This window comes from Psychromonas algicola, assembly GCF_004378355.1.
GTDB lineage: Bacteria > Pseudomonadota > Gammaproteobacteria > Enterobacterales > Psychromonadaceae > Psychromonas.
The window spans coordinates 1-53,620 of the sequence record NZ_SNUB01000026.1 but is presented as its reverse complement, the minus strand read 5'-3'; the positions used below and the strand labels follow the sequence as shown (position 1 = coordinate 53,620).

General features: G+C 35.7%; 41 protein-coding genes and 1 pseudogene. 13 read left to right on the top strand and 29 right to left on the bottom strand.

The genetic code is table 11. The features are described from left to right. Positions 1 to 353: 353 nt before the first annotated feature. Positions 354 to 1,898, top strand: coding sequence for a methyl-accepting chemotaxis protein (locus E2R67_RS12560; protein ID WP_166739384.1), 1,545 nt, complete (start codon positions 354 to 356; stop codon positions 1,896 to 1,898). 152 nt (positions 1,899 to 2,050) lie between these two features. Continuing rightward, positions 2,051 to 2,488: a universal stress protein gene (locus tag E2R67_RS12555; RefSeq protein WP_134291299.1), complete on the top strand. Its 438-nt coding sequence runs from the start codon at positions 2,051 to 2,053 to the stop codon at positions 2,486 to 2,488. A 172-nt stretch (positions 2,489 to 2,660) separates the two neighbouring features. Here E2R67_RS12555 and E2R67_RS12550 read toward each other — a convergent pair whose 3' ends face one another. Continuing rightward, positions 2,661 to 4,523: a PhoX family protein gene (locus tag E2R67_RS12550; protein WP_134291298.1), complete on the bottom strand. Its 1,863-nt coding sequence runs from the start codon at positions 4,521 to 4,523 to the stop codon at positions 2,661 to 2,663. A gap of 262 nt (positions 4,524 to 4,785) precedes the next feature. On the opposite strand from E2R67_RS12550, the gene E2R67_RS12545 reads away from it, so the two are divergent. Then, entirely contained in the window at positions 4,786 to 6,432 is a 1,647-nt protein-coding gene (locus tag E2R67_RS12545; RefSeq protein WP_134291297.1) for a methyl-accepting chemotaxis protein, read from the top strand. 70 nt (positions 6,433 to 6,502) lie between these two features. On the opposite strand, the gene E2R67_RS16665 is transcribed toward E2R67_RS12545, so the two are convergent. Then, complete coding sequence (locus E2R67_RS16665; protein WP_166739383.1) at positions 6,503 to 7,705, bottom strand: GNAT family N-acetyltransferase; 1,203 nt, start codon at positions 7,703 to 7,705, stop codon at positions 6,503 to 6,505. 96 nt (positions 7,706 to 7,801) lie between these two features. On the opposite strand from E2R67_RS16665, the gene pdxR reads away from it, so the two are divergent. The 3 genes and pseudogenes from pdxR (at position 7,802) to E2R67_RS12525 (ending at position 12,391) form a co-directional block, all read left to right on the top strand. After that, positions 7,802 to 9,277 carry a MocR-like pyridoxine biosynthesis transcription factor PdxR gene (gene pdxR, locus E2R67_RS12535; protein WP_134291296.1) on the top strand — a complete coding sequence of 492 codons (1,476 nt, stop codon included), beginning with the start codon at positions 7,802 to 7,804 and terminating at the stop codon, positions 9,275 to 9,277. Positions 9,278 to 9,507: 230 nt separating this feature from the next. Further along, positions 9,508 to 11,115, top strand: coding sequence for a methyl-accepting chemotaxis protein (locus E2R67_RS12530; RefSeq protein ID WP_134291295.1), 1,608 nt, complete (start codon positions 9,508 to 9,510; stop codon positions 11,113 to 11,115). 70 nt (positions 11,116 to 11,185) lie between these two features. Further along, a pseudogene (locus tag E2R67_RS12525) lies at positions 11,186 to 12,391 on the top strand (IS256 family transposase). 127 nt (positions 12,392 to 12,518) lie between these two features. On the opposite strand, the gene E2R67_RS12520 reads toward E2R67_RS12525, so the two are convergent. The 9 genes from E2R67_RS12520 to rimK form a co-directional block, all read right to left on the bottom strand. Then, complete coding sequence (locus E2R67_RS12520; RefSeq protein WP_134291294.1) at positions 12,519 to 12,971, bottom strand: hypothetical protein; 453 nt, start codon at positions 12,969 to 12,971, stop codon at positions 12,519 to 12,521. A gap of 250 nt (positions 12,972 to 13,221) precedes the next feature. Further along, positions 13,222 to 15,240 (bottom strand): methyl-accepting chemotaxis protein, encoded by a 2,019-nt coding sequence (locus E2R67_RS12515; protein WP_134291293.1) that lies wholly within the window; start codon positions 15,238 to 15,240, stop codon positions 13,222 to 13,224. 219 nt (positions 15,241 to 15,459) lie between these two features. Further along, positions 15,460 to 16,953, bottom strand: coding sequence for a tripartite tricarboxylate transporter permease (locus E2R67_RS12510; RefSeq protein WP_134291292.1), 1,494 nt, complete (start codon positions 16,951 to 16,953; stop codon positions 15,460 to 15,462). Between the two features lie 10 nt (positions 16,954 to 16,963). Then, positions 16,964 to 17,410 (bottom strand): tripartite tricarboxylate transporter TctB family protein, encoded by a 447-nt coding sequence (locus E2R67_RS12505; RefSeq protein WP_134291291.1) that lies wholly within the window; start codon positions 17,408 to 17,410, stop codon positions 16,964 to 16,966. A gap of 87 nt (positions 17,411 to 17,497) precedes the next feature. Next, complete coding sequence (locus tag E2R67_RS12500; protein WP_134291290.1) at positions 17,498 to 18,424, bottom strand: tripartite tricarboxylate transporter substrate binding protein; 927 nt, start codon at positions 18,422 to 18,424, stop codon at positions 17,498 to 17,500. Positions 18,425 to 18,999: 575 nt separating this feature from the next. Beyond that, the gene (locus E2R67_RS12495; RefSeq protein WP_166739382.1) at positions 19,000 to 19,902 is read right to left on the bottom strand and encodes a GGDEF domain-containing protein; all 903 of its coding nucleotides are present in this window, start codon (positions 19,900 to 19,902) and stop codon (positions 19,000 to 19,002) included. 302 nt (positions 19,903 to 20,204) lie between these two features. Next, the gene (locus tag E2R67_RS12490; protein ID WP_134291288.1) at positions 20,205 to 20,648 is read right to left on the bottom strand and encodes an ATP-dependent zinc protease family protein; all 444 of its coding nucleotides are present in this window, start codon (positions 20,646 to 20,648) and stop codon (positions 20,205 to 20,207) included. Between the two features lie 2 nt (positions 20,649 to 20,650). Continuing rightward, positions 20,651 to 21,694, bottom strand: coding sequence for a succinylglutamate desuccinylase/aspartoacylase family protein (locus E2R67_RS12485; protein WP_134291287.1), 1,044 nt, complete (start codon positions 21,692 to 21,694; stop codon positions 20,651 to 20,653). Positions 21,695 to 21,697: 3 nt separating this feature from the next. Beyond that, a complete protein-coding gene (gene rimK / locus E2R67_RS12480; RefSeq protein ID WP_134291286.1) occupies positions 21,698 to 22,603 on the bottom strand; it encodes a 30S ribosomal protein S6--L-glutamate ligase in 906 nt (301 codons plus the stop codon). Positions 22,604 to 22,750: 147 nt separating this feature from the next. Here rimK and E2R67_RS12475 point away from each other — a divergent pair, with 147 nt between their 5' ends. Then, entirely contained in the window at positions 22,751 to 23,599 is an 849-nt protein-coding gene (locus E2R67_RS12475; protein WP_134291285.1) for a LysR family transcriptional regulator, read from the top strand. Positions 23,600 to 23,678: 79 nt separating this feature from the next. Here E2R67_RS12475 and E2R67_RS12470 read toward each other — a convergent pair whose 3' ends face one another. From E2R67_RS12470 to E2R67_RS12450, 5 genes are all read right to left on the bottom strand, one after another. Then, positions 23,679 to 25,025, bottom strand: coding sequence for a magnesium transporter (locus tag E2R67_RS12470; protein WP_134291284.1), 1,347 nt, complete (start codon positions 25,023 to 25,025; stop codon positions 23,679 to 23,681). Positions 25,026 to 25,082: 57 nt separating this feature from the next. Then, positions 25,083 to 25,946, bottom strand: coding sequence for a mechanosensitive ion channel family protein (locus E2R67_RS12465; protein ID WP_134291283.1), 864 nt, complete (start codon positions 25,944 to 25,946; stop codon positions 25,083 to 25,085). A gap of 66 nt (positions 25,947 to 26,012) precedes the next feature. Next, positions 26,013 to 26,873, bottom strand: a complete 861-nt coding sequence (locus E2R67_RS12460) for a mechanosensitive ion channel family protein (RefSeq protein ID WP_134291282.1) — start codon at positions 26,871 to 26,873, stop codon at positions 26,013 to 26,015. Between the two features lie 109 nt (positions 26,874 to 26,982). Next, positions 26,983 to 28,017, bottom strand: coding sequence for a DUF21 domain-containing protein (locus tag E2R67_RS12455; protein ID WP_134291281.1), 1,035 nt, complete (start codon positions 28,015 to 28,017; stop codon positions 26,983 to 26,985). Between the two features lie 173 nt (positions 28,018 to 28,190). Beyond that, positions 28,191 to 29,360, bottom strand: coding sequence for an MFS transporter (locus E2R67_RS12450; RefSeq protein WP_243837016.1), 1,170 nt, complete (start codon positions 29,358 to 29,360; stop codon positions 28,191 to 28,193). Positions 29,361 to 29,755: 395 nt separating this feature from the next. Here E2R67_RS12450 and E2R67_RS12445 point away from each other — a divergent pair, with 395 nt between their 5' ends. Next, entirely contained in the window at positions 29,756 to 31,306 is a 1,551-nt protein-coding gene (locus E2R67_RS12445) for a putative bifunctional diguanylate cyclase/phosphodiesterase (RefSeq protein ID WP_134291280.1), read from the top strand. Between the two features lie 5 nt (positions 31,307 to 31,311). Here the strand turns inward: E2R67_RS12445 and E2R67_RS12440 are convergent, their stop codons facing one another. Genes E2R67_RS12440 through E2R67_RS12430 form a run of 3 tightly spaced genes read right to left on the bottom strand, consistent with a single transcriptional unit; the run spans position 31,312 to position 35,281 of the window. Next, complete coding sequence (locus E2R67_RS12440; protein ID WP_134291279.1) at positions 31,312 to 33,033, bottom strand: two-component system response regulator; 1,722 nt, start codon at positions 33,031 to 33,033, stop codon at positions 31,312 to 31,314. A gap of 46 nt (positions 33,034 to 33,079) precedes the next feature. Continuing rightward, positions 33,080 to 33,502 carry a response regulator gene (locus E2R67_RS12435; RefSeq protein ID WP_134291278.1) on the bottom strand — a complete coding sequence of 141 codons (423 nt, stop codon included), beginning with the start codon at positions 33,500 to 33,502 and terminating at the stop codon, positions 33,080 to 33,082. A 24-nt stretch (positions 33,503 to 33,526) separates the two neighbouring features. Next, positions 33,527 to 35,281, bottom strand: coding sequence for a CHASE domain-containing protein (locus E2R67_RS12430; protein ID WP_134291277.1), 1,755 nt, complete (start codon positions 35,279 to 35,281; stop codon positions 33,527 to 33,529). Between the two features lie 846 nt (positions 35,282 to 36,127). Here E2R67_RS12430 and E2R67_RS12425 point away from each other — a divergent pair. Further along, the gene (locus E2R67_RS12425) at positions 36,128 to 38,020 is read left to right on the top strand and encodes a methyl-accepting chemotaxis protein (protein ID WP_243837015.1); all 1,893 of its coding nucleotides are present in this window, start codon (positions 36,128 to 36,130) and stop codon (positions 38,018 to 38,020) included. Between the two features lie 73 nt (positions 38,021 to 38,093). On the opposite strand, the gene vctC is transcribed toward E2R67_RS12425, so the two are convergent. The 5 genes from vctC to E2R67_RS12400 all read right to left on the bottom strand — a co-directional run bounded on the left by vctC (position 38,094) and on the right by E2R67_RS12400 (position 42,927). Next, a complete protein-coding gene (gene vctC / locus E2R67_RS12420) occupies positions 38,094 to 38,849 on the bottom strand; it encodes an iron chelate ABC transporter ATP-binding protein VctC (protein WP_134291275.1) in 756 nt (251 codons plus the stop codon). 4 nt (positions 38,850 to 38,853) lie between these two features. Further along, complete coding sequence (locus E2R67_RS12415) at positions 38,854 to 39,804, bottom strand: iron chelate uptake ABC transporter family permease subunit (RefSeq protein WP_134291274.1); 951 nt, start codon at positions 39,802 to 39,804, stop codon at positions 38,854 to 38,856. After that, positions 39,794 to 40,747 (bottom strand): iron chelate uptake ABC transporter permease subunit VctD, encoded by a 954-nt coding sequence (gene vctD, locus E2R67_RS12410; protein WP_279587495.1) that lies wholly within the window; start codon positions 40,745 to 40,747, stop codon positions 39,794 to 39,796. The genes E2R67_RS12415 and vctD overlap by 11 nt, the downstream gene beginning before the upstream one ends. A 27-nt stretch (positions 40,748 to 40,774) precedes the next feature. Beyond that, positions 40,775 to 41,686 carry a siderophore ABC transporter substrate-binding protein gene (locus tag E2R67_RS12405; RefSeq protein ID WP_134291273.1) on the bottom strand — a complete coding sequence of 304 codons (912 nt, stop codon included), beginning with the start codon at positions 41,684 to 41,686 and terminating at the stop codon, positions 40,775 to 40,777. Between the two features lie 209 nt (positions 41,687 to 41,895). Further along, a complete protein-coding gene (locus E2R67_RS12400; RefSeq protein ID WP_134291272.1) occupies positions 41,896 to 42,927 on the bottom strand; it encodes a helix-turn-helix domain-containing protein in 1,032 nt (343 codons plus the stop codon). A 115-nt stretch (positions 42,928 to 43,042) separates the two neighbouring features. On the opposite strand from E2R67_RS12400, the gene E2R67_RS12395 reads away from it, so the two are divergent. Together E2R67_RS12395 and E2R67_RS12390 are read left to right on the top strand one after the other, a co-directional pair. Beyond that, on the top strand, positions 43,043 to 45,031 hold the full coding sequence (locus E2R67_RS12395) for a TonB-dependent siderophore receptor (RefSeq protein WP_134291271.1): 1,989 nt from the start codon (positions 43,043 to 43,045) through the stop codon (positions 45,029 to 45,031). Positions 45,032 to 45,171: 140 nt separating this feature from the next. Next, on the top strand, positions 45,172 to 45,510 hold the full coding sequence (locus tag E2R67_RS12390; RefSeq protein ID WP_134291270.1) for a DUF2218 domain-containing protein: 339 nt from the start codon (positions 45,172 to 45,174) through the stop codon (positions 45,508 to 45,510). 46 nt (positions 45,511 to 45,556) lie between these two features. On the opposite strand, the gene E2R67_RS12385 is transcribed toward E2R67_RS12390, so the two are convergent. The 5 genes from E2R67_RS12385 to E2R67_RS12365 are packed head-to-tail and all read right to left on the bottom strand — an operon-like array spanning position 45,557 to position 51,227. After that, a complete protein-coding gene (locus E2R67_RS12385) occupies positions 45,557 to 46,633 on the bottom strand; it encodes an efflux RND transporter periplasmic adaptor subunit (protein WP_208379528.1) in 1,077 nt (358 codons plus the stop codon). Further along, positions 46,633 to 49,950 carry an efflux RND transporter permease subunit gene (locus E2R67_RS12380; RefSeq protein WP_208379527.1) on the bottom strand — a complete coding sequence of 1,106 codons (3,318 nt, stop codon included), beginning with the start codon at positions 49,948 to 49,950 and terminating at the stop codon, positions 46,633 to 46,635. The genes E2R67_RS12385 and E2R67_RS12380 overlap by 1 nt, the downstream gene beginning before the upstream one ends. A 9-nt stretch (positions 49,951 to 49,959) precedes the next feature. Next, the gene (locus tag E2R67_RS12375) at positions 49,960 to 50,496 is read right to left on the bottom strand and encodes a YeeE/YedE family protein (RefSeq protein ID WP_243837014.1); all 537 of its coding nucleotides are present in this window, start codon (positions 50,494 to 50,496) and stop codon (positions 49,960 to 49,962) included. Further along, on the bottom strand, positions 50,493 to 50,915 hold the full coding sequence (locus E2R67_RS12370) for a YeeE/YedE family protein (RefSeq protein ID WP_134291269.1): 423 nt from the start codon (positions 50,913 to 50,915) through the stop codon (positions 50,493 to 50,495). Before E2R67_RS12370 ends, E2R67_RS12375 begins: the two co-directional genes overlap by 4 nt. A 15-nt stretch (positions 50,916 to 50,930) precedes the next feature. Continuing rightward, on the bottom strand, positions 50,931 to 51,227 hold the full coding sequence (locus E2R67_RS12365) for an ArsR/SmtB family transcription factor (RefSeq protein WP_134291268.1): 297 nt from the start codon (positions 51,225 to 51,227) through the stop codon (positions 50,931 to 50,933). Between the two features lie 179 nt (positions 51,228 to 51,406). Between E2R67_RS12365 and E2R67_RS12360 the strand changes: the two genes are divergently transcribed. Next, the gene (locus tag E2R67_RS12360; protein WP_134291267.1) at positions 51,407 to 51,592 is read left to right on the top strand and encodes a YgaP family membrane protein; all 186 of its coding nucleotides are present in this window, start codon (positions 51,407 to 51,409) and stop codon (positions 51,590 to 51,592) included. A gap of 41 nt (positions 51,593 to 51,633) precedes the next feature. Next, entirely contained in the window at positions 51,634 to 53,337 is a 1,704-nt protein-coding gene (locus E2R67_RS12355) for an FAD-dependent oxidoreductase (protein WP_134291266.1), read from the top strand. The last annotated feature ends 283 nt before the right edge of the window (positions 53,338 to 53,620 follow it).

The window sequence follows — 53,620 nt, the reverse complement described above, 5'->3', positions numbered from 1 at the left end:
ATTTGTTTTGCCTGAACGGCGAGAGAGAAGTTACCCAAGAATGGTTAAAGCGAGACCCAAAAGATACGCAGAAAGAAAAGGTAAAAAAATGCCCATCAGTTCTTAACTGACAGGCATTAAACGTTAACAGTTCGCTTTTTATTTTATGTAAAACCTCACCTTTGTTTAATCTGCGTCATTATCCCAACCTCAAATTCCATGCTATTTATTATTAAGCAGGGTCACATTTTCAACAGTATGCCTGCGTTTTTATTCTAATTACTGGTTTGATAAGAAATTCTGACTAAAGTTAATTGTATATATTAGGATTCAGTTTTTTTGATAGTTCTCACTATATAAAAGGATAGATATAGATGGAAGGCGAACGCGTAAAATTTTCAGAAGAAGATAGTTTAATATCAACAACCACTGCTGATAGCCATATTACTTATTATAATGATGACTTTTCACGTGTCGCAGGATATGAAAAAAACGAACTTCTTAATAAGCCTCATAATATTATTCGCCATGAAGACATGCCTAAAGCCGCATTTGGACAGCTTTGGAGCTATATTCAATCTGGAAAAAGTTGGATGGGGCTAGTCAAAAATAAATGTAAAGGCTCTGGTTATTATTGGGTATCTGCTTTTGTTACTCCTATCATTGGTGAAGATGGCGAAGTTAAAGAATATCAATCAGTTAGAACACAACCAAGTGATGAACAAATATCACGAGCAATGAAGCTTTATAAAAGATTGAAAAAAGGCAGTGTCCCCGTCCGACGTATGCAATGGCTTAATTTAATGATGATTATTGCCGTTATTGAAGTCTTGTTACTCGCAGGAGTGGTCTTAGAGGCGATCCCTACACTGTTAGCTGGTGGAGCGCTTATCGGCTTTGTGATGATACAAATATTAATACTACTTAACATTAAAAAAAGGCTCTCTTCAATTACTAAAGCTTCTGAGAATAATTATGATAACCCTTTGATGGAGAAGCCTTATACTGGCTATTGTGATGATTTTTCGAAAATAGAATTAGCGATGCAGATGAAACGCGCTGAATTACGAGCAGTCACTGCGAGAGCAACGGAAACTTCAGATCATATTTTAGTTGCTGCGAATGATGAGTTTCAAAATAGCCAAGATATTGATGTTGAATTACATGAGCAAGATGTTGCCATTGATTCCATGACTGAGTCAGCAGATGAAATGCTCGCTTCTATTCATGAAGTAGCTGATCAAGCAAAACATAGCTCTGAATTTACTTCAAACACCAAGAACACTGCAACCAAGGCTGTTGTTACCATTAATGAAGCTGTAAAAACAGTTCATGCATTAAGCCAACAACTAGAAGAGTCGAAAGCGGCTTTGAGTCAGTTATATAGTGATGTTGATGGTATTAAATCTATTCTTACTCTTATTCAAGGTATTGCCGACCAAACTAATTTATTAGCATTGAATGCCGCTATTGAAGCCGCGAGAGCTGGTGACCACGGACGAGGGTTTGCTGTTGTTGCTGATGAAGTACGCACTTTGTCAGGGAAAACCAGTTCTTCTGTAGAAGAAATTCGTTCCAACATTGAAGCATTACAGTTAACCGTTAATAAAACTGGAACGATAATGGAAAAAGGGATCCTTTCTTCAAAAGAGAGTATGGATAAATCTGAACAAGGTAAAGAAGCCTTTAGAGTTGTGATGGAAGATTTAACAAGTATTGGAGAACAAAGTGCGCAAACACTCGCTTCAATTACTGACCAAGTTACAGTGACCAAGGGAATGTCGGATCATGTGCAACGAATGAAAGAAGCGAATAATACTAATCGTACGTTATCAGGTAATTCATTAGAAAGAACAAGGCAGATAGTTGAGAATTTAGAAAGTTTACAACGTTTAGTTATGCAGTTTAAAAGCTCTTAATTATCGATTATTTAAGCTAATGGAACAATTTGATTTAGATCATTAAAGTTGCTGAATTTATCACTATTTTTTGTATTGGAGATCTAGCTAAAAAATAAAAACAGCATTTGTGTCTACTGTTATTTCAGGTACACGAAACAAGGAGAAAAGTAATGACTTATACTCATATTTTAGTTGCTGTTGATTTTGATAAAGGAACAATGGATGTTCTTAATAAAGCGGTTAGTTTAGCTAAATCGCTTGATGCTAAGGTGTCCTTGGTGCATGTCGATAGTCAAGTCAGCGATATTGGTATTTTTAGTGGGTTGATTGATACAGAGCTTGTCGGTATTGAACCTGTCCATCCAATGTCAGAACAATCAAATAAAAAATTAACAGAGCTTGCACAGAAGGCTGGTTATCCTATAACTAATAAGTTCTTGATCAATGGTGAGCTTACTTTTGATTTAGAAGAGCCAGTGAAAAACGCTGGTATTGATTTGATTGTTTGCGGTCATCATCATAACTTCTGGAGTCGAATGAAACCTTCTGCTGGTGGGTTAATTAATACTTCCCCTGTTGATTTGCTAATTATTTCATTGGAAGACTAATTATTTACTCACTTTTAATAAGCTAATTTTTAACAAGTAAATACAAAAATGCCAGATGAATATCATCTGGCATTTTATTTTATTGGCTTTTTATATCGACAGTGAGAGGCCTTTGATGCTTAGATTTTATAAGTATTGCATCGACCTTTTTTTATTTTATCTAGCGATAGATTTAGCTGCCAATAATACCGCCATCATCTTTTGTGATCATTACAATCGTTGAGCGCGGTTTGCTATCTCCACCATGCGGGTAATGTGCACTTGGATGTTGTACACCAACAAACATTGTTTTTTGGTCTTCAGAGAAAGTTAAGCCTGTGATCTCACATCCAATTGGACCTGTTAAGAATCGGCGCACTTCACCTGTTTCTGGATCGCCACATAACATTTGGTTGTTACCTTGTCCGGCAAAGTCTCCTTCATTTGAGTAATTGCCATCTGTTTGGATCCATAAACGACCTGCTTTATCAAAGCCAATACCATCAGGACTGTTGAACATATTATCTTTATTAATATTGTCACTGCCTGCGTATAAGTTACCTTGATGAACCGTTGGATTACCCGCAATTAAGTATAAATCCCACTGGAAAGTATCACTTGTGTGATCATGTTTTGTTGGAGACCAACGCACGATTTGACCGTAATGATTCTCTGCTCTTGGATTAGGACCTTCAACATCTTGTCCTGCTTTTACGCCGCGGTTTTTGTTATTGGTTAATGTACAAAATACATGCTTTTTGTCTGGATGAATAGCAACCCATTCTGGTCTGTCCATGGTCGTTGCACCAACTTGAGTTGCTGCTCGACGTGCAAAAATCATGACTTCTGCTTGGCTATTAAATCCGTTTGCTTTCGTTAAGCCGTTTTTACCGTAGGTTAACTCTAACCATTGGCCTTCGCCCTCTAGCTTGTCTTTTTCCATACCAAATTTAGCTACATATAGCGTACCTTCTTCAAGTAGGTTACGGTTTGCTGCATTGTTACCTTTTTGGTATTTGTCTTTTGATACAAACTTGTAGAGATGCTCTCCACGCTCATCATCACCAAGGTAAACAACGACATGGCCATCATCATTAACCATTAATGCTGCATTTTCATGTTTAAAGCGACCTAATGCTGTACGTTTTAATGGTGTTGATGTTGGATCATTAGGATCGATCTCAACAACCCAGCCATGACGATTTGGTTCTGTTGGGTTTTTAGATAAGTCAAAGCGTTCATCAAAATTGTGCCATTGGTATTTGCTTTGTACTGCTTTTACGCCGTAACGTTTATGATCGTCTGTTAGGGCGACATCTTGCTCTGAACCAAAAAATCCGTTGAAGTTTTCTTCACAGGTTAAGTAAGTTCCCCAAGGTGTTTCACCATTTGCACAGTTGTTAAAAGTACCTAATACTTTTTTACCGGTTAGGTCTGCTTTGGTTTTTAATAAGTCATGACCAGCGGCTGGTCCTGTTACTTCCATTTCAGTGTTTGCTGTAATACGACGATTGGCTTTACCTTGTTGGTCTAGTGCCCATTGACCATTCTTTTTCACAATTTCTACAATGGTAATACCAACAGCCGCTTGCGCTTTTTTAACATCATCAGCTGTCATCGCTTTGCCTTGATGGTCAAATAGATGTTTATAGTTTGTGTATTCATTATTTACTGCAAGAATAGCTCTGTCATTAGAGACAGGGAAGATACTCATACCGTCAGTATTATCGCCAAACTGCATTGTCTGTGCTTTAGAGTCTTGTTGCCCATTGGCATTAAATGCAGGAGCATTTGGAAGAATAGGATCGCCCCATGACATTAAGTTACTTGTGCTATAGCCTTTAGGCACAATGATATTATCGCTTGTTGACGTCGGCACTGCTGTGAAGTTTAACAGAGAGTATTCCATCATTCCTGACATTGCCTGCGCAACTGGGTTTAAAGTTAAAAATGCCCCGGCACCTGCTGCCGCTGTGCCAATTAAAAAACCACGACGTGATAAGCGTGCATTAACCATTTTGCTAAAATCAGATTCTTTTTCAATTAACTTTGTCATTACATTTCCTTTTGGGGGGATTTATTATCATCTAATTATTGAACAATAGCCTAAATGAGGTATATGACATTAATATGGCAGCTTTATGACGGTTTGATAAATATAAAAGCAAAGGCGGTTTCTATTCAATTGCATGTAAATGTTAAAACAATGTTATGGGAATGTGGTTGTATCACGTTTTTGAAAATAGTGATTATGATGCGTTTTTTACTTTCTGCTATGATTTTTTTCACGATTATATTTGAAGTAAGGTTATATAATAATGAAATATTTATATGCAAGACCTTGGCTAACATTTATCTTTTTACTTGTTATTCTTGGTTTAATAAGTACTGTAATTACCGCTAAATTTTTGGTCTCCTTTCCTCTTATTTTTGCCACTGCGTTATTATCTTCTGGGCTCACTTATTTTCTTTTTCAGTGGTATTTCATTCGTCCCATCAAAATACAATTAGTTAAGCTTAATGATGTTTATTTTGATAGAGATAAAAAAAGAAAAGTCGATCTTAGTATTTTGAACCGAATTGCTGAAAAGCTAGCCTTAACTGCTTCTAAAATTGAAGGAGTAAGTCGAACCTGTAGTCAGTTTGCGATTGCTGGGGCTGAAGTATCATTTGCCAGTGATATTTTAGCTAATCGCGTTAAAGAGCAATTAAAAAAAGTAGAGCAATTAACTGAAACTTCATCGATAGTGACTCAAAATATAGAAGCTGCCGCGGAGGAAAGTAATCATCTTAGTGATTTATCTTCTTTAACAAGTGATGCAAGTCGACAAGGACAAGAAGCTATTGAGTCTGCTAATCAAGATATGCGACGAACTGATGAGCAAGTCAAATCAGTGTCAGGGTTAATTAATAGCTTAAATGATCAAATCTCTCAGATATTTAATATCACTCATGAAATTAATAGTATTGCTGATCAAACTAATTTACTTGCGTTAAATGCTTCTATTGAGGCGGCGCGTGCAGGTGAACATGGACGAGGTTTTGCTGTGGTGGCTGATGAAGTTCGTAATTTGGCTACGCGCACAACTTCATCAACTAGCGAAATTAGTGAAATGATTCAAGGTATCAATCAAGGAACGGCTAAGCTTTCTACTGCGATGACAGAGCTAGTCTCGGCTGTTGCTGATACCGTTGAAAAAACCGATACCGTTAATACTTATTTAGAGAATATTAACTCTCAAGCAGAGAAAGTAGACGAGAAGGTACAAACCTCAAAGGAACGAGCAGACCAAAATCAACAACATCAAGCTGCTATTGCATTAGAATTTGAAGAGTTAGCCTCTGAATTAAATGCAACGCAATCTGATGTTGAAGATGTATCTGGGCATTCTTCTGCTCTTTCATCTCGTGCTGAAAATATTTACGAGTTATTAGGTGAAGAAGGCTTGTTTGGCGAGCATAAAGTTGTGCTTAAAAGAGCGCAAGAAGCCGTACTACAAATTGAAGCTGTATTTGAACAATCAATACAAGAGAATACTATTTCTATGGATAGCTTATTTGACCGTAATTACCAAGTGATTCCTTCTACCAATCCAGTGAAACATAGTACGTTGTTTGATGAGTTTACCGATATCGTTTTACCTGCTATCCAAGAGCCTTTGTTGGATGAAGCTTGTATTTTATTTGCGGGCGCTGTGGATGAAAATGGTTATTTCCCCACGCATAATAAATGCTACTCACAACCTTTAACTGGAAACTATCAACAAGATTTAGTGAATAACCGTACTAAACGTATTTTTAGTGATCCAACTGGATCGCGTTGTGGTTCGCATGATAAGCCCTTTTTAATACAAACCTATAAGCGTGATACTGGAGAGATTGTTCATGATCTCTCTGTACCGATTTATGTGCAAGGTAAAAAATGGGGAGGTTTCCGTGTTGGTTATACTTCTGAAAAAGAGTAGTGTTCTATCATATCTAGATTAGATAAAATAACGCATTCATTGTTAATTTGAATGCGTTATTGATAGTTAGCTATTTATTACCTGCTAAATGCGCGTTGGCAAGTGATTGTTTATTTTCTGCAATAAGTTGATTGGCAATGGCTTCTCTAACAACTAATGGTTTTTGCTGATCTAATTTGAATATTTTATCAATCCGCTCAATGCTTATTTCAAAGCAGCGAATATTAGCTAACATACCTTGTATCATTTGTTCTGGTTGACTATCCATAGACCAGTTTTCTGCTTCAAGATCTTCTACTTGTAACCTAACTTGCTCTTTGTTTTGTTCTGGCGATAAGAAGTGAAATTGACCACTTACATGTACGCGACGATAGTTCCACGTTGGCACTCTTATTTTCTCATGTAATAAAGGGGAAATATAAACATCATCACCTTGAAAAACCAATGTGACTGTTGCACCGTTTTCCAATAGCCAGGCAAGTTTATTTCTAATAAATAAATGACCTGTTAACACATTTTTTTCTTGGTCGAGTCGTAGAGGTAAATAAATAATTTGATCATGTATGTTGTCATTACTCGCTATGATAACTTGTGCTAAAGGATACTCTTTTATGATTGAAATGACTTGAGCATCTGGTTTTTCATTTGATGATTTCTCTTGTGTCATTAGGCTTTGGTTTGAATACTTAGCCATTTTATTTTGTAGGTTTGTTTTCGCTTTTGGCCATTCACTTTTTAATAAACTGAATAATGCTGTGTTACGGTATTCTCCTGTTGAGAGTAATCTATGGCTTCTTAATATGCCTTCAAAGGTAGCCCCTAAACGGCTAATTGCATTACGTGATTTTTGGTTTTTTTCATGGGTTCGTAATTGAACTCTAATCACATCTAATTTTTCAAAAGCATGAGTGAGTAATAATAGCTTACTGTTGCTATTAATGTGGCTACGCTGACATTCAGTGCTAATAAAGGTAAAGCCGATTTCTATCGCGCTGTTTTCGATGTCGATACTACAATAACGAGTGCTCCCCACCAATTTTCCGCTAGCATTATCAATAATTGCAAACATAACTTGTTCTCCTTTTACTACTTGAGCTAGGGATTCTTCTACCCACTTTTTAGCGATTTCTATTGATTCGCATTGATAGGGAGGTGTCCATTGCCAAATTTTTTCATCTTTACCTGCGTTATAAAAATCTTGAAGGTGATCCATTGTCATTGGAATTAAGGTTACGAATTCGTTGCTAAGTGTGATTGGTTTTGGTTGTTGCATGATTCTTTCCTCAGTTAACTATCATTAAACATTGTGTTTATTTTTACTTAATCTGGTATGTTATAAACAACCAGAATGTAAGTTGTAGGTATACCAATGAAAGCGTTGAATTTATCAATACTTCCTGTTGCATCATTGAATAATGATGGACAAAAAAGGGCTAAATATTTAACCATTAGCCAAGCAATTCGTGATGCGATAAAAGATGGGAAGGTAAAGTCATTAGAGCAATTACCATCTGCTAGGCAGCTAGCGCTTCAGTTAAATACCAATCGACATACTATTATGGCGGCTTTTAACGAGTTAATTGCGCAAGGCTGGATCGTGAGTAAGGAAAGAAAAGGTTATTTTGTTGCTGAAGATCTCCCCGTAAATGGTTCAAAAAAAACAAAACCAATAACGCAAAACGTTTCAAATTTTAGATGGGAATTTACTAAAAATGTTGAGTCAAGTCCGATCCAATCGGCAGTGAAATATCGTTATAATTTTGCTGGTGGTACACCTGATATTTCCTTGTTCCCTTTTAATGAATTTAAAAGTTATATTAGTGATGCCTTTAGTCGGCCTAACCTAGGTGAGTTAAATTATGGTAATACGGCGGGGTATTCACCTTTAATTGAACAAATAACTGAATATTTACGCCGTACAAGAGCATTAACAGGCCGTGATATTGTCATCACTAATGGTTCGCAGGAAGCGCTTTATATTTTATCGCAAATATTATTGTCAGGCGGTTGTAGCGTGGCAACGGAAGCGATGGGATATCAACCTGCGTGGCGAAGCTTTATAAGTTCAGGCGCAAGTGTTGTCTCTATTAAACAAGATACTAAAGGAATGATCCCCGAAGCGCTTGAGGAAGCAATCGCACGGCAAATCAAAATAGGATTGCCGATAAAATTAATTTACTTAACACCACTTCATCAATATCCAACTACGGTTACCTTACCTATAAATAGGCGACATGCCATCTATAGAATTGCTAGTGCGCACAATATTGCAATTATTGAAGATGATTATGACCACGAATATCATTATCGCTGTCAACCTTTGGCGCCCATGGCAAGTGATGATCCTAACAGGCTGGTTATTTATTTGTCGACTTTTTCTAAAGTGATGTTTCCTGGTGCACGTATTGGTTTTATGGCATTAGATAGAACCTTAAGTAATGCGGTTGTTAATTATAAAACGATTGTAAATCATAAAGTGAGTGTGCCCATGCAAGATGCCATTGCACGTTGGATGCAAGCAGGGGATTTTGAGCGCTATCTTAGAAAAACAACCAAAATATATCACCAGCGCCGAGACTTTATGGTTCAACAATTAGCACATTATCAAGGCTTGGGAAAAGTTAAATCCTTTGCTGTACCTGATGGGGGAATGGCGATGTGGGTTGAGCTAAACCAGAGCGCAAAATGGTTGGCAAAAAAAGCTGCAAACAGTCATATCTTTATTCAACAAGAGGAACAATTTTTCGTTGATAAAGCGCAAAGCAAAGATCGATTCATACGACTTGGTTTTGCAGGAATGAGTATTGAAAATATTGAATTAGGATTAAAGCTTATTTTTGAATAGTTTTTTAATTATTTGTTATTTTTCTGGGTATTAATTGCTTAGAATTTTTTTTAATTTATTTAAATATATTTTCCTGCTTTTTTTACTTTTTTACTCGCTATTTTCAAGAATTTGACTACTTTTGTCTTATGGTAAAAAGCCATTTGTTGCTACTAGATGTTGATTAATTTTTTCAAAAATTTCAATGTATATTTATTAAGTAACAAAAAACTAATTTAGAGAGAACTGTTATGACCATAAGAAAAAAAATGTACTTGGCTTTATTGTCGTTAGTCGCTGTATTGTTTATTCAATCTGTATTTATGATTTACCAAAGCAGCCGTATCCATAAGGCATCTATCAATATAGGTGAAACGATAGAGCCCATTCTTTTTAAAAACTATGAATTAAAAATAGCGGTTATTCAGGTACAGCAATGGTTAACCGATATTAGTGCAACTAGAGCACAAGATGGATTAAATGATGGCATTGAAGTTGCTGAAGAAAACTACAATATCGCAGTGGAGTTATTATCAGAGCTAGCTGTATTAGACCACTCTAACGCTGAATTTTATCAAAAAATGTTAGTTACCCTGAAGAATTATTTTGAAACGGGTAAGCGAATGGCGAATGCTTATATCGAGCAAGGCCCAGCAGGCGGTAATAAAATAATGCCTGAGTTTGATGATGCAGCTGCCGCTATTACAGAGCAAGTTGAGAATGTTATGGAAATTTCTAAATTGAATTCACAAGCTAATCTTAATAAGCAAACAAGTGACTCGGCACTTATCCAAACTTCTATCTATTTATTATCAGCAATCTTTTTATTCGTATTAGCTTTACTTTATGTGATGACTAGCCGTGGTTTATTAAAACCATTAGATGTAATGACGAATATGGCCGATGACTTAGCACACGGAGAAGGAGATTTAACGAAAAGATTAAATGAATCTAAACAAGATGAATTAGGGCTTACTGCGCATCATATTAATAGTTTTATTAAGAAAACACAGGCACTTATTAAAGCTGTTAGTGAAACAATGAAAGACCTTAATGAGACTTCTGATTCATTACAGCGATCTGCTCAAACAACACAATCTGCGATGGCTACACAAGTTAGAGAAACAGACCAAACTGCAACTTCAATCAATCAATTAACAGCAACTTCTTCTGAAGTCTCGCAATTTACCGTTGACGCTTCTAATGAAACTGAAGTCGTAAATGAACATATCACTAATGGTATGAATATTTGTACATCTACGACAGTACAAATGGCTGAATTAGCTGAAAAAATGAGTTCTGCTGAAAGTGTCGTTAAAAGATTAGGGGATGACAGTGCAAATATTGGTGCGATGTTAGAAGCTATTTCTGCCATTTCTGATCAGACTAATTTATTAGCGCTTAATGCCGCTATTGAAGCTGCTCGTGCAGGTGAAAGTGGACGAGGCTTTGCTGTCGTTGCCGATGAGGTTCGCTCGCTTGCTGGACGTTCACAGGAGTCAGCACAAAACATTCAAACTATAGTAAATCGTTTACGTGAAAATGTTGAAGAAGTGATTAACGTGTTTACTGTTAGTCGAGATAATGCAACGGATTCACATAGTAAAGTTGAAGCATTAACTGCTTCATTTGGTATTATTTCTGAAAATATGAAAAATATTAATGAAATGAATGCACAGATTGCAACTGCAACAACCCAACAAAATCAAGTGATGGCTGAAGTTCAGGAAAGTATTGTTAATATTTCTAATGTTTCCCATTCAAATGAAGATAATATTAAGCTAGTTCATACAACAGGGCTGACGCTTAAAACTAATGTGGTTGAATTGAATAAATTATTAGATCAATTTAAATACTAAAACACCTTGTTTGGGTAGTGTTCAAAAATCTGTGTCATTTCAGTAGAATTTACTAAAACAGGAATGACACATGACAAACAATAAATTTAACTTTAATGATGCAGTTAAAGCACTTCAAGATGGCAAGAGCTTGAACGGTAAAGATGGTGTTCTCACATCACTCGTCAAACAATTAACGGAAGAGGCACTCCAAGCTGAAATTGAACTGCACCTCGATAATGACAAACAATCTAATCGTAAGAATGGCTCTAGTAGTAAAACTATAAAGTCCTCTGTTGGCAATTTTGAGCTTAATACACCACGAGATCGTAATGGTAGCTTTTAGCCTCAACTGGTTAAAAAGAATCAAACGACACTCTCAGATGAAATAGATAATAAGATACTTTCAATGTTCAGCATGGGCATGAGTTACCGTGATATTAATAAGCACATTAAAGATATGTATGGTATGAACCTCGCTACAGGGGCTATCAGTGCAATTACCGATAAACTAATTCCTGAATTAAAAGCTTGGCAGCAAAGGCCTTTAGATAGCCACTACCCAATCGTCTGGCTTGATGCTATTCACTATAAAGTAAAAGAGGATGGACGGTATATTAGCAAGGCAGTTTACACCTTACTTGCACTCAATATGCAGGGTAAAAAAGAGATTCTAGGGCTATACCTATCAGAAAACGAAGGAGCTAATTACTGGCTTTCAGTGTTGACCGATCTTAATAACCGTGGCGTAAAGGATATCCTCATAGCCTGCGTTGATGGTTTAACGGGTTTTCCTGAAGCCATCGCTACTATTTTCCCTGAGACAGAGACTCAGCTGTGTGTTATCCATCAAATTCGTAACTCAATGAAATATGTCGCCTCCAAGAACCAGAAGGCGTTTATGGCAGATTTGAAGCCAGTATATCGAGCAGCTACAAAGGAAGCAGCTGAACTGGCCCTTGATGAACTAGAGGTAAAATGGGGAGATGCTTACCCATTAGTGATTAACTCCTGGCGTAGAAAGTGGCATAACTTATCTCACTACTTTAAGTACCCAGAGCATATTCGGAAGGTAATTTATACGACGAATGCAGTTGAAGCGGTACATCGTCAGTTTAGAAAATTAACCAAAACTAAAGGCGCGTTCCCTAATGAAAATAGCTTGCTGAAATTACTGTACGCAGGCATATTAAATGCGTCAGAGAAATGGACAATGCCAATTCACAATTGGAGCCTCTGTTTATCTCAACTAGCTATTTATTTTGAAGGGCGGTTAGACAGCGTGCTGGATATTTAATGAATTACCCTGACACAGAATTTGGAACGCCCTCCTTGTTTGATTAAATAACCGTCTTAATTTATCAAAGGCGGTTATTCATAATAATCTACAGCATATTAGTTACATTTTTTGAACCTTTACCGAGTTATTGTTTATTAATTAAAATTAAATCTCCCTTTACAACAGTTTCAAATAAGCGTTTTTCTGCCCACTCTTTTGAAACTAAATAAGTGCTTGAACCCACTTCTTTGTTAGATTCAACAACATCATTTTTCATATCGATTAATTGTCCATTACTTGGATAGCGAATATCTAACCAAGGATCGTTATCAATTCTTTCAGTTTTGGTTATTGGTATTATCCAAAGTAACTTCATTTCAGCCCAATATAGATAACTTGCTTTTGTTTCTTTGTTATAGCTTGAAAGGTAAAAATGCTGGGGTTGCTTGAATTCTGGGTTACGTTCTTTAGCAATGTTTAATAAGGTTAATTTGAAGAGTTGAAGACTTTTAGTTTCTTGTTGGCCTAAATTTAAATTGCTCGATAGCGTTGTCTCCGCGGATGGGTTAATAGTATTAGCCTGAGTTATTATTGGCAATGGTAAGGTTATCAATACATATAAGCATCTTATCCAGAGCATTTTATTTATTTTTTTTACGCCCATATCTACCTTTCTTAACTGATTTAAAAAGATTTATATCTTTACAAGGCTATAAAATAACTTTTAGGGTATACATTATCAATGTTTCTATATTGACTATTTATTACTTGAATTCAATAAATTAAACAGTTAGTCGTTGAATAATTAATAAAGGATAGAAGCTAATTAACTTCTATCCTTTATGTGATTAAGATTTTTGATGTTCATTTAGTTTAAATTGTGCAACTAATGAAGCTTGTTCATTTGAAAGTTCGTTTAAGGTAACACTACTTTTTGCGGCTTCTGTTGAGCATGACGATATATCTGCCGCCATGTCTGCAATATTAACAATTGTTTGCGCAACTTCTTTAACCACTGTACTTTGTTCTTCAGAAGCGGTGGCGATAGAGCTACTCATATCGTTAATCGTTTTTAGTCCGACCAACATTTCTTTTAATGACTCGCTCGTCGCTACTGTTTGATTGACTGATTGGTCTGCGTATTCAAGGTTACTTTCTACAATAGTCACAGCTTCACTGGCTTTCTTTTGCAAGCTTTCAATCATTTGGTTGATTTCTGTCGCTGATTTTTGTGTGCTAGTTGCAAGAGAGCGAACTTCGTCTGCAACAACGGCGAAACCGCGTCCATGTTCGCCTGCTCGCGCGGCTTCAATGGCTGCATTTAAAGCAAGGAGATTTGTTTGCTCAGTTATTCCTTGAATTGCTTCCACTACTTCTCCTATTTTTAAGGATTCAGTAGATAGTTCTTGAATAACGTTAGATGCAGAATCTAATGACGCTCTTAATGTATTCACAAACTCTAAATTCAAGTTCATGTTGCTCATATTCGTTTCTGCTTGCTCTGTTACTTTAGTCACTTCATCGCTCGTATTAGACGCGTGAGAAGCTATTTCATAAACGGCTGCTTCCATTTCAGTGACGGCAGTAGATACGATATCAGTTTGGCTGCCCTGTGATGCAACATTTTTATTGGTTTCTTCACTCAAGGTTAAACTTTCAGCTGCCATTTTACTGATGGTTGATGCAGCTGATTGTACTTTATAAATTAAGGTGCCCTGATTATTGATAAGTAAATTGATATTATTAGCCACTAAGCCCATTTCCGAATGATATTTAGTGCTGATATTCTCTGTTAAGTCGCCCTTTGAAAGACGTTCAAGTGCTTTCATAATATCGGCTAGTGGTTTACGGATTGCATGTACGACGCTAATTCCGATGGTCAATGCAATGATAATAGAGCTTAGAGCAAGCACTGCATTAAGTATTAAAGAAAAGTTAGAGGTTTCTTCTGCATTGATTAAAGCATTTTCAGAAAGCATTCGAATGCCACTGACAATAGCATTAAGCTCACTGCTGATATTATCCATTTGTTTAGCAGTATCTTCAAAAATAATACGACTTTGGTCGTTATACTTTAAAAATATTAATTGTTGTTGGAATATACCAAGCGGGTTAACAATTGCTCGGTCAAGTTCATCTGCGTAGTATTCTAGATCCGAAGCATAATCTGGCATTGCCTTAATAACTTCAGCGACTTCCATTTTAAAAGTATTGTGGTATCCCGATAACTCTTGTGCAAATCTAGTTGCAGATTCACTGGTTGCAAGTGCTAATGAGCGTTGTAGGATCCTTATCGCTTTAGATGACTGATTAACTACGCCATTAATATTGGCAATGGTTGATGTTAAACCCTCATCTTCCGCAGTTAGTGCGATATCTGTTAAATCATCGTCAAACATATCCCATGTGCCGTTTAAATTACCACTTTCCGCAAGTGCTTTTTCGCGCGCAGTAATTCGACTGTCATGTATATCTAAATGCTTTTCTGCATTTTCAAATAAGTGATTTGCTGCGATATTGACTTGATCAATGGATGCTAATAATTCAGGGTAATTAGTGAGATCTTCTTTTAATGACTCAACTAAGGTTAAGTATTTTTCTTTCGACGATGTATATTTTTCACGTAAAATTTTTCGCTTTTCAGGAGGTTGGGTGTTTGCATGTTGCATCATTGCTCGATTTGCATCTTGTAAATCAAGCAATACAGTATTGGATTTGTCGAGTAAGCCTGTGAGAGTCGATGAGGTTAACTCTAATTGTTCGGCCATAGTCACCTGCGATTTATAAGCAGATCCAGAGATAGCGATTACCAGAACAATAACAATTGAAAAACCTAGTGCGATCCTTTGAATAAGTGATATTTGCATACATAAGCCTTGTTTAATGGGGTTATTACTATGTTAATCAAACGACAAACGGTGGCACATTGCTGATAACTCGCCATGGTATCCGCACGGCCTTATTTCAAGTTGAAGCTTCTTCTCAATGAGTAACGTTTGGTTCCTTTATTCTTGCTCAAAAACAGAGCAGATATTTAATCTACTCTGTTTACTAGCTTGACACTTTTATGAATAAATTGCCAAAATTTAATTGTGTTTTTGTGAATTTTGTTTTTGTTTCTTCTTTAGTTTCATCGTTGAATACACAGAAAATATTGCGAATAAAATAAAGGCTAACGCGATTGGCCTATCATATAAAAACGACCAACTTCCTTCGTATAATATTAATGATTTTCTTAAGTTTGTTTCTGCCATCGGACCTAAAATTATTGCTAATAATATTGGTGAAGAGGGAATATCTAATTTGTTTAAGATAAAACCTAATAAACCAAAAGTAAGCGCGATCCCCACATCAAACATAGAGTTATTAATTGCGTATGCACCTATGATTGACAGGAAAATAATAATTGGAATGATGATTATTTTTGGGACTTCTATAATGCGACAAAAGAAGCGGATACCCAGAAAACCAACAATAAGCATGACAATATTAGCCACTATCATTGAGCTGAAAATTCCATAAACTATTTCTGGATTTTGTGAGAATAAAAGCGGACCAGGTGTTAAACCTTGTACTACTAACGCACCTAATAAAACTGCTGCGACAGCATCTCCAGGAACACCTAAAGTGAGTAAAGGCACTAATGAACCACCAGTAACGCCGTTGTTTCCTGCTTCTGCTGCGGCTAAACCATGCATCGATCCTTTACCAAATTCTTCTGGATTTTTAGCGACTCGCTTGGCTTCGTTGTAACAAGCGAAAGCTGAAATATCGGCTCCAGCACCGGGAACAGAACCAATTGAAGTCCCTATTAATCCACTTTTAATGGTTGTAGGTAAGATTTTTTTGAAGTCAGAAAAACTAAGCACTTTATAATCAAATTTTGGTGCTGTGTCTTTTTGATTGCTAGCTAGTTTTTCTAATTGATTTAAGCCTTCTGAAATGGCGAATAAACCAATTAAAACAGGGATAATATTAATACCGCTATATAAATCTTGGATACCAAAGGTAAATCGAGGAACGCTACTAATAGGGTCTAAGCCAACCATTGAAACTAATAAACCGATTGTTCCAGCTAAAAGCCCTTTCATAATGTTTTCTGCCGATACGCTTGCAATGATTGTTAAACCAAATAAGGCGAGAGCAAAATATTCCGGGGCATTAAAGCGTAATGCAAAATCGGCTAGCATTGGTGATACCGCAATTAATACGATTGTACTAATTAAACCACCAATAAATGAAGCAACAGCTGCAATGCTCAATGCTTTTGCTGCTTGACCTTTAATTGCCATTGAGTGGCCATCAAGTACGGTTGCGGCAGAAGCTGGAGTTCCCGGAGTTTTGAGTAATATCGCTGCAATAGACCCTCCATATATACCACCAATATAAACACCAATAAGCATCACTAATGCAGGAGTTGGATCCATGCTAAACGTGAAAGGTAGCAAAATAGCAACTCCCATGGTTGCTGTTAAACCGGGCAAGGCTCCTAATATAACCCCACCGAGTACACCAAAAACTAATATCGGAAACACTGCCAGACTAAATGCTGACGCAAAACCATTAAGTAAATATTCCATAGTTTACAACCTAATAAAAGAGTAAGCCTTCCGGTAAAGCGATGTAGAACACTTCACCAAAAACATAATAAATTGTGAATACAAATATCCACGCGATTGCGTAATAAAGTGGTTTCTTGATTTTGAAATAAACAAGATAAAAGGTAAAACTAATGAGGCTTGCAAATAAGTAGCCGATAAGTGTAATTAAAATTGTATATCCAATTAAATACACAATCCCAAAAATAGATTTTTTTGAAATCAATGGTTCTTCTTTTTTATGACTTTTTTTGTTTTTATGTTGAATAATTAAAACGCCACAAATTAAAATTTGAATAATCGCAATAACCGCAGGAAAGAAACCAGCTCCAACAGGTGCGGCTTGGTATGAAGGTAACTGAAATTGAGTGATGCCCACGAGTACTAAAAGGCTGAGAATAATGACTAAACTGGGAAAGAAAATATGTCGATTTATCATAATCGGCTCTCTACTGAAACGTGAAAATTTTATAAGGCGAGATAATAAAATAGCCAAGGCGCCGCCTTGGCTATGAGTTAATTAAATTTAGTTAATTAACTGACCTAATAATTTAACATCTTCTTTTACGAAGTCAGTAAACTCTTGAGCATTTAATGGGTGAATTGTCATTGCACCTTTTTTCATAAACTCTTTGAATTCAGCTGTTGCCATTGCTTTATCAAAAGCATTACCTAAAATTTCGATGATTTCATCTGGCGTATCTTTTGGTGCGCCAATTCCACGCCATGTACCCGTAGTTACATTGAAGCCTTGTTCAATTAATGTAGGTACATCTGGGATGTATGAAATACGTTCAGCAGACATTACGCCTAAACCTTTAAGTTGACCTGAGCGTAATTGAGCGATTGCTTCACCTGGAGTTACCATAGTGACTTGTGTGTGGTGACCTAAAACTGATGGAATTGCTTCAGAAGAACCATTATAAGGTATCGCATTTAATTTAATACCTTGGTCTTTTTCTAATGCCATTAAATAAAAGTTAGGTGACGCAGTTGATGCAAATTTAATTTTGCCTGGATTTTTCTTCGCTTCTGCGATTAAGTCACTTACTGAATTAAATGGGCTATCAGCGGGTACCAAAATAACTGCAGGATCTAAGTTAACCATGCGGATCAATTTAAAATCGTCAGCAGTATTTTGCATTAAACCCATTTGCGGTAGTGATGCGATTTCACGTGTAACTACTGTTAAAGTATAACCATCTGCACGTCGATTCGCACCGTAACTCATACCAACAGCACCTGCACCACCAGTTCTATTCATAACAGAAATATTTGTACCAAGGATATCTTTTGCACTGTTTGCAAGAGTACGACCAACAGAATCAGTACCACCTCCTGCACCAAACGGAACAACTAGGCGAATATTTTTAGTTGGATAATCTGCAGCAAATGTACTTGCTGACATGATTAAACCGGCGCTAATTAGTGCTGTTTTTAATAGTTTCTTCATTAATATATTCCTTGTTATTACATAAAAATTAAATTTTTTGTAGCTCAGGTTTTTCTTTTTAATGCTCGGTATTACAAGTTATTCAGTTATGCTAAATATTTGAATATCAACTTGGTTGTAAAAATAATGTATTATTTTTGTCTGTAATACAAATTATTTATAAATAAAGTGGTGGTGATATAAGGTCAGTTTTTATTCATAATATTAATTAATAAGCTTAAAAATTAATCTAAATATGTGTAAATCTGTTTCTTTATCACAACAAACTTTCAAGCATCATATATTATCTACCCAATTAGAGGCATTAACTCGGTCACAAAATGGAATTGGAAGTTAGAGGTAGATCGTATATTTTAGTTTTAGTTTTAGTTTTTGGGGCTTTTATATGTGTTTTATTCATTCAAGATAAAATATTGGGTTGGTCATTTTGCATTTCAATCTAGGTTGATGATTGTAGATAGGTGTTTCGAAAGGATATTTATTCTAATAATAAACGCTATTGCTAGAATGTAAGTTTTATTATTAATGCTGCTAATATTTTAAAGGGATCAATTTGTTGTTAAATTAATAAGATATTAAACACTTTCTAAAACAAAATGAGTTTCTGCTTCTTGTTTGGCTTCATAAACGCATTTATCCGCTATTTTTAAAATATCTTTTGCTGCTAATTGACTAATACTTTGGTCATTAATGTTTACTCCACCTATTGCTGTTCGAATGTAAAGTTCGATATTTGAAAACGAGGTAGGAGTGATAAGGGTATTTTTTATTCTATTGACCAGCGATGACAGTGTTTCTTTTGTTGTGTTCGGTATGAGCATGCAGAATTCATCTCCACCTAATCTAGCTAGCGTATCTGTTTCTCTTTTAGCGTGATTAAGTTGAGTAACAAAATGCCTAAGTAATAAATCACCAACACTATGTCCGTAATTATCATTAACCGCTTTAAAACCGTTAAGGTCAAAATATAGTAATGAGCAAGGTGCTTTGTCACGTTTTGCTTTTTTTAACATTTCAGCCATTCTATCGTCAAATAAGTAACGGTTAGCTGCTCCAGTTAGTGTATCGTAATGAGCTAGCTTTTTTAAGCGTTGCGTTAATTTGTAATCTTTTAGTAAAGATCGAATCGCATGCTCTAAAGAGTGAATAGATAAACTTGGTTTTACTATGGTATCAATAATGGTAAATGTGTTACTAATTGAAGTAGTATCGGTATATGTATCAGTGACAACAAGCAATGGGAACTCATGGTCAAGTGAAGAAAAAGTTTCACTTATTTTGGCGGAGTATTTAGCATAAGATTTATCTTCAATTATTAATAATTGGTCGCTTTCTTCTTCTGTTTTTATATTAGTAATAAATTCAACGTCTATTTGTGAAATTGTTTTTACAATAATATTTGATACTTGAACTGTAGAAGCGATCCAGTTAAAAAAGTCTTTTTCTTCACAAACAATGATTAAATCTAAGCCTTGCATAAACTGCCTTTTGATATTGATAGCAACCATATTTAATAGCTAATCAATTTAGGCCATCTATTTGGTAATACTTATGTTTATTTTATAGCGTGATATTCATACATAATTACTATTTCATATTGAAAATGTGCTTTTATGATGAATAAATTTTAAGCGCTATTATGCAGGCTATTTACTCTATGGGCATGTGAATTTTTAGTCTGCGAATTATGACGTGGAGCGAATGGCTTTTTGATTTATAAAACATAAGCTTGGCTTGAGTTGTAAACCAAGCTTATATTTTTTATTGCTGAAGTTTGATGTTATTTTGTTTCTGCTGACACCATGAACACTTTGGAGGCGTCTACTAAAAGACGATTTCCAATGGCTTCGCGACCAAATAGCATCAGGTAGTTCATATCCGTCCTATCTGTTAATGTAATTTCTATTGGCCAAGTTTCTAAGCCTAAAGTCATTGGCGTTTGTATCACATAGCGTTGTTCTGAAGAGCCATTCGATGATTTGATTTTACGAATATCACTGATCACCGCATGGCATGAGATTAATTTATCCACATTGTGTATATCTGGATGCAAATCAAACTTAACGCAGGGTTTGCCCTTTTCCATATACTTTACAATATTATCAACATGTAACGATGAGGTTTTAGCGCCGGTATCAACTCTTACCTGTAAGTTATCAATACCTAATTCAGGCAATGCAATCGATTCTAAACGACCAATAATAAGTTTTTCTTCTACTTTCATTATTATTCTTCCTTCAACGCATCTGGATTAAAGTCATCGCTAGGTATTAACGAATCCTGAACCGTTTCAATATGTTCTGCTATGGCTTCATCATCTTCTTTAAAGTAAGCAATATGGAACATAGCTTCTCCTTCCTGTACTAATGGTATGTTTTGTTTACCAATTAAAATACCTGAACGTGAAGCGCTTACAACACCTAAAATCTCACCGTATGGACTGCCAATTTCAGCTAAAGTATCACCACGGGTAACTTGATCGCCTAATTTTACTAAGTGATTGACCACACCGCTTGCGTTTGCCCTTAACCAACCACTGCTATTGGCAATATAAGGCTCTTTCAATTTTCGTTTAGATGTTTTTTTACGCATCATTTTTAGATGTCGTAAAACATTTTCTATCCCTTTAATGCCAGCATTAATAGAAAAGTCATCAAAACGTAAGGCTTCGCCTGCTTCATATAACAATACTTTTGTCCCATTCTTCACCGCAGATTCACGTAACGAACCATCGACTAAATTAGAATGTAAAACAACAGGTACTGCAAATACTTGAGCTAACTCTTTTGTTTCTGCGTCGTTCATATCTCCACGAATTTGTGGCAAATTAGAGCGATGAATAGCGCCAGTATGTAAATCAATGCCGTAATCGCAGTGTTTTACAATTTGTGTTAAAAAAATATGTGCAACACGAGCAGCTAATGAGCCTTTTGGTGAACCAGGGAAACAACGGTTTAAGTCTCGTCGATCTGGCATATATCGGCTTTGGTTAACCACTCCGTAAACATTAACCATAGGCACTGCAATGACAGTTCCTCGAATAATTTTAAAGTTTGGTTTGTTAATTAACCGTCTAATTATTTCAATGCCATTTAATTCATCGCCATGCACAGCGGCGCTAATGAAAATAGTTGGGCCATCTTTAGCGCCACGAATAATTTGTACTGGCAATGAAACATCAGCATCGGTATATAACTTTGCCACTGGCAATTCAATTTTACATTGAGTGCCCGGTAAAATATCAAAATTGCCTATGCGTAATGTTTTCATTTTTTATCCTTTTCCGCGGGTTTTGTTAGTTTTTGATTTTGGTGTTTTTTCAATAAAGTCGAACACCATCCCTGCGATATTTTTCCCAGTTGCTTTTTCAATCCCTTCTAAACCAGGGGATGAATTTACTTCCATTACCATTGGGCCACTTTCTGAGCGCAATAAATCAACACCACAGAAGTTTAAGCCCATTATTTTTGCTGCATTAACCGCCGTCTCTCTTTCTGCTTTAGTTAATTTAACGACTTCCGCTGAACCTCCTCGGTGTAAGTTTGAGCGAAATTCGCCTTCAGCACCTTGACGCTTCATTGCTGCAACGACTTTGTCACCAATGACTAGACAACGAATATCAGCACCGCCAGCTTCTTTGATAAATTCTTGTACTAGAATATTAGCTTGTAAACCCATAAATGCTTCAATAATGCTTTCTGCTGCTTTTGCTGTGTCTGCTAATACAACACCAATACCCTGTGTGCCTTCAAGCAGTTTGATCACAACCGGTGCGCCACCTACATTTTTAATGAGATCTTTAATGTTATCAGGTTTGCTTGCAAAACCAGTGCGCGGCATACCAATCCCTTTACGAGATAGTAATTGCATTGAGCGCAATTTGTCACGTGAACGGCTGATTGCAACTGATTCATTTACATTAAAGGTACCCATCATTTCAAATTGGCGTGCAACGGCCGTACCGTAAAAAGTAACGGATGCACCAATACGAGGAATAATCGCATCGTAATGTGGTAATTCTTCACCATGGTAACGCACAGTAGGGCGGCTACTTGTAATGTCCATGTAGCAATGTAGTGTATCTATAATATCAACTTGGTGGCCTTGTGCTTCACCCGCTTCTTTTAAGCGGCGAGTAGAATATAACTTTGGATTTCTAGATAAAATTGCAATTCTCATTGGCGGTATTCCTATTTTAAATTTTATGGATATAGACGCGATTTATATCGCAATGTTTTAAGTGGCTGGAGTATAGGAATGAAATTCAATATAATAAAATGAATTATTTTGCCCTGTTTGATTAATTTTTTTGATTAGAGGTGTTTTGTGAAAATTGAATTATTGAAAACTTTTTTAGAAGTGAGCCGTACGCTGCATTTTCGTATTGCTTCTGAAAATCTTTTTATTACTCAATCTGCTGTGAGTGCCCGAATCAAACTATTAGAAGATGATTTAGGGGTCTTATTATTTGACCGAACTCAAAAACATTTAAAACTAACCCCTGAGGGGCATCGCTTGATTAAACATGCCAATGAATTAATTTTTATGTGGCAAAAAACTAAGCAAGATGTGGGGATCACTGCGCAGCACTCGATGCAATTAGTTGTTGGAGCGATGAGCTCTATTTGGGATATTGTTCTACTTAATTGGATGCATAAAATACATTTAAATATAGAAGATATTAGCTTGTTAACGAGTACTTATAGTCCTCTAGAATTAAGAAAAAGTTTATTAAACCGAGTTATTGATATTGCATTCTTATTTGAGCCTATTTTTGTTGAAGAATTGATTTCAGAAAAAATTGCCACTGTGCCTCTACATTTAGTTACAACAGATCCAAATTATACGGATAACACTGCCGAATTAACTGATTTTATTATGGTGGATTATGGAGAGTCTGTTACCGCTCAATACCTACGTGAATTTGAAAATGCACCAGAAGCAAAACACCATATGAGCCAACCTATACTTGCGCTTAATTTTATTTTAGAAGCGGGTGGTGCAGCTTATTTGCCACGACAAGTTACGTTTGAGTATTTACAAAGTAAGCAATTGTATCTTGTGGAAGAAGCTCCTGTTTTTAAACGTGATATTTATGCTAACTATTTAGTTAAAAATCAGAAGGTGGATGTGATTGAAGATGTTTTAAAGCTTTTTCCTACGGTACGTGTTTAATTCTTTTTAACTATTTATGAGCCATGTTAGTTAGCTTTATGTAACATGGCTTTATTCTTTTGGTTTCTGGCAATAAATTTTATAAAAGCAGTAAACTACCTAAACCTAGGAATACAATAAATCCAAAAATGTCGGTGACAGTGGTTAATACCACAGATCCAGATAAAGCAGGATCAATATTGAATTTACTTAGTATCCAAGGCACCCAAACGCCTGATAATGAAGCAACCAGAATATTACCTAGGATCGCAATAAAAATAGTGATTGAAAGCATGATTGCATCAAACCAAAAGTAAGTGATCAAACTAATTACAATCGCCCATAACACGCCATTTATTGCTCCAACTTTTAGTTCTTTCGCAATAATATCTTTCTTGTTCGCGTCGTTTATTTGCCCGAGTGCCAAGCCTCGGATTATTAAGGTGATCGTTTGACTACCAGAAATTCCTCCCATTGATGCGACAACTGGCATCAATACAGCAAGTGCAACGACCTGTTGTATAGTTGCTTCAAACAAACCAATAAACCATGAGGCTAAAAATGCGGTGACTAAGTTGATGCCTAACCAAACGGCTCGGTTTTTAGAGCTTAACCAAACACTACTAAAGAGATCTTCTTCTTCAACTAAACCTGCTGCCTGTATTAATTGTGTCTCGATTATCTGTTCTTTATATCGATAAGCTGTTGGTAGTTCTAAGCGACCTGTTAAACAATTGTTTTCGTCAATAACAGGAAGAGCTGATGTGTCTGAATCAATTAATAAATCTGATGCATCGGCGATGTTGTCATTACTACTAATTGATTCTATATCTTGATTAATAAAAGATTGATACTCAGTATCGCTAGTTGCTCTAAATACTGCGTTAAGCGGGATCTCTCCAATCAGTACTGCATTATCATCAACGATATAAATGACATCGGTGAAAGCAGGTAAGTTTTTACTACATACTTTTTTTACTGCTGATAACTTTAAGCGTTGTGGAACTTGAATTTCGGTAAAGTTCTGCCAATGCCCAACTTCTTCTAATGTGTAATCACAAGACTTTTTGTAGAGGCTGCGCTGCTTTGCTGTCATATTACTAACAGCATAATCGGTAAAGCGATCGTCTAAGCTTTCAGATAACTCTAATAACTGAAAAGCATCTAACTTAGTTAGTAACGGAAAACAATCTTCATCATCTAAGGCGCTTAATAGCAACTGCCTAGATTCATTTTTCATTAGGATGAATACGTTTTGTTGTGTTTCATCACTGAAACATTTCCATAAATTTGTTCTTAATTTTATTGGAAATGATTCTAATAAAACGGCTATTTGCTCGTCATATAACTCATGCTCTATTTCTGCTACTAGTTGGTTTACCTCTTGTTCCGTTTCAAAGTAGTGGTTAATTTTTTCAATAAAATCCGGTAACAAATCTAATGACATCGGGTATTCCTTTTATTAATTCAAGCAAAGCTTGTGTTGAGCCACTTGCGTGAACTTTTAATTATTTTTTCCAGCTTCTATTTCTTTTTGTTCAAACCATAACGCCATAAAATCCGCTGTTAAATCTTGCTCAATATCCATGGCTCTTTCAGTAGGGCAGAAAATGGTAAATAAGACCTGTGTGTCACCTATATCTGAAGTGGCAACTTGTATATGAGGCTCAGGCCCTGCAATATTAATATCTAAACGGTTTTCTATAAGTTGGTTATAGCGAATTGCGACATCATTAAAATCTGCACAATATTTATAAGCGTTCTCATAGAGTTGATCTAAGAAAATAAATGGATTAATACTGCCATCTCGTGTGATGGTGAAATGGTGCATTGCATAACGCTTTAAAAAGTTTAGGTTTTTGATTGATGAGGTGATTAATTTACTATTAGGCACATACAAGGTTTTACCTGTGTATTCATAGGCATCAATGTTGACTTCTAAAAGAGTTAGTTTTGCCCAGTCAATAGAGTGGACTTCGCCATAGCTATCGCCTACTTGTATCCAATCGCCAATTCTAAATGGACGGCTTGACACTATATACAAAAAGCCGATAAAACACTGAATGAACTCTCTGGTTGCAATCACGATAGCAACAACAAAAGCGGCGATTGAAATAGCAAACTCATGGAACTCAGCAGACCAAATATGAAAAATACCTATTAATAAAAAAATGGTAACTGCATTATTTACAATATTGATTTTTAAGCGTTTATTTTTATTACTTCGCTTATTTAATAGTTTTAAAATATAAAACTTGCTCAGCATTGTGACTAAAATAAGACAAAGCGTTAATAACGAATTATTTTCCATTAATATTTTAAATATACTGTTTTCAGCTAAATCAATTGATGATAATTCTTCAAGCATATTCAGTCATACCTTAGTTTTTTAATAAATATTTATTTTTGTATTGCGTTAGATCGTCGAGCTGTTTTATTGGTTCTTGATAACAAGAGAGCCATCCAAATGTAAATCTCTTTGTGGATAAGCCACTACAATATCATTTTCTTCAAATAATTCTTCTAAACGGAAGCGGATATTACTTCTCATCACGCGCAGTCCACCTTCAGCAGAGGAGTCTAACCAAAACATAACTTCAAACATCAGTGCGTTATCGCCAAAATCTTCAAAAGTAACAACAGGTTTTGGATCGGTGACGACCATATTTTGTTCTGTTGTTGCTTGTAAAATGAGTTCTGCGACTTTCCTAGCTGGAGAACCGTAGGCAACACCAACACTTACAGAAGTCCTTACTAAACTATCAATTAAGGTCCAGTTAACCACTGTGTTTTCTAATAATTTGCTGTTAGGAATTAAAAGATGAACTCCATCGACGCGACGAATACGTGTTGAACGAGTATTGATTTCTTCTACAACGCCTTTCGTATCTTCTACTTCTAAGAAGTCTCCGATTCGAATGGGGCGTTCCCACATTAAAATCCAGCCACTAATAAAGTTATTAATAATATTTTGTGCGCCAAAACCGAAGCCAATAGCAATTGCTCCAGATAAAAAAGCGAAGGCGGTAATCGGTACGTTAATTAAATCTAACGTGGTGATCAGTAATATCGCCATGGCAATAATATAAAAAACACGTTGTAGTAAATGGATAATATTAGGGTCTGTTTTTTTAGACGTAAGGCGATTTGTTAATAATTTTACTAACCATTTTGTGAGTAAAACTCCCATTAACAGAACGAGAGGAATTAATAATACTGTGCCTAATGTTAACTCCCGATCTGAAATCGTGATGATAGAATAAGCTAATATCTCTTTTATGTGTGACAAATCCATTAAAGTTCCTTTTCTGTACTGCTGGAATGAGTGATTTAAATCGTACTCATTCTCACATTTCATTTAATATTTTTACATCAATAAAGCAATAATTCACTGATGCTTGACGTTATTTATTAAGTAATTCTTGTGGTTGCATACCTTTTAATAATAGGCCAAAAATATCAGCACCTGTGATAATTCGTTTGCTTTCACCCCAAATTAAAAGAACATCATGGTCAATGGCGCCATCAAAAGACTTATCTACCGATTGGCCCATTTTCATTTTAATAATGGCATCATTTAACATGGTTGATTGATCTGTAATAACGGTAGGTCGATGACAATGTTTATAGGGATCAAAATTGCCACTTTCAAATAGCACATCACGTAAAAAACTATCAGAATCCACAACGACCAAAGGATCACCAGCTGTGTTTGTTAGTACAACCCAGCGATGCCCTGATTTATTCAACAGTTTGAGAAATTCATTATCAGCTGTTGAGGTTATCTCAGGGATGATTGGAAGATCCATTTTTGTAGGTAAGGCAATAATTGAATCTGGATCAATAAACTCACCTTCTTCATTAACTGATATTTTATCAAGTTTGAAAAAATTTAAAGCGCCAATGCCTTCAACATGATTAATGTCTGTTTCTTCTGATTCAATATGCTTGCGAATGATACTGCTTAATTCACTTTCGGCTAAGTAAGTGATTCCTTCCTTACCTAACCAAGCATCTAAAATTAATGCTGTTGGTTTTGCGACAGGATAAAAAAGCATTTGATAAAACTTAATAATTGGTGACAGCAATGCCCCCATTTTTAGTGCGTTTCTAGAGAAATAAGCTTGTGGGGTTATTTCACCGATCACTGTGATTGCAATGGTTGAAAAAAGGAATGAGCTAATACCTGCTAGTGCGGAATCTGAAAGTAGTGTTAGCAGTACATTAATTCCAACATTTCCCCACAATATAGTCGCTAATAAAAAGTTAGAATCATTACGTAAAGCTAAAACTTTTTTAGCTTCTTTACTGCCTTTGCTTGATTCAACTTCTAGTTGTAACTGGCTCAATGAAAACAAGGCGATATTCAGCCCTGAAAAAATAGCTGATTGTGATATACAGAGCGCAATAGCAGCCCAAATAATAATATCTAACGACATACTTCACCGGATAATGTTAATAATATGGAAGCAAAGTTTATAGGCTTTATAGGGGCAAGGGAATTGTTATTTACAATCAAATAACATACTTTTAAATAGATATATTTGATTCTTTTATTTATCGTTTTTGGGTGCTCTTTTTTCTTGAAAATTAATGTAAAAAAATGGGGGGATTAATTATCTTTGGCATTGTTAACTAACAAACTCATGATCACTAAGACAGCGCTAAATAATGAAACTGCCTGCCATCCATATATTTCAAAAATAGAGACACCTACAAAAGAACCAAATGCCCCTCCTATATAATAACCAAGCATATAAATCCCATTGATACGGCTTTGTGCTGTCGGTTCGATTGAAAAGACTCTAACTTGATTAGAGACTTGAGCACTAAAAACCCCCATATCAATAAAGGCAATACCCAGAATCAGGCCAATTAAACTACTCCCATAAACACCTGCAATTGCAAACCCAGCGGCAATACAAATTAATCCTAGACTGGTCATTTTTCTTGGACCAAGTTTATTGACTAATGCACCAGATACTTTAGCGCCAAGGACACCTGTAATTGCAATCATGCCAAACATACCTGCTTGTTGTGCATTATATCCAAAGGGCGCTTCATTAACATGTAATGCCAAGGTAGTGAGTAATGCACTAAAAGCGGCAAACCAAAGAGCACCAGTTAAAGTTGATTTACGTAAAATGGCATGTTGTTTAAGTAATGAAAACATACTCAAAACCAATTTTATATAAGGCATTTTATTATTAGGTTTATTGTTAGGTAGATATAAATGCAGTAATACGCCAAAAACAAGAGCAAATAGTGCGGACATCATAAACACCGCTCGCCAACCAAATTGCTCTCCTACAAATCCACTTAAGGTGCGTGATAATACGATACCAACAGTTAGCCCTGTCATCAGTGTTGCAATGATCTTACCTTTGTTATCTTGTGTGCTTAAAGAGGCTGCAAAAGGAATTAATTGTTGAGTGATGTTGGCGCTCAAACCGATAAAAAAACAGGAAGCAATAAGCATTAATAAACCATTTGCATAAAATGCAAATGTCGCAGAGGCGACTAATAACAGGGATAACATACTAATTAGAGCTTTACGTGACATATTATCGCCTAAAGGCGAAATGAATAACAAAGCAATTGCATAACCCAATTGGCTCGCTGCAGGAATAGTGCCTAAGGCATCTCCTGATAGATTTAATTCCATCCCGATTTGAGGTAAAACGGGTTGATTAAAATAAAGATTTGCTGCTGTAGCAGATACAGCACTTGTCATTAAAAATAATAAACCTTTGCTCATCTCGCTAGTTTTTAAGCTATGCATCTTTATCCTTATTCTACTTATCACTTTGATGCTGAAAGCAGTTCACTTGGTTAGTATATAGAGCCGTCGTTAGTAAGTATTATTGTAAGAAGTGAGCCACTTATCGTTTTAACTCTCATATAATAATTTAAGCTGTTTTATTTATGTAAAAATCAAATTATAATTACTACTTATTGAGTAATATTTTATTGTTTTTATTTGTAGAAGAAACTGTCCAAGCTTTTTGGAATATGTTTTGATTTGCTCTTGTTAAGTTGCGACTTTGTTTTTATTAAATTTTTCAATGTGATAGTTAGATTTTGTTAAATATTGTTTTAATGAGGTTTTCCAGTTTTCATTGTTAATAAAGATATTAAATTTATATTTAAATGTAATTATTCACTGAAGTTGGTTTAATGTTATATAAAAAAAATAGACTATTTCGAGATACATGTATCGCATGCCTTCTTACTTTTTCTGTGTTTTATATTTTTATTTTTTTTGACCTTGTTGATCGCTGGTTTAATTTTACTCGCTTGTATGAAATTCATGAATTAGATGAAGCAATTGGTTTAATACCTGGCTTTTTTATTGGCTTACTCTTTTTTACTTATCGTTTGCTTATTTATGTAAGGAAAGATAATACTCGTATTTATAAACTAGCTGAATCACTTGAATATGAAGTGTCCTATGATCATCTCACTGGCTTGCCTAACCGAAGAGCCTTTGAGAAAAAAGTGCGAGATCTTATTTCTGAATCTGAAAAATCAGAAAGTTATTTCACACTATTTTATATTGATATCGATAGCTTTAAATATATTAACGATACGCTTGGTCATACAGTTGGAGATAAAGTCCTAATCGCCATCACTAAGCGTCTTGCTAACATAGGTATTACGAATTCTATATTAGCGCGTATTGGTGGTGATGAATTTTGTATGGCAATCCGTGGTTATTTAAATGACCAACAATGTTTAGATTTATGTACACAACTTAATAAAGCCGTGATGGTGCCATTTACCATCGATACTCATAAATTATATATTTCTCAAACAGTTGGTATTAGCCGTTACCCTGAAGATGGCACATCCTATGAAGCTTTATTGCAAACCGCACACATTGCAATGAGTATGGGGAAAAACTCTGGGCATAGAAGGAATAATTTCAAGGATGGCAATTTCACTCAAGTTATGAAAATGCGTTTTATTATTCAACACGGTTTAAAAGATGCGTTAGATAATCATCAGTTATATGTTGAATATCAGCCTAAAGTGAGTTTGGCGAGTAATACGCTGGTGGGATCTGAAGCACTTGTGCGTTGGCGTCATCCTGAACATGGACTGATCGCTCCGGATCAATTTATTTATATTGCTGAAGAAGTTAAAGCGGTGCATCTGATCGATTTCTTTGTTCTAGAAGAAGTTTGTAAACAAATTAGTCTATGGGGAGAAGATGCTAAGCCAGTGGCTGTTAATTTATCTCCTATTTTATTTGCAGATGAAAATCTATTTCATAAGATTATGTTTTTACTAATAAAATATAAAGTATCTCCGCATTTGCTTGAGCTTGAAATAACCGAAAGAACCTTAGTTACTGACTCAGAAATACCATTAATGCTCTGTCAAAAATTGGTTGAGCAAGGCTTTGTGATTAGTCTTGATGATTTTGGTACGGGATATTCATCGCTTGCACATATTGCAAACTTTCCAATTTCAACATTAAAAGTAGATCGTGCTTTTATCAATCAAATTTGTGCGAATGAACGAACTTTGGACATAGTAACTGCCATTATTTCTTTGGCGAAAGCGTTAAATGTAAAAGTCATTGCAGAAGGCCTTGAAACAGAAGAACAAAGGATAATATTAAAGGAATTAGGCTGCCATGAAGCTCAAGGTTACCTGTTTGATAAGCCTCTTTCTAAGGATGTTTTCTCTGAACGTTTACTTGATTCCATAAAAGCAAGCTAGAACCACTATAGCTTGCTTTTAAATGATTCTTTTCGTAGTAAGTATTTTTCTTCAAGTTCATTGATAGTAAGTGGTTTATCGTAATAATAGCCTTGAATTTTATCTACGTTGAGTTGTGTGCAAAAGTCTAAATCATCTTTGGTTTCAACTCCTTCGGCTATAATTTTTAAATCAAGCGATTGAATCATAGCGACTAAACCTGTTAATAACTTTTTAATATTATATTCCGTTGAAGCACTCGGCATTAAAGATTTATCTATTTTTACTATATCAATAGGGAAGCGATGTAAGTGTGAAATAGAAGAGAAGCCTGTCCCAAAATCATCCAAAGAAATTTTGCACCCTAAGTCACTAATGCCCTGTATTATTTTATTGCTATTCTCTTGTTCAACAATTAAAGCAGTTTCAGTTAACTCAAATTCAATTTGGCTAGCAGGTACGTTGAATAAATTTAAACAATATTTAATATGTGCAATTAATTGTTCGTCATTTAACTGTGCAGAAGATAAGTTGATCGCCATGGTTAATTGCGGTGAGTAATGTGCATTCCAAAGACTTAATTGCTTGGTTGCTTGTAATATTACCCATTGTCCTATTTCAATAATTAATCGCGACTTTTCTGCCACTGGAATAAAAGAATCTGGATTTTGTCGAATATTATCGATGTCATATCTTATTAATGCTTCAACGCCTGATAGTTTTCCAGTATTAGAATCAATAACAGGTTGGTAATGCAAATAAAAATCCTGATTATCAATTGCTGTACGCAATGTATTTTCAATAACAAAACTTTCTAGAAATGCCTCTTTCATTTTCATATCAAAAAATGAAACTTGATTGCGGCCATTATGTTTAGAGCGATACATGGCAATATCTGCATATTTAAATAGTTCTTTTGCATTGGCACTATCATTGGGGTAAACGGAAATGCCTATACTTGCAGCGGAAATGAAGCTTTTATTATTTATTTCAAAAGGGGCGAGTAAGGCCTCATTAATACGCTCACCGATTCTATTTGCATCAGCAATGTCGTGCAAATTCGTTAATGTAACAGAAAATTCATCGCCACCTAATCGAGCTAGGAGTTCATTTTTGCGTAAAACGCCTTTAATACGTTTCGCGACTTCAATTAATAACTGGTCACCTACATCATGGCCATAGTTATCATTAACATATTTAAAATGATCCAAATCGATCAATAATAAAGCTATTTTATTATTACTTTCTTTGTGACATTGAATTTCTCTGTTTAAGTGATTATCAAAAAAATAACGATTGGAAAGTCCGGTTAAGCTATCGTGTTCGGCAAGCTCTTTAGTGCGTTGATGACTTTGTATTAATTCATTCTCTAAGCATGATCTCGCTTGAGCGCTTAAAATCGCTCTTTGTAAGCGGAAAACGTTGATTTCAGTTTTAACTAAAAAATCCTGAGCACCAGCATTGATACTATTTAAGGCTAAATCATCGGCTTTTGAAGTACTCATCATGATAACGGCTAAATCTTTATGATTTGGCATGACTTTTAGCTCGAGTAGAAGGTCGATGCCATTACGCTGAGGTAAGTTATAATCAAGCAAAATGATATCGAAGATAGTTTTATTTAATATCTCAAGTGCCGCATCCACAGTTTCTACTTCCGTTATATTACACAGAATTTTACTACGTTTTAATATTCTTAAAATCATTTCTCTATCGACGATATCATCGTCAACAATCAATATATTCATAGAGTCATTTTTTCCTTAATAATGACGTTAAAAATAAGGGGCTCGATTATTTTGGTAAATGTACGATTTTCCAATAACTTTCTAATACATCAACAATCCCTAAAAACTTTTCGCCGACTTCGCCTTTAACAAAATAGCCTGCAATATGTTGGCTGTAGCTTGATAACATATCCGACTCCGATTTTGATGTTGTTAAAACAAAGACAACTAAGTCGGCTAACTCTTTGTCTGCTCTTAATATTTTTAAAAATTCTATGCCGCCCATTCTAGGCATTTGTAGATCCAGTAAAATGACTAATGGCCGAGACACCATTCCATTTCTTAACATTTCTAAAGCTTCTATCCCGTCGTAAGCTCGCATGACCTTATTGGCGATACGCTGTTTGATGAAGCTACGCTCGACTGTCATTGCATCAATGTCATCATCTTCAATCAATAATAAAGTGACATCTTCAGATTTTTTATCCATGTTATTGCCTCTATTCCATTAGTTTTAATCTATTATGATTTTGATTTCTTTAGGCCATTGTACTGTTATTTTTGTACCTCTTTGCCCATCTGATGTTATTTTTACATTACCTTCGTAGTTCTCTACGATACGTTTGATCATTGCTAACCCCATTCCACTGCCTTCAACTTGGTCTCGAGGTTTTAGTGTTTGAAACATCTCCATTGCCTTTTCATGTAGCGCTTCTGGAATACCTGGACCATCATCTTCAACCGCGATGACATGAAATTCATCATTGTCTTGATAGGTAATTGTTATATATCCAGACTCTCTATCGTGATGTTTAATAGAGTTTGATATTAAGTTTCTTAATACAATTTCAAAAGGAGCTAATGGGATACTGATTTCGATAAGTGGTGCTATACAACGAAAGTTATTACTTTTTTCTAATAACAACATAATATCTTGTGTTGTATGGTGTAAGTTAACTATGTCATTAGCGACAGGCTTAAGGTTTAAGCGCGAGTAATCTAAGAGATCATCAAGTAATCTCATCATGCGTCTACTACGTTGTCGTAATAAAGCTAAATGTTTTTTTGAGGCTATTGGTAATAATTCTTCACAATCTTCTTCTATCCAACTAACGAGTTGGTTAATTGCATTCAATGGAGACTTTAAATCATGAGACGCAACATAGGAAAATTGTTCTAGGTCTTTATTGGATTTCTCTAAATGTTCTGCTTTACTTTCTAAAGCAAGCGTTACTTGATTCGCATAGGTTAAAGCTTGTCTATTTGCTTTGGAAAGGAATAAAAACAAGAGAAGTAATAATGCGTCAATGATGAGTCCTCCAATAAGAATAATTGAAGACTGATCTAAAGTCGTATCTTTTTCGAAGCTTATATTTGATTGAATTGAAAATGTCCAAATTCGACCATATGAAACCATATTAATATCTTTGCTAAAAAGAGGGGTTTTATCTATTTCTATGGAATTGTTATCTGCAGCATCATCAAACAATAAGTTTTCTTTATCGCTTATTTTTAGACTGACGTGTCTGTTTTTTTCTGCCAAGGTTCCTTCCATTAAGTTTTTCATAATAAAAGGTGCATAAATAACGCCTATTATATTTTCTCGACGTTCTTCCGCGTTGTTAGGTTTCATGCCATTTTTATAAAAGGGAGTGTACAACAAAAATCCAGCAGTCTTTTTTTGATCTTGAACTAATGTAATAGGGGCGGTGAGTCGACTCTCTCCTGTATCTCGCGCTTCCGTGATTGAAGCGTAACGTTTTTGTTCAAAGGCAACATCTAATCCAATTGCTTGTTCATTTAATGCTACCGGCTCGACATAAGTTATTGGCCAATATTCGATTCTAGTGTGGTAAGGGTGAATATTATAATTAGGTCTCAATATTCTTTGTTGTTTGAGATACGTTGCCAGTTGTTCTGGTTGAATATTATAAATAACGCCAAGGCCATTTATACCTGGATAGTTGACTTCAATTTGCAGACTGTTTGCATAAGCTTTCCATTGCTTTAAGTTTACATCTGTATCCAGAGCATCCATATAGGCAACGCCGCTTTTCAGTGCATTTTCATAAAGCGCCATTCTTTCTTTTACTAGGCTTACAACCTGCTCAGCTTCTCGTTCAAATTTAATTTCAAGTTTTTGTTTTACTTGATACTGAGAATAATACCAAGCACTGAATGTGAGTAGAACTGAAAGAAAAATAATGAGCCAATGTATCGCATGTATTTTACCGGTAGGCGCCAATGTTTGTTTTTTGTTTACCTCCATTTATTTCCCCAGAAAAGCCAGTAATAATTATAATCATTATTAGACTAGTTCATTTTGAGTGTTTATCACGTTTAATTTACTTTTAATTTTCTTATTCATTACATTTAATGTCAGTTTTGTTATTTATGACCGAAATAATTTAAATAAATGGATTCTTATCGAATTGAAGCTTATTTATATTTATTATTTTAAGGAAATTTAACTATTTAGTTTTTTCCTAGCTTGTTGAATTTAAGTGTTTTTTTGTTTTTCTTAAGAAAGTGGGATGCTTTTTTATTCATTTATTGAAAATAAATTGCATTTAATTGTTGACAGATCTTAATGATATCCATTATCATTAATTTGTTGGCGATAAACGTGAGTATATAACTTCACGTAGTTATTTTTGTATCTAGCTTGCACCTACCATTCTTTCTGCTTGGGACGCACACGAAGAGTTAGAAGGAATGTGATACAAAAATCGTTATAGTTAATATTGCAGCTATGAAGGCGGGGGGTTGGAATAGCTGCAATATTAATACCTCTATTAAATTCTTAACTTTTTCCACTTGCCTTTACTTTGTTATGTCAACACTCTGTATTGAAACTGATTACTATTACCTATATCTATATAATAAGTAGTTGAATTGTAAACTTAAACTGAATTAGCTTGGTTTCTTTGAACCCTGTTACACTTTTGTTAAATATCTAAAGGTGTTTTCTAAAAAATTTAATTATTAGCCTAGCTTTAAATAAGCAATAAAGTCTCAGAGGCGAATTATTATGAATTTAAAGAAAAAGTTACTTATTACGTTTTTATGTGTGTCCTTAATTCCTACCTTAGCGATTGGAATAATTAGCACCTTCATGTCAAAATCTATGATAGAAACAGAAGTGCTTACTAAGTTAGTTACTATTCGAGATATTAAAAAAGTCCAAATTGAAGAGTACTTTCAAGCTAGAGAGGCCGATATTAATGTTTTAGCTGGAACGGTGTTTAATTTACTTGATTTCAGTTCTAAGAAAGGATTAATTGATAGCGCTCATCAATTTAACCCGTACTTTAATCAAATGATTGAAACTATTGGTTATTATGATTTCTTCTTAATTGACCAGCAAGGAATGATATTTTATAGCGCCTTTAAAGAAAGTGATTATCAAACCAATTTATTAACAGGGGCATTTAAAACATCTAATCTAGCCGATTTATTTAAAGCGGTTGTAAATAAAGGGAGTTTTGCTATGTCAGATTTTGCTCCTTATGCTCCAAGTAATGACGCCCCTGCTGGCTTTATTGGTTTACCTATCAATACTCCTCAAGGACAAATTGTTTTAGCACTTCAGTTGTCAGTAGATAAAATTAATCAAGTAATGCATCATCGAGAAGGGCTAGGTGAAAGTGGCGAGAGTTATTTAGTTGGGCCAGATCATTTAATGCGCTCAGATTCCTATCTAGATCCTGAAACTCATTCAATTAATGCCTCTTTTGCCGGCAATGTTGAAAATAATGGCGTTAATACTGAATCATCTAATCTTGCTTTAAATGGAGAAACTGGCACAAAAACTATTATGGATTTTAATAATCACAAAGTACTCTCAGCTTATATGCCATTGAGTATTTATGGTTTGAATTGGGCGTTAATTAGTGAAATGGATTATGCGGAAGCGCTTGCAGTAACTGATAGTTTGTATTTGAAAATGCTGATTGAGTTATCAGTATGTACATTATTGATTTTGGGAGTTGCTATTTGGGTTTCAAATTCAATATTAAAACCTTTAGGTGGTGAACCTAGCGAAATGCAGCTTATTTCTGAATCTATCGCTGAGGGTGATTTAACCGTTAATTTTGCAACGACTGTAAACTCTAATAGTATTTATAGTTCGATGCGGAAGATGTCTAATAACTTATTAAGTTTAATGAAGGAAGTGGTTGGCCGATGCCATGACTTAGTTCAAGTCGCCCAAAAAACAAATTCTCTAAGCTCTCAAACATTAATAAATCTTGAGGAACAACAAGACAGTATCGAAATGGTGGTAGCTGCAGCAGAGGAAATGTCTGCAAGTATTAATGAAGTTTCTCAAAGCGCATCAGAAACTGAAGCTTCAGCAAAAGCTGCACAGAAATCTTCAGATGATGCCAAAAATAAATTAAGCGAAACCATTGTTGAGTTGGGCACGCTAGATAGACAGCTTTCCGATGCAGGAAAAGTGATAGAAACGTTAGAAAAAGAGTCATATGATATTGGTACCGTATTAGATGTTATTCGAAGTGTTGCTGAGCAAACCAATTTACTCGCTTTAAATGCGGCAATTGAAGCTGCTAGAGCTGGAGACCATGGGCGTGGTTTTGCTGTTGTTGCTGACGAAGTACGAAGTTTGGCTTCAAAGACTCAAGAGTCTACAACTAATATTGATAATATGATTACGCGCTTGCAAGAAGCTTCAAAGGGCGCCGTACAAGCAATGTCAGAAAGTCGAACTATATGTGATAAAACAGTCAATGATGCAAAAGACACTGAAAATTTAATTACTTTAATGAATGATGAAATGAGCCATATTCTAGAAATGAGTATGCTTATTGCTTCATCTGTTAATGAGCAATCCAACGTATCTAAAGAAATAAGTAAGAGCATTACCGTTATTCATGATAGTTCTGCTGAAAACTTAATTTCTGTTAAAGATGTTTCTAAAACAACTGAAGAAATTGATGATATTGCTGGGGCATTAAATTCTTTAACTTTAAAGTTTAAAGTCGAATAAACTGACGGACTTTAATGTTACGAATAATCAAGTCTTATCGTTTATTTAAAGGTTTTAGATAAACGGTAAGGTGTTAATAATAAGTACACATACGTTTTCCATTAACTTCAACGATGTTAAATGGTGTTTCATAAATACTTTCTAGCACATCTGCTTGAATAACGTCTTTTACTTTACCACTCGCAATTATTTCTCCTTTTTTTAAAGCGATAATGACATCGGAATAACAAGCTGCAAAGTTAATATCATGGATCACTACAACAACCGCTTTATTCATTTCATGCGCTAATTTTTGAATATTGCGCATGATCTGTAATGAATGCTTTATATCAAGGTTGTTTAAGGGCTCATCAAGGAAAATTGAGTCGGTGTCTTGTGCGATAACCATCGCGATGTAAGCTAACTGTCTTTGCCCGCCACTGAGCTGATCAAGATATTTGTTTTGAATTTTAATGAGGTCTAAATATTTAAGTGCATTATTAATCACTGCTAAATCATCTTTTGTTAGTTTGCCTTGTGAGTAAGGGAAACGGCCAAATGAAACCATTTCTCGAACTGTAAAACGCATAGTGACATTGTTTGATTGCCTTAAAACAGCTAACTTCTTAGCAAGATCTTTATTGTCCCAATCTGATATTTCTTTGCCATTAATATAAACGAAGCCATTATCTTTATTAACTAAACGGCTGGCCATGGACAAAAGGGTACTTTTTCCTGCGCCGTTTGGTCCAATAATGGAAGTCACTTTGCCTTTTTCAAATTCAGTAGTGACATTATTAATAACTTTATTTTCTGAAAAAACTTTACTTAACTTCTCTAATTTTATCATGGCGCTAATTCACTTTGTTTCTAAGTAGCATGGAAAGGAAATACACTCCGCCTATAAAATTAATGACAATGCTAAGTGTTGTGGAAAAATTAAATAGATTCTCCACAATCCACTCACCACTTAATAGCGCAGCAATGGACAATAATGAGCAAGCAATCAATAACACTTTATGTTGGTAGGTGCTAAATAACTCTCTGGTGAGGTTGGTGACTAATAAGCCAAAGAACATAATTGGGCCAATTAAAGCCGTTGAGATTGCGATTAAGGTGGCTGATAAAACAAGTACACGCATTGTTACTTTCTGAACATCAACCCCAAGACTGATAGCGTTATCTTTATCTAGCCAAAAAACATCGAGTTGGCGATGCATTCGATATAAGTCAAGCACTACTAAAATGAGCAAAGGCGTGGATAGGTAAACCAAATCTACATTGATATTATTAAAGCTAGCGAACATGTTTGATTGCACGACAGCAAAGTTATTAGGATCCATCAGCATTATAAAAAATGAAGACACATTAGAAAATAGCTGCCCAAGGATCACACCTAATAACAATAAACCAATGAGGTTTTGTTTTTCTCCTCTAAAGTAAAAAGCAAATAAAAGCAGAGAGAACCCCATCATAATAACGACTGACAGGGCAAAGTTTATATAGTCATTTAAAATCAGTGCACTGAAACGACCAAAGGCAACAACAATAATAACTTGAATTAAAAGATAAAGTGAATCAAATCCCATAATGCTAGGCGTTAAAATTCGATTGTTCGTAATAGTTTGGAAGGCGAGTGACGACTGAGCAATAGCAATGCCTGCGAGCACAATTGCTAATACTTTTGGAATGCGTCTTGATAGAAAGTATTGATAGTTATCAGCAGTTAAACCAAGTCCAATAAACAAACCTATAAAAATGAAGCTAATTATTAATAGCACAATGAGTTTTGAATTATCGCGCATGCTTTTGACCTCGTAAAATTAACAAGATAAAAATACTACCGCCAACAATACTAATGATCATTGAAATTGGGATTTCGTAAGGAAAGATGATTAAGCGACTTGCAACATCACAGACCAATACAACTAATGCGCCTAATAATGCCGTTAATGGAATGTTTTTTCTTAGGTTATCACCAAAATAGTGACTGATTAAATTAGGTACAATTAAACCTAAAAAAGGCAATTCCCCAACAATCATAACCACTGAAGCTGACATGACTGAAACGAGTATGACACCGAGTATAAGAACCTGCTGATAATTTAACCCTAAGTTGGTTGCAAAGTCTTTACCCATACCGACCGCTGAAATGCGTGTTGCATATAAGTAACCACAAAGAGCGACAGGCATAGCAATGTAAAGTAACTCAAAGTCACCCTGTAGAATATTGGCAAAGTTCGCCACTCCCCAGCCAGACATGCTCTGTATCGCATCATATTTATAGGCGATAAAGCTTGCAGCAGATTGCACTACATTACCAAAAATAATACCGATTAAAGGAACAAAAATAACATTTTTGAATTGAATACGCTGAATGAATTGAACAAAAATTAAAGTACCTAACATCGCGCTTGCGAATATAAACCAAATATTATTACCATCACCAAAAATAACTAAGCTCAATACATAACCGAGCATAGCGCACTCGATCGTGCCTGATGTAGAAGGTGCTGCAAATCTATTTTGGCTGATTTGCTGCATGATCAAACCTGCAATGCTTAACCCTGAGCCTGCTAGTAAAATGGCAAATAATCTTGGTACTCGGCTTAAAAATAAAAGTTCCCAATACTCGGAATTACCATTCATTAGTGATACTAAAGTTAAATTAGCGACACCAACAAAAAGCGAAGACAAGCTTAATGTAAACAAGCTCACTACAAGCGCAATAGGTAGCCATATCTTCAACGTTTAAATCTCCGCTTAACAGTAAAATTAATCAAGGTTGATTGTGTTCTTAATATCTTTGATCATTTGCTCTGTAGCAGTCACACCTGCAATGGATAAATACCATGCATTTAGATCTAGGAAGGTGATTTTGTCGTTTTGATAAGCTTGAGTTGTTTTAATAAGTGCATTATTAAAGTCTTCTTTGGTTGTGCTTTTACCTTTATTAACCAATTTATCTCTATCAATTATAAACAAGATAGACGGGTTCGATTTACTAATAAACTCATAGGAAATAAGATCACCATGTCTTGAAGATTTAATATTTTTAACGGTTTGTTTAAATCCAAAATCTTGGTAAATAGCTGAGAATCGTGATTGGTTACCAAAAGCTGTTACGTTGCTTGCTGAACTCATAACGGTTAGCGCATCAAGATCATGGGTTTTATTATATTGGCGTATTTTTGAAAACTCTTTTTCTAGTGCATTAATTTTTTGTTCTACTTTGTTTTCAATATTGAACGCTTTGCCTAAGTTTCGCCATTGCTGTTGAGTACTTTCCCAATAGCCCATTTTTTCATTAGTCGTGAAAACAAGAGTTGGCGCTATTTTACTTAACTCTTTGTAACTAGAAGCTCCGCGAGCTCCTACAATAATAATATCTGGTTTTTGGTTATAGATACTTTCAAAGTCAGGTTCAAACAAGCTACCCGAAGATGCGTATTTTTTATCTTTATATTTGGATAAGTAACTAGGTAATTGAGTTGCTTTGGTTAACGCCACTGGCTCAATACCAAAAGCATCTAATGCATCTAAAGCACCTAAACCAATCACAACAACTCGTTGAGGTGTGGATTCTAATGTCACTGTACCTAATTGATGAGATATTTTTATTTCTGCGGAAAAACAAGAAGCAGAAGCAATAAGACTAATAAAAAAGAGGCTTGTTTTGATATTCATATTTACCCTTAATATAAATGGTTATCATTTAGTTCGGCGAATATAACTCAATTTAGATTAAGATATCAACTAGCTATTTTTATTGAGTTACTTTAAAAAAACTCTTTTTAAGAAATGGAGCGAGTAAATTGACTTGATATAAAACGATTCGTTTTAGTGATTATTAAATCTTTTTTATTAAACATTAAAATCATTTTGATACGAAAATGTTAGTTTTTTACAAAAAGGGTTGGTGGGTGACCAAATTCTTTTTTAAAGGCATGAGTGAAATTCGCTGGGTGATGGTAGCCTGCTTCATATGCAGCTTCGGTAACGCCCATTAATCCTTGCTCTAGATGATATTTAGCAATTTCTAGGCGACGGTAACGGATATAACTATTTACCGTTAAATCTAATTCTTGCTTAAATATTCGCTGTAAATTAGAAGCACTCATTGAAAAATTTTCTGCTATTTTTTCAAGTGATAACGTTTGATCTAAATTTGCTTCAATATAGCCCACGATATCTTCAATTGTTCTATATGTTTTTTTATTTGTGTGTTTGGGGGCTTTGAGTCTACTTGCATTAACTGCATATTTTTGAGCGTTAATTAAATTCGACTGTAACTTTGTACTCTGTATTAACACTTCAATTATTTCAGAAAAAAGCCCGTATGACATAGCTTCTAGCTTAACTGATTCAGAAAATTCACTTGGAGAGGGTGATGATAGTATTTTTGCTGCCATTTCAAATATTGAAGGTGTAATTGCAAATGTTGTATTGTTTTTATGCAGTTGAGTAAACTCAGTCATACTACAGTGATTGCCTAATCTGGTCCGTATCCATTCAGGAGTAAACATTAGATGAAGTTTTTTTACGTGGTTACTCTGCCTTATATCGCGTCTAAAATTAGCTGGTTTTGTAAGGTTAACTGCCACGCCTAATGCTTGTGTAGAAGAGTCTAGGTCAAAAATTAGATCGTCGTAACCAAAGCTTAATTTTCCTTGTAATAAGATAGTTACAATCAAAGCTGTGGGTGCCACAGAAACAACCGTTGTGTCTGTTAATTCATCACTATTACCACCACAAATAGAAAAGCCATTATTGAAACTAGAGGATAAAAAACACCCTTCGATCAATGGAGCATTCTGTTTCAGACCTCGGCTCATAATCCATTGTTTTTCTGTGCTTTCAATGCGTTGTGTCAGCGTGATTTTATTTGTTTTTTCTGCTTGTATTGAACTTAGTGTTTTTTTGCTCATGTGCGATTTCTCATAATAAGTATGCGATTTTGCATAGGTTATTAATCTTCCTCTTTCCCAGTATAAACTTTACTATTCTTGCGAATCATTATCATTTGCATTGAAAGAGAGTAACATGAAAAGAGTTAATATCAATAATCAAAAAAAATCATTAATTTGCTTAGCAATAGGTTTAGCGTTATCAAATGGTGCTTTTGCCGATGAAATATCGACAGAAGAGGTTGTCGTTTGGGGCACTAAAGTATCTAGTAGCTCAGAATCTATTGGGACAGATGATTTAGCAATTAAACAAGCCGATCATATGTCTGATTTGTTACGCGATATTCCAGGTGTCGATGTAGGGGGAACGCATTCATTAAATCAACGCATTAATATCCGTGGTTTCGATGAAACTGATATCGATATTCGTTTAGACGGCGCTTCTCAACATGCCAATATGTTCCATCATATTGGTAACCTCACATTAAACCCTGATATTTTAAAATCAGCGGATATACAAGTGGGTAATAACTCTGTTGCACAAAATGGTTTAGCGGGTGCTGTTTATTTTGAAACTAAAGACGGCAAAGATCTACTTAACCTTGATGAAAAATTTGGTGTTCGTCTTCATGCGGGTTATGCAACTAATGCAAGTCAGCAAGGTTCTGTTACTGCTTATGGTCAATTAACAGAACAAGTTGATACTATGTTGTATAGCAATTATGTCAGTAATGGAAATACAACGGACGGTGCGGGCACTGAAAACTTTGGTGCTGAAGGTGATATTAAAAATACTATGGTTAAAGTCGGTTTTGATCTATCGCCAATACATCGCTTTGAATTTGCTTATGATTTTTATCATGATGAAGGTGATTATAGCGCCCGCCCTGATATGAATGGTGAAGCAAGCGAATACTTTACTGATGTTTTATTACCGACTGTTTATGATCGTAATACGATCACCTTAAACTATGAGTTAAATACAGAAAAACATAGCGGAAAAGTATCCTTGTATTCAACAGAAACTGAAATTGAACGTGATGAAACAGAAACTGGTTGGACGGGGCGTGACTCTGTTAATACAGCAACAAATAATAACACTGGTTTGAATGCAACCTTTCAATCTGAGCTTTCAGTTGCAAATTTGAATAATCAATTAACTTACGGTCTTGATTATATTAATCAAACAAGTAGCAGTGCCTATGATGGCATTGATTATATGGAAGAATCAACTAAATCAACGGGAATATTTATTGAAAATAAAATCTATATAACGGATGCATTATCCATTACAACGGGACTTAGATACGATGATTATCGTCGTTATGCCGAAACTAGTAAAACGGATTATAACGATGTAACCTGGTCATTAGGTAGTGACTGGAAAATCAACAATAATTGGTCAATCTTTGCCAATACTAGAAGTTTATTTAAAGGACCTGAGTTAATAGAGACTTTCGTTCAGGATCAATATACAGCTTATCTAGCTGATGATATCAAAGCAGAAACAGGGATGAATACTCAAGTAGGGTTTAGCTACAATGAGCTAAGTGGAGCACATCGCTATGGTGTTAACTTTACTGTATTTAAAACCGATATAGATGACTATATCGTAGAGACCTATGCTTCCGATTATAGTTACCTTACTATTGAAAATAGCGGTGATGTAGAAACTAAAGGCTTTGAATTAAGTTCTACTTATAGCTATGAACAGTTCTCTGGTAAATTGGCTTATGCAAAATCTGATAGTGAATACAGTGATTCTGGTTTAGCTGTTAATGATGGTGATAATGTTAGTACGGATATGGGAGATAGTATCGCATTAACTGTTAATTATTATCTTGATTCAATAGATACTTTATTTGGCTGGAATTCAACTTTTGTACTTGAAGAAGACAATGTTTTGGATGGGGCATCAAATAAAGCTGCATACAATGTTCATAACTTTTATGCTCAATGGCTACCTGCTGATATGGAAGCGCTTTCTGTAACCTTTGGCATTGATAATATCTTCGACGAAGAATATGTCTCTCATGCATCAAGAACAGGGCTTGCTAGAGGAATTACAACTGACGATTATGAGCCTGGTCGCAATGTAAAACTGTCAGTTGCTTATCAATTCTAAACCATTCAATTTATGAAATAAAAGCCCGCTTAGCTAAGTGGGCTTTTGCATTTTCAAACTTTGATCACTTATCGTTTTATTCTTTTTTGTACGCCTCATATTACGATAATTTTTAAACTAAAATTTAATAAGAAATAATAATGAATATAAAACTGGAAACAGCAGAAGTTAATCATTTACCAAAAGAAGAGTTACCTTACATCACTTACTCCGTTATTAAATCCGAACATGCAGTGAAATACCTAACTGTGCTGTGTCGACACTTTTCTCGAAAAGTTGAGGCAGAATGGGATGATTTTCAAGGTATTGTTTATTTTGATGTGGGGATGACGAAGATGAAAGTTAACTCACAAGGAGACGAACTTAATTTTGAATGCAAAGCAGCAAGTGAGCATGCTCTTGAACAGCAAAAAGCCATTATCAATCATCACATAGCTTTGTTTGCTCGCCGGGAGTCTATCGAGCTTCTTTGGTCTTAAATGAATGTCTAAAAAATTGCCTCTATTATAAATAGAGGCTTTTTATTTACTGATAACTTAATGGATTTAATAAAACCACATCTCCGTTGTTTAATCCTTTGCGTACTTGAAAATTATCAGCAAGTTGTACAAGTTTCGTTTTAATTTCACCTGATTCTAGTACTTTTACATAATCTAGTTGACCAACTTGATAAACTGCTTCACTTGGAACGATAAGTTGTTCAGCGGTGTCAGAATCGACCCACACGCGTGCATAACTTCCAGGGTATAACTTCTCTGTAGGTTGTAATGCTATTTTTAATAAAAAGCTACGAGAAGTGCTATCTGTCGCTGGAGAAACTTCGACGACATTACCCTGTGATTTAATATCAAAGCTTGGTATTTGGTAATTTAAAATACTGCCCAAGTTTGCTTTGCTCAGTAACGATTCTGATATGTTTACTTCAAGTTGAAGTGTTTTTGGATTATATAAACCCAGTAAGTTCATGCCCGGGGTTGCAGTATCGCCAACGTTGATCGAGCGACTGTTTACAATGCCATCAAAGGGCGCGGTAATAATACTAAAGCCATAGGTTGTTTCAGCTTCTTTCACCGTTGCTTTAGCTTGTTTAAAGTTTGCATTGGCTGTTTTAAGTTGTGATTCTGCTTGGTCAAAATCTGCTTGAGAAATCAATTTTTTTACTAATAGGGCTTGCGCTCTATCGTATTGCTTGCGTGCAATATTAAGTTGTGACTGCGCAGAAGATAAAGCTTGTTCTGTTTGATTAACACGCGCATCAAGATCTGTGCTTTCTAAACGAATGAGGATATCTCCTTGCTTAACTTGCGCGCCAACATCCACTAATACTTCTGCTATTTTTGCAGTTAAACGTGCAGCTAAGATTGCTTTTTGATCGGCTACAACCGTTGCTGTAAATTCACGTTGTTTTTGTACTTTTTGTTGCAATAAAACCTGTGTTTTAAGGTTGTTAAATTGATGGTTACTGTGTATTTTTTTCTCTGATAATTTAGGCGTAAATACACCTGCCATAAATAAAAATAATACAGCTAATGCTGAAAATAGAATAACGCCTAAAACAGGTTTGGGCATTTTCTGTATGGATAGGCCTTTAAATGCTTTCATTATTTTTCTTCCTTAATTTGTGGGAGACCGTGTCCTTCGACATTTTTGTAAGCAAGGTTGTAAACAATTGGAATCACTAATAGTGTAAAGACAGTGGAGGCTGTAATACCAAATATGACAGCCCAAGCTAAACCGTTAAATATTGGATCTAGCGTGATCACTATATTGCCTAATAAGGTCGTTCCAGCGGTTAGCAAAATAGGGCGCATTCGTACGGCTCCTGATTTAATTAACGCTTCTTGTAATGGCATACCTTCTTTTAAGGATTGTTGAATAAATTCAACCAATACCAGTGAGTTTCGCACGACGATACCAGCAAGTGCGATCATGCCAATCATGGCCGTTGCCGTGAATAAAGCGGGATTACTGTAACCTGAGATATTTTCACCAAGGCTATTTAATATCCAGAATCCTGGCATGATACCAATTACACTTAATGGTATTGCGAGCATAATGATCCCTGACACCATAGGTAATCCTGTTTGAATTAACATCACAATAAACACTCCCACCAATGCCACGCCAAAGGCAATCCCTAAGTCACGAAATACATCAATAGTGATTTTCCATTCACCTTCGCCACTCCAAACAATGTGAATGTCTTTGTCTAATGACCAACTATCGTTTGCTCCATTATTAAAGTAGTTACGATCTTCTACGGGAGTTCGATTATCTGTAACAGGCGCATCTTGATCTGCGAACATATCTGCGACAATTTCACCGGGTACTCGCCCTACAGGTTCAGCGTAAACATAAACAACAGGTTTAAGGTTTTTATGAAAAATGGGTTGTTGTACTTGGCTTTTTACAAACTTTCCTAGCTCAGATAACTGGACTAAAGGTTGTGGAGCATCAATTAAAGAACCTTGTATCTCATATTTATTAATGCCAGCTTGCCCACGTACATAAAGTGATAATAACTTATCAAGTTGATCTCTATCTGAACTTGCTAAACGCACGCTAATTGGAAGCGGATTTACTTCTCGTTCCGCTTCCATATAACCTAGCGTTAAACCTTGGTTAGCGGCACTGATCGTTTGGTTAATATCATTTACTGAAATACCTGAAAGAGCCGCTTTCTCACGATCAACAACAAATTGCCATCTTTCATATTGACCTTGAATACTCGTATCGACTTCTCGTACTGAATCTTCACGTTTTAAACGTTCTGCAACCACTAATGCTTGAGTTTGAAGATATTCATAACTTGTTGTTTCCTTGCCATAAAGCTCTGCCGTTATCGTCGCAACAACAGGTGGCCCAGGTGGTACTTCCACCAATTCGATATGAGCTGAGTGTTTATCTGCAATGGCTTGTAACTCATCTCTTAAACGGGTGACGATTTCATGGGATTGATGCTGTCTACGATTCTTTGCTGCTAATACAACTCTCAGTTCACCTTGATTAGGTTGACTACGCATAAAGTAATGGCGCACCATGCCATTGAAATCCATTGGCGAAGCAATGCCAGAAAATGCAGAAACAGAAGCAACTTCAGGCACTGTCACTAAGTGATCTGAAAACTCACGTAAAACATTAGATGTATCCACAAAGCTAGTTTGTTCTGGCATATTTAACACAAGTTGAAATTCGTCTTTATTATCGTAAGGTAATAGTTTTAGCGGTACCAAGCGCAATGCTGGCAATAGCGCTGCTGCTAAAAACAGGAAAGCAACCACAGCAAGGAAGGCCCAACTGTATTTTTTATTGTTCAATAATGGGGCTAATAATTTCTCATACCATTTAAATAACAAAGAGTTTTCGATCTGATAATGACCGCTATCTTGTGCTTGGTTTAAGATTTTTTTAGCTAACCAAGGGGTGATCATAAAAGCAACAAAAGTACTGAATATCACACTAATAGGAACATTGAATGCAAGTGGTGCCATGTAAGGGCCCATCATCCCAGTAATAAAAAACATAGGGGTGAATACAATAACGATCGCGACCGTAGACATCAATAAAGCACTACGGATTTCAGCCATTGCTAATACTATGGCGTTTGAACGAGTTAAATCTTTACGTTTTAGGAAACGCTCTATGTTATCAATCGAAGCGATTGGATCATCAACAATTAAACCCAGTGCTAAGATCAAAGCAAATAAAGTGACTCGATTAATTGAATAGCCCAACATTAAATCTAATCCCAATGCTGCGCCATAGCTAATCGGAATGGCAATGCCAACGACAATCGCGCTGCGCCAATTTAGGAATAAACCAATAAACACAACTACAGTCAAAATTGAGATACCTAAACTTGAAATAAGGTTACTGACTTTACTGTCGGCTGTTTGGCCGTAGTTACGAATAATATTAACTTCTACGCTATCAGGAAATTGTGTTTTTTGGATAAGCTTAAGTTCATCCAATACATCCTGTGCAACGGTAACTGCATTGGCACCTTTTTGTTTGGCTATTGAGATGAATACTGCTGGATAGACTTGACTCACTTCTCTTTCTGCACTGCCGTATTGCATCCAAGTATCAGATTCTGCTTCTGGCTCGCCATCGTTGATAGTCGCAATGTCTTGCAGATAAACTGGCTTACCATTAATAACATTAACGATTAACTTATTAAGCTCGTTAGCTGATTGAAAGAACTGTCCTGATTCGAGTTTAAATACCTTGCCATTTTGATGCGTTATACCTGCATCTTGTTTTGCATTGGTGAGTTGTATTGCATTTTGTAGATCTTCAATCGTGGTTTGGCGGCTTGCCATGGCATTGCTATCTAATATTATTTCTACCTGACGAGGAGACCCGCCCAGTACATTAACTATATTGGTATCATCTAAAGCTTTTAATCTTTGTGTGGTCTGCTCTGCTAAACGACGTAGCTCATAACTCCCTATTGTATCGGGTGATGTAGAATAAAGTGAGGCTACAACGATTGGAACATCGTCAATCTCAACAGGTTTGATGATCCAGTTGGTAATCGAAGCTGGAATATTATCTTGGTTGGAATAAAGTTTGTTGTACAACTTAACCAACGCACCTTCACGATCTTCGCCTACAAAGTAACGCACTATAATTTGTGCGCTACCTTCCATTGATGATGAGTAAACATATTCAACGCCATCGATTTGGCTGACTAGTTTTTCTAAAGGCTCTGTGACTTGTTTTTCAATTTGTTTTGCACTTAGTCCTGGGGCTGCAATTAGCACATCGGCCATCGGCACAACGATTTGAGGATCTTCTTCTTTAGGGGTTAACCATAAAGAGGCTGCACCAACCAATAAAGTAAGTAAAATGAGAATAGGTGGAAAAAAACTATTCATTACCTTAGAAACTAAACCTTTTGCTGGTTGGTTTTGCATAATACCCTCTTATTTGCTTGTACTTGGTGTGGTTGTTGAGCCTGCTGCTACTTCTGATGTAATTGCACAAATATTTTTACGGTAACCGACAATGGGTAATGGAAGACGCCCAGCAAGATATTGATTTGCATGTACCATTCCAACAATCATACTTAAGGTGAAAGCTAAAATAATATTACTTCCACCGCCAATACTTGCCATCGCAGGGCCAGGACAAAAACCAGCTAATCCCCAACCTGCACCAAAAATAACAGCGCCAGAAATAAGTGTACCGTCTACGCTTGTATTACTTGTCCATGTAAATAGATCGCCATTCACCGCTTTCTTTCGCTTTTTAATAATAAGATGATAGATAGGAGTGAAGACTAATAATGCTCCTCCCATCACAAAAGCAAGGCTAGGATCCCAATCTCCGAATATATCTAAAAAAGCAATGACTTTATTGGGATCCACCATACCTGAGATGATCATTCCACTACCAAATAATGCACCTGATACCCAACCTGTGATAATACGAATTATCTTTGCTTTAGAGTGGTTCATCATAGCTCTCCTAACAAGCGGCGAATTAATACCACTGTAATTGCAGTGACCATAAAGGCACTGGTCGCATAAATAGAGCGTTTAGAAAAACGTCCCATTCCTACAATCCCATGACCACTGGTACAGCCATTACCTAAGCGAGTTCCAAACCCAACTAATAAACCTGCAAATGAAACCAGCAAAATGTTTTTATCACTAATATCCGGTAAGGCAAAACCTAAGGGAGTCACAATCAGTAAGCTTAAAATCATGCCAGTTAAAAAAGCCGCTCGCCAACTAGATTCATGTTTTTGTGGGTTTAATAAACCACCTATTACGCCACTGATACCTGCAACTTTTCCGCTAAATAACATTAGTAATGCAGCAGATAAACCGAGTAACATGCCCCCAAATAGGGATGCCCAAGGGATTGTAAATTCCATATATTTCTCTTTAAATTATTGGTCACAAAAAATGGTATAAAAACTAGCGATCAGCGATTCAATGCGTTTATCCGCTAAGCTATAAAATACGGATTGAGACTCTTTTCGTATTCTTACTAGGTTATTTTTTTTCAATACACTCAAGTGTTGCGAGAAAGCTGATTGGCTTAAAGTTGAATTTTCTTGAAGTTGTCCCGCTCCAACTTCTCCATCAACTAATTGACAAAGCACCATTAATCTCTCTGAATGTGCCATTGTTTTTAATATCTCAGCAACCTCTGTTGCGGTTTCTCTCATTTTATTTAATTCCATTATGTTCTCTCATCATGGTTGCATCATTTTATTTTATTTTACTGGTAAGACTAAATTAGTAAAGTTTTAATTAGATTAAATTAAATTAGTTAATTGTTTATTAGGTTTTATTGTATTAGTATTTGCTTAATTAATGTTTTTAGTAATTGAATTCTCATTTATACGTAAAGGAAAATATCATGAAAATTGACAATGGGATTAGAGCGCTTGCAGGAAGTATGGTGTTACTTTCAGTCTTATTAACTCAGTTTGTTCATCCTAACTTTGTTTGGTTAACTGTTTTTGTTGGTTTGAATTTATTCCAAAGTGCTTTTACACATTTTTGCCCAGCCGTGATCGTTCTGAAAAAAATGGGGTTTAAATAGATCGAATTTAAAATATTTTTTAAAATTGGAGTAAATAGTTTATGACTAAGATAGTGATTATCGGTGGTGTTGCTGGTGGGGCATCAGCAGCCGCTCGAGCTCGTCGATTAAGTGAAGATGCACAAATTATTATGTTTGAGCGTGGTCCGTTTGTTTCTTTTGCTAACTGTGGATTGCCATATCATATCGGTGGCGAGATAAAGGAAAGAAGTAATTTATTATTACAAACACCTGAAAGTTTTCTATCGCGTTTTAACGTTGATGTTCGCCCATTAAGTGAGGTCGTCAGTATCGATCGTGTTAATAAACAAGTTACCATTCGCTTACTTGTTGATAATAGTGAATATACTGAAAGCTATGACTTTTTATTGTTAAGCCCGGGGGCTGGCCCCATTGTGCCGCCTATTCCTGGCATCCAAAATCCATTGACTTTTTCTCTACGCAATATTCCTGATATGGATAAAATCCTGCATGCATTGAGTGAAAATAAAGTAGAGCATGCAACCGTTGTAGGTGGTGGCTTTATTGGTTTAGAGATGATGGAAGCCTTTCATGCATTAGGGATTAAAACCACCCTCATTGAATTGGCAGACCAAGTGATGACTCCTGTGGATAAAGAAATAGCAGGGTTTGCACATGAAGAAATTCGTAATAAAGGAATTGATTTACGTTTAGGTGTGGCACTTGAAGGTGTTGAGTTTGTTCCTTCCGAATCTGTCGCTAATATAAATGCCGGTGAAAAAATGACTCATCAACACCTATATGGCCATTTAACCTTGAGTTTAAATAACGGTGAAAAGCTTAATACTGAATTATTAATTATGGCCATTGGTGTTCGCCCTGAAACGGCTTTAGTAAAACAAGCTGGTTTGGAAATTGGCGAGTTAGGAGGCATTAAAGTAAATGCTCAAATGCAAACTAATGATCCTGCTATTTATGCCGTTGGTGATGCAATTGAAGAGCAAGATTTTGTCACTGGCGCGCAAACGGTTGTGCCATTAGCTGGGCCTGCAAATCGCCAAGGCCGACTCGCTGCAGACAATATGTTAGGTCGCCATCAAAGCTATCAAGGTACTCAGGGAACGGCTATTTGTAAGATTTTTGATATGGCGATTGCATCAACGGGTAAAAATGAAAAGCAATTAAAACGTGATGGCATCAATTACGAAAAGGTGTATGTGCATACCGCAAGTCATGCAAGTTATTATCCTGGTGCTGAAATTGTTTCTTTTAAAATGTTGTTTGATCCTAGTACGGGGAAAATATTAGGTGCTCAAGCGGCGGGTAAAGATGGTATTGATAAACGTATTGATATTATGGCCGTAGCACAACGAGCGGGAATGACAGTCGAGCAACTGCAACATCTAGAATTAACTTATGCGCCTCCTTTTGGTAGCGCAAAGGACGTGATCAATCAAGCGGCTTTTGTAGCTCAGAACATCATTATTGGTGATGTGAAACCTATTCATTTTGATGAAATAGATCATTTAACCGATCAACAAATTTTACTTGATGTACGTAATCCAAGTGAATTAGAAGCGACAGGTTGTATTGGTGAAGCGTTAAATATTCCTGTGGACCAATTACGCCAAAGAATGCATGAACTACCAAAAGACAAAGAAGTAATCATCTACTGTCAGGTTGGTTTACGTGGCAATGTTGCTTATCGCCAATTGGTTAATAATGGTTATAAAGCTCGTAACTTAATTGGAGGATGTAGAACGTACAATTATGCAAAAGCATAAATAATTTTTAGTCACTCCTTAGTAACCCTTTTATTTTTGATAAAAGGGTTACGTCAATTACACTGGTAACTGGCCTAATTGACTTCTTAAAATAACCCTCTGTTTTGGAGGACTTAATAAATAAAATAATAGCTTAATTAATTTCCCCTCTTTAGTTGGATGTGTACAGTCAAGTTCATAGGTAACACTTTATTAAACATACATGGGTTACACTTTTACCGTCCAATAGTCTTTACTTGATTCAAGGTCAATACAACCTAATCGATAAAAACTAAAATACACA

What these genes read in the sequence shown, in the direction of transcription:
- E2R67_RS12560 (WP_166739384.1), top strand. Translation starts at nt 354, where the DNA reads ATGGAAGGCGAACGCGTAAAATTTTCAGAAGAAGATAGTTTAATATCA.
- E2R67_RS12555 (WP_134291299.1), top strand. Translation starts at nt 2,051, where the DNA reads ATGACTTATACTCATATTTTAGTTGCTGTTGATTTTGATAAAGGAACA.
- E2R67_RS12550 (WP_134291298.1), bottom strand. Translation starts at nt 4,523, where the DNA reads ATGACAAAGTTAATTGAAAAAGAATCTGATTTTAGCAAAATGGTTAAT.
- E2R67_RS12545 (WP_134291297.1), top strand. Translation starts at nt 4,786, where the DNA reads ATGAAATATTTATATGCAAGACCTTGGCTAACATTTATCTTTTTACTT.
- E2R67_RS16665 (WP_166739383.1), bottom strand. Translation starts at nt 7,705, where the DNA reads ATGCAACAACCAAAACCAATCACACTTAGCAACGAATTCGTAACCTTA.
- pdxR (WP_134291296.1), top strand. Translation starts at nt 7,802, where the DNA reads ATGAAAGCGTTGAATTTATCAATACTTCCTGTTGCATCATTGAATAAT.
- E2R67_RS12530 (WP_134291295.1), top strand. Translation starts at nt 9,508, where the DNA reads ATGACCATAAGAAAAAAAATGTACTTGGCTTTATTGTCGTTAGTCGCT.
- E2R67_RS12515 (WP_134291293.1), bottom strand. Translation starts at nt 15,240, where the DNA reads ATGCAAATATCACTTATTCAAAGGATCGCACTAGGTTTTTCAATTGTT.
- E2R67_RS12510 (WP_134291292.1), bottom strand. Translation starts at nt 16,953, where the DNA reads ATGGAATATTTACTTAATGGTTTTGCGTCAGCATTTAGTCTGGCAGTG.
- E2R67_RS12505 (WP_134291291.1), bottom strand. Translation starts at nt 17,410, where the DNA reads ATGATAAATCGACATATTTTCTTTCCCAGTTTAGTCATTATTCTCAGC.
- E2R67_RS12500 (WP_134291290.1), bottom strand. Translation starts at nt 18,424, where the DNA reads ATGAAGAAACTATTAAAAACAGCACTAATTAGCGCCGGTTTAATCATG.
- E2R67_RS12495 (WP_166739382.1), bottom strand. Translation starts at nt 19,902, where the DNA reads ATGCAAGGCTTAGATTTAATCATTGTTTGTGAAGAAAAAGACTTTTTT.
- E2R67_RS12490 (WP_134291288.1), bottom strand. Translation starts at nt 20,648, where the DNA reads ATGAAAGTAGAAGAAAAACTTATTATTGGTCGTTTAGAATCGATTGCA.
- E2R67_RS12485 (WP_134291287.1), bottom strand. Translation starts at nt 21,694, where the DNA reads ATGAAAACATTACGCATAGGCAATTTTGATATTTTACCGGGCACTCAA.
- rimK (WP_134291286.1), bottom strand. Translation starts at nt 22,603, where the DNA reads ATGAGAATTGCAATTTTATCTAGAAATCCAAAGTTATATTCTACTCGC.
- E2R67_RS12470 (WP_134291284.1), bottom strand. Translation starts at nt 25,025, where the DNA reads ATGTCATTAGATTTGTTACCGGATTTTATTGAAAAAATTAACCACTAC.
- E2R67_RS12465 (WP_134291283.1), bottom strand. Translation starts at nt 25,946, where the DNA reads ATGCTTGAAGAATTATCATCAATTGATTTAGCTGAAAACAGTATATTT.
- E2R67_RS12460 (WP_134291282.1), bottom strand. Translation starts at nt 26,873, where the DNA reads ATGGATTTGTCACACATAAAAGAGATATTAGCTTATTCTATCATCACG.
- E2R67_RS12455 (WP_134291281.1), bottom strand. Translation starts at nt 28,017, where the DNA reads ATGTCGTTAGATATTATTATTTGGGCTGCTATTGCGCTCTGTATATCA.
- E2R67_RS12450 (WP_243837016.1), bottom strand. Translation starts at nt 29,360, where the DNA reads ATGCATAGCTTAAAAACTAGCGAGATGAGCAAAGGTTTATTATTTTTA.
- E2R67_RS12445 (WP_134291280.1), top strand. Translation starts at nt 29,756, where the DNA reads ATGTTATATAAAAAAAATAGACTATTTCGAGATACATGTATCGCATGC.
- E2R67_RS12440 (WP_134291279.1), bottom strand. Translation starts at nt 33,033, where the DNA reads ATGAATATATTGATTGTTGACGATGATATCGTCGATAGAGAAATGATT.
- E2R67_RS12435 (WP_134291278.1), bottom strand. Translation starts at nt 33,502, where the DNA reads ATGGATAAAAAATCTGAAGATGTCACTTTATTATTGATTGAAGATGAT.
- E2R67_RS12430 (WP_134291277.1), bottom strand. Translation starts at nt 35,281, where the DNA reads ATGGAGGTAAACAAAAAACAAACATTGGCGCCTACCGGTAAAATACAT.
- E2R67_RS12425 (WP_243837015.1), top strand. Translation starts at nt 36,128, where the DNA reads ATGTCAAAATCTATGATAGAAACAGAAGTGCTTACTAAGTTAGTTACT.
- vctC (WP_134291275.1), bottom strand. Translation starts at nt 38,849, where the DNA reads ATGATAAAATTAGAGAAGTTAAGTAAAGTTTTTTCAGAAAATAAAGTT.
- E2R67_RS12415 (WP_134291274.1), bottom strand. Translation starts at nt 39,804, where the DNA reads ATGCGCGATAATTCAAAACTCATTGTGCTATTAATAATTAGCTTCATT.
- E2R67_RS12405 (WP_134291273.1), bottom strand. Translation starts at nt 41,686, where the DNA reads ATGAATATCAAAACAAGCCTCTTTTTTATTAGTCTTATTGCTTCTGCT.
- E2R67_RS12400 (WP_134291272.1), bottom strand. Translation starts at nt 42,927, where the DNA reads ATGAGCAAAAAAACACTAAGTTCAATACAAGCAGAAAAAACAAATAAA.
- E2R67_RS12395 (WP_134291271.1), top strand. Translation starts at nt 43,043, where the DNA reads ATGAAAAGAGTTAATATCAATAATCAAAAAAAATCATTAATTTGCTTA.
- E2R67_RS12390 (WP_134291270.1), top strand. Translation starts at nt 45,172, where the DNA reads ATGAATATAAAACTGGAAACAGCAGAAGTTAATCATTTACCAAAAGAA.
- E2R67_RS12385 (WP_208379528.1), bottom strand. Translation starts at nt 46,633, where the DNA reads ATGAAAGCATTTAAAGGCCTATCCATACAGAAAATGCCCAAACCTGTT.
- E2R67_RS12380 (WP_208379527.1), bottom strand. Translation starts at nt 49,950, where the DNA reads ATGCAAAACCAACCAGCAAAAGGTTTAGTTTCTAAGGTAATGAATAGT.
- E2R67_RS12375 (WP_243837014.1), bottom strand. Translation starts at nt 50,496, where the DNA reads ATGATGAACCACTCTAAAGCAAAGATAATTCGTATTATCACAGGTTGG.
- E2R67_RS12370 (WP_134291269.1), bottom strand. Translation starts at nt 50,915, where the DNA reads ATGGAATTTACAATCCCTTGGGCATCCCTATTTGGGGGCATGTTACTC.
- E2R67_RS12365 (WP_134291268.1), bottom strand. Translation starts at nt 51,227, where the DNA reads ATGGAATTAAATAAAATGAGAGAAACCGCAACAGAGGTTGCTGAGATA.
- E2R67_RS12360 (WP_134291267.1), top strand. Translation starts at nt 51,407, where the DNA reads ATGAAAATTGACAATGGGATTAGAGCGCTTGCAGGAAGTATGGTGTTA.
- E2R67_RS12355 (WP_134291266.1), top strand. Translation starts at nt 51,634, where the DNA reads ATGACTAAGATAGTGATTATCGGTGGTGTTGCTGGTGGGGCATCAGCA.